This window comes from Anoxybacillus sp. PDR2, assembly GCF_009834045.1.
Classification (GTDB): Bacteria; Bacillota; Bacilli; order Bacillales; family Anoxybacillaceae; genus Anoxybacteroides; species Anoxybacteroides rupiense.
The window spans coordinates 40001-92500 of record NZ_CP047158.1 but is presented as its reverse complement, the minus strand read 5'-3'; the positions used below and the strand labels follow the sequence as shown (position 1 = coordinate 92500).

52 protein-coding genes, 2 tRNA genes and 1 pseudogene (2 of these 55 only partly in view) are annotated in these 52500 nt (G+C 40.8%); 1 reads left to right on the top strand and 54 read right to left on the bottom strand.

Annotated features, from left to right (window positions below):
- The 46 genes from lysS to metG all read right to left on the bottom strand — a co-directional run.
- Window positions 1–976 carry the 5' portion of a lysine--tRNA ligase gene (gene lysS / locus GRQ40_RS00470; protein ID WP_080859996.1) on the bottom strand. Its footprint begins 509 nt before the window's first position, so 976 of the gene's 1485 nt are visible here — the first part of the coding sequence; it begins with the start codon at window positions 974–976; its stop codon lies beyond the left edge, outside the window.
- 84 nt (window positions 977–1060) lie between these two features.
- Complete coding sequence (gene dusB / locus GRQ40_RS00465; protein WP_066151161.1) at window positions 1061–2062, bottom strand: tRNA dihydrouridine synthase DusB; 1002 nt, start codon at window positions 2060–2062, stop codon at window positions 1061–1063.
- Window positions 2055–2297, bottom strand: coding sequence for a helix-turn-helix domain-containing protein (locus tag GRQ40_RS00460; protein ID WP_066151163.1), 243 nt, complete (start codon window positions 2295–2297; stop codon window positions 2055–2057). Before GRQ40_RS00460 ends, dusB begins: the two co-directional genes overlap by 8 nt.
- The gene (gene folK, locus GRQ40_RS00455) at window positions 2249–2776 is read right to left on the bottom strand and encodes a 2-amino-4-hydroxy-6-hydroxymethyldihydropteridine diphosphokinase (protein ID WP_159719167.1); all 528 of its coding nucleotides are present in this window, start codon (window positions 2774–2776) and stop codon (window positions 2249–2251) included. Before folK ends, GRQ40_RS00460 begins: the two co-directional genes overlap by 49 nt.
- Window positions 2777–3136: a dihydroneopterin aldolase gene (folB, locus tag GRQ40_RS00450; protein ID WP_066151252.1), complete on the bottom strand. Its 360-nt coding sequence runs from the start codon at window positions 3134–3136 to the stop codon at window positions 2777–2779.
- The gene (folP, locus tag GRQ40_RS00445; protein ID WP_159719166.1) at window positions 3129–3962 is read right to left on the bottom strand and encodes a dihydropteroate synthase; all 834 of its coding nucleotides are present in this window, start codon (window positions 3960–3962) and stop codon (window positions 3129–3131) included. The genes folB and folP overlap by 8 nt, the downstream gene beginning before the upstream one ends.
- Window positions 3959–4837: an aminodeoxychorismate lyase gene (gene pabC, locus GRQ40_RS00440; protein ID WP_159719165.1), complete on the bottom strand. Its 879-nt coding sequence runs from the start codon at window positions 4835–4837 to the stop codon at window positions 3959–3961. The genes folP and pabC overlap by 4 nt, the downstream gene beginning before the upstream one ends.
- 3 nt (window positions 4838–4840) lie before the next feature.
- Window positions 4841–5419 (bottom strand): aminodeoxychorismate/anthranilate synthase component II, encoded by a 579-nt coding sequence (gene pabA, locus GRQ40_RS00435; RefSeq protein ID WP_044743287.1) that lies wholly within the window; start codon window positions 5417–5419, stop codon window positions 4841–4843.
- Between the two features lie 6 nt (window positions 5420–5425).
- Window positions 5426–6841, bottom strand: a complete 1416-nt coding sequence (gene trpE / locus GRQ40_RS00430; protein WP_066151175.1) for an anthranilate synthase component I — start codon at window positions 6839–6841, stop codon at window positions 5426–5428.
- 98 nt (window positions 6842–6939) lie between these two features.
- The gene (gene cysK / locus GRQ40_RS00425) at window positions 6940–7866 is read right to left on the bottom strand and encodes a cysteine synthase A (RefSeq protein WP_066151178.1); all 927 of its coding nucleotides are present in this window, start codon (window positions 7864–7866) and stop codon (window positions 6940–6942) included.
- Between the two features lie 87 nt (window positions 7867–7953).
- Window positions 7954–8844 carry an Hsp33 family molecular chaperone HslO gene (gene hslO / locus GRQ40_RS00420; RefSeq protein ID WP_159719164.1) on the bottom strand — a complete coding sequence of 297 codons (891 nt, stop codon included), beginning with the start codon at window positions 8842–8844 and terminating at the stop codon, window positions 7954–7956.
- Window positions 8845–8859: 15 nt separating this feature from the next.
- Window positions 8860–9633: a type III pantothenate kinase gene (locus tag GRQ40_RS00415; RefSeq protein ID WP_066151183.1), complete on the bottom strand. Its 774-nt coding sequence runs from the start codon at window positions 9631–9633 to the stop codon at window positions 8860–8862.
- A gap of 194 nt (window positions 9634–9827) precedes the next feature.
- Window positions 9828–11720, bottom strand: coding sequence for an ATP-dependent zinc metalloprotease FtsH (gene ftsH / locus GRQ40_RS00410; RefSeq protein WP_044743283.1), 1893 nt, complete (start codon window positions 11718–11720; stop codon window positions 9828–9830).
- A gap of 91 nt (window positions 11721–11811) precedes the next feature.
- On the bottom strand, window positions 11812–12357 hold the full coding sequence (gene hpt / locus GRQ40_RS00405) for a hypoxanthine phosphoribosyltransferase (protein ID WP_044743282.1): 546 nt from the start codon (window positions 12355–12357) through the stop codon (window positions 11812–11814).
- Between the two features lie 22 nt (window positions 12358–12379).
- Window positions 12380–13771: a tRNA lysidine(34) synthetase TilS gene (gene tilS / locus GRQ40_RS00400; protein ID WP_066151185.1), complete on the bottom strand. Its 1392-nt coding sequence runs from the start codon at window positions 13769–13771 to the stop codon at window positions 12380–12382.
- 86 nt (window positions 13772–13857) lie between these two features.
- Complete coding sequence (locus tag GRQ40_RS00395; protein ID WP_082063646.1) at window positions 13858–14841, bottom strand: protein kinase domain-containing protein; 984 nt, start codon at window positions 14839–14841, stop codon at window positions 13858–13860.
- The gene (locus GRQ40_RS00390) at window positions 14807–15547 is read right to left on the bottom strand and encodes a VWA domain-containing protein (RefSeq protein ID WP_044743279.1); all 741 of its coding nucleotides are present in this window, start codon (window positions 15545–15547) and stop codon (window positions 14807–14809) included. The genes GRQ40_RS00395 and GRQ40_RS00390 overlap by 35 nt, the downstream gene beginning before the upstream one ends.
- A gap of 61 nt (window positions 15548–15608) precedes the next feature.
- Window positions 15609–18086: a stage II sporulation protein E gene (gene spoIIE / locus GRQ40_RS00385; RefSeq protein ID WP_044743278.1), complete on the bottom strand. Its 2478-nt coding sequence runs from the start codon at window positions 18084–18086 to the stop codon at window positions 15609–15611.
- A gap of 196 nt (window positions 18087–18282) precedes the next feature.
- Window positions 18283–18354, bottom strand: a tRNA-Glu gene (locus tag GRQ40_RS00380).
- A 12-nt stretch (window positions 18355–18366) separates the two neighbouring features.
- Window positions 18367–18440: transfer RNA gene (locus GRQ40_RS00375), tRNA-Met, on the bottom strand.
- Between the two features lie 307 nt (window positions 18441–18747).
- A complete protein-coding gene (locus tag GRQ40_RS00370; RefSeq protein WP_066151188.1) occupies window positions 18748–19146 on the bottom strand; it encodes a S1 domain-containing RNA-binding protein in 399 nt (132 codons plus the stop codon).
- Between the two features lie 115 nt (window positions 19147–19261).
- A complete protein-coding gene (locus tag GRQ40_RS00365; protein WP_066151191.1) occupies window positions 19262–19633 on the bottom strand; it encodes an FtsB family cell division protein in 372 nt (123 codons plus the stop codon).
- Between the two features lie 17 nt (window positions 19634–19650).
- On the bottom strand, window positions 19651–20262 hold the full coding sequence (gene yabQ / locus GRQ40_RS00360; protein ID WP_066151195.1) for a spore cortex biosynthesis protein YabQ: 612 nt from the start codon (window positions 20260–20262) through the stop codon (window positions 19651–19653).
- Complete coding sequence (yabP, locus tag GRQ40_RS00355; RefSeq protein WP_044742018.1) at window positions 20259–20561, bottom strand: sporulation protein YabP; 303 nt, start codon at window positions 20559–20561, stop codon at window positions 20259–20261. The genes yabQ and yabP overlap by 4 nt, the downstream gene beginning before the upstream one ends.
- A 73-nt stretch (window positions 20562–20634) precedes the next feature.
- On the bottom strand, window positions 20635–20913 hold the full coding sequence (locus tag GRQ40_RS00350) for an RNA-binding S4 domain-containing protein (RefSeq protein WP_066151198.1): 279 nt from the start codon (window positions 20911–20913) through the stop codon (window positions 20635–20637).
- A gap of 14 nt (window positions 20914–20927) precedes the next feature.
- Window positions 20928–22391, bottom strand: a complete 1464-nt coding sequence (gene mazG, locus GRQ40_RS00345; protein WP_159719163.1) for a bifunctional methyltransferase/pyrophosphohydrolase YabN — start codon at window positions 22389–22391, stop codon at window positions 20928–20930.
- Window positions 22388–23989 (bottom strand): putative polysaccharide biosynthesis protein, encoded by a 1602-nt coding sequence (locus GRQ40_RS00340; RefSeq protein WP_159719162.1) that lies wholly within the window; start codon window positions 23987–23989, stop codon window positions 22388–22390. The genes mazG and GRQ40_RS00340 overlap by 4 nt, the downstream gene beginning before the upstream one ends.
- Before the next feature lie 370 nt (window positions 23990–24359).
- Window positions 24360–24896: a stage V sporulation protein T gene (spoVT, locus tag GRQ40_RS00335; protein WP_044742022.1), complete on the bottom strand. Its 537-nt coding sequence runs from the start codon at window positions 24894–24896 to the stop codon at window positions 24360–24362.
- A gap of 495 nt (window positions 24897–25391) precedes the next feature.
- On the bottom strand, window positions 25392–28925 hold the full coding sequence (mfd, locus tag GRQ40_RS00330) for a transcription-repair coupling factor (protein WP_159719161.1): 3534 nt from the start codon (window positions 28923–28925) through the stop codon (window positions 25392–25394).
- 61 nt (window positions 28926–28986) lie between these two features.
- Window positions 28987–29217, bottom strand: a complete 231-nt coding sequence (locus GRQ40_RS00325) for an anti-sigma-F factor Fin (RefSeq protein ID WP_044742024.1) — start codon at window positions 29215–29217, stop codon at window positions 28987–28989.
- A 62-nt stretch (window positions 29218–29279) separates the two neighbouring features.
- Window positions 29280–29840, bottom strand: coding sequence for an aminoacyl-tRNA hydrolase (gene pth, locus GRQ40_RS00320; protein ID WP_066151212.1), 561 nt, complete (start codon window positions 29838–29840; stop codon window positions 29280–29282).
- Between the two features lie 307 nt (window positions 29841–30147).
- On the bottom strand, window positions 30148–30777 hold the full coding sequence (locus GRQ40_RS00315) for a 50S ribosomal protein L25/general stress protein Ctc (protein ID WP_066151215.1): 630 nt from the start codon (window positions 30775–30777) through the stop codon (window positions 30148–30150).
- A gap of 76 nt (window positions 30778–30853) precedes the next feature.
- Entirely contained in the window at window positions 30854–31807 is a 954-nt protein-coding gene (locus GRQ40_RS00310; protein ID WP_156450564.1) for a ribose-phosphate diphosphokinase, read from the bottom strand.
- 9 nt (window positions 31808–31816) lie between these two features.
- Window positions 31817–33196, bottom strand: a complete 1380-nt coding sequence (gene glmU / locus GRQ40_RS00305) for a bifunctional UDP-N-acetylglucosamine diphosphorylase/glucosamine-1-phosphate N-acetyltransferase GlmU (RefSeq protein WP_159719160.1) — start codon at window positions 33194–33196, stop codon at window positions 31817–31819.
- 127 nt (window positions 33197–33323) lie between these two features.
- Window positions 33324–33614, bottom strand: coding sequence for a septation regulator SpoVG (gene spoVG / locus GRQ40_RS00300; protein WP_044742029.1), 291 nt, complete (start codon window positions 33612–33614; stop codon window positions 33324–33326).
- Between the two features lie 386 nt (window positions 33615–34000).
- Window positions 34001–34375 carry a 2-iminobutanoate/2-iminopropanoate deaminase gene (gene ridA / locus GRQ40_RS00295; RefSeq protein ID WP_066151220.1) on the bottom strand — a complete coding sequence of 125 codons (375 nt, stop codon included), beginning with the start codon at window positions 34373–34375 and terminating at the stop codon, window positions 34001–34003.
- 20 nt (window positions 34376–34395) lie between these two features.
- The gene (purR, locus tag GRQ40_RS00290) at window positions 34396–35220 is read right to left on the bottom strand and encodes a pur operon repressor (protein WP_044742031.1); all 825 of its coding nucleotides are present in this window, start codon (window positions 35218–35220) and stop codon (window positions 34396–34398) included.
- A gap of 57 nt (window positions 35221–35277) precedes the next feature.
- The gene (gene ispE, locus GRQ40_RS00285) at window positions 35278–36147 is read right to left on the bottom strand and encodes a 4-(cytidine 5'-diphospho)-2-C-methyl-D-erythritol kinase (protein ID WP_066151223.1); all 870 of its coding nucleotides are present in this window, start codon (window positions 36145–36147) and stop codon (window positions 35278–35280) included.
- Window positions 36148–36298: 151 nt separating this feature from the next.
- The gene (locus GRQ40_RS00280) at window positions 36299–36478 is read right to left on the bottom strand and encodes a small, acid-soluble spore protein, alpha/beta type (protein WP_066151258.1); all 180 of its coding nucleotides are present in this window, start codon (window positions 36476–36478) and stop codon (window positions 36299–36301) included.
- Window positions 36479–36589: 111 nt separating this feature from the next.
- Window positions 36590–36853, bottom strand: a complete 264-nt coding sequence (veg, locus tag GRQ40_RS00275; RefSeq protein WP_044742047.1) for a biofilm formation stimulator Veg — start codon at window positions 36851–36853, stop codon at window positions 36590–36592.
- Between the two features lie 182 nt (window positions 36854–37035).
- Complete coding sequence (gene yabG, locus GRQ40_RS00270; RefSeq protein ID WP_066151227.1) at window positions 37036–37944, bottom strand: sporulation peptidase YabG; 909 nt, start codon at window positions 37942–37944, stop codon at window positions 37036–37038.
- A gap of 89 nt (window positions 37945–38033) precedes the next feature.
- On the bottom strand, window positions 38034–38921 hold the full coding sequence (gene rsmA / locus GRQ40_RS00265; RefSeq protein ID WP_066151231.1) for a 16S rRNA (adenine(1518)-N(6)/adenine(1519)-N(6))-dimethyltransferase RsmA: 888 nt from the start codon (window positions 38919–38921) through the stop codon (window positions 38034–38036).
- Entirely contained in the window at window positions 38914–39477 is a 564-nt protein-coding gene (rnmV, locus tag GRQ40_RS00260; protein WP_159719159.1) for a ribonuclease M5, read from the bottom strand. The genes rsmA and rnmV overlap by 8 nt, the downstream gene beginning before the upstream one ends.
- 237 nt (window positions 39478–39714) lie before the next feature.
- Window positions 39715–40905, bottom strand: coding sequence for a ubiquitin-like domain-containing protein (locus tag GRQ40_RS00255; RefSeq protein ID WP_370514178.1), 1191 nt, complete (start codon window positions 40903–40905; stop codon window positions 39715–39717).
- A 202-nt stretch (window positions 40906–41107) separates the two neighbouring features.
- Entirely contained in the window at window positions 41108–41878 is a 771-nt protein-coding gene (locus GRQ40_RS00250; protein ID WP_066151237.1) for a TatD family hydrolase, read from the bottom strand.
- Window positions 41879–42020: 142 nt separating this feature from the next.
- A complete protein-coding gene (metG, locus tag GRQ40_RS00245; RefSeq protein WP_159719158.1) occupies window positions 42021–44084 on the bottom strand; it encodes a methionine--tRNA ligase in 2064 nt (687 codons plus the stop codon).
- Window positions 44085–44458: 374 nt separating this feature from the next.
- Between metG and GRQ40_RS00240 the strand changes: the two genes are divergently transcribed.
- Entirely contained in the window at window positions 44459–44743 is a 285-nt protein-coding gene (locus GRQ40_RS00240; protein WP_044742039.1) for a transition state genes transcriptional regulator AbrB, read from the top strand.
- A 31-nt stretch (window positions 44744–44774) separates the two neighbouring features.
- Here the strand turns inward: GRQ40_RS00240 and rsmI are convergent, their stop codons facing one another.
- The 8 genes and pseudogenes from rsmI to GRQ40_RS00200 all read right to left on the bottom strand — a co-directional run.
- Window positions 44775–45647 carry a 16S rRNA (cytidine(1402)-2'-O)-methyltransferase gene (gene rsmI, locus GRQ40_RS00235; RefSeq protein WP_159719157.1) on the bottom strand — a complete coding sequence of 291 codons (873 nt, stop codon included), beginning with the start codon at window positions 45645–45647 and terminating at the stop codon, window positions 44775–44777.
- 18 nt (window positions 45648–45665) lie between these two features.
- Complete coding sequence (locus GRQ40_RS00230) at window positions 45666–46406, bottom strand: tRNA1(Val) (adenine(37)-N6)-methyltransferase (protein WP_066151261.1); 741 nt, start codon at window positions 46404–46406, stop codon at window positions 45666–45668.
- A 65-nt stretch (window positions 46407–46471) separates the two neighbouring features.
- Window positions 46472–46834 carry a DNA replication initiation control protein YabA gene (yabA, locus tag GRQ40_RS00225; RefSeq protein WP_044742041.1) on the bottom strand — a complete coding sequence of 121 codons (363 nt, stop codon included), beginning with the start codon at window positions 46832–46834 and terminating at the stop codon, window positions 46472–46474.
- Window positions 46835–46849: 15 nt separating this feature from the next.
- Window positions 46850–47677: a PSP1 domain-containing protein gene (locus tag GRQ40_RS00220; protein WP_044742042.1), complete on the bottom strand. Its 828-nt coding sequence runs from the start codon at window positions 47675–47677 to the stop codon at window positions 46850–46852.
- Window positions 47670–48674, bottom strand: a complete 1005-nt coding sequence (gene holB / locus GRQ40_RS00215) for a DNA polymerase III subunit delta' (protein WP_066151263.1) — start codon at window positions 48672–48674, stop codon at window positions 47670–47672. The genes GRQ40_RS00220 and holB overlap by 8 nt, the downstream gene beginning before the upstream one ends.
- A gap of 187 nt (window positions 48675–48861) precedes the next feature.
- A complete protein-coding gene (tmk, locus tag GRQ40_RS00210) occupies window positions 48862–49518 on the bottom strand; it encodes a dTMP kinase (RefSeq protein ID WP_066151247.1) in 657 nt (218 codons plus the stop codon).
- Window positions 49519–49547: 29 nt separating this feature from the next.
- Window positions 49548–50984 carry an aminotransferase class I/II-fold pyridoxal phosphate-dependent enzyme gene (locus GRQ40_RS00205; RefSeq protein ID WP_080862606.1) on the bottom strand — a complete coding sequence of 479 codons (1437 nt, stop codon included), beginning with the start codon at window positions 50982–50984 and terminating at the stop codon, window positions 49548–49550.
- 38 nt (window positions 50985–51022) lie between these two features.
- Window positions 51023–52500: pseudogene (locus tag GRQ40_RS00200) on the bottom strand (IS1182 family transposase) (its annotated part continues 187 nt past the right edge of the window); the annotation flags it as partial.

Sequence of the window (52500 nt, the reverse complement as noted above, 5' to 3'; positions counted from 1 at the left end):
CTTTAATAGCATCCACCATGTGAAGCCGTTTCCATTGTGGGGTTAAGTCTACTTCGTGCTCTCCGTATTGAATTTTTGTTGTACCTAGTACTTCTTGAGCGATATGGGCAATCATATTTTCCGTCAGGTTCATAATATCTTGATAATCCGCATACGCTTCATATAACTCAAGCATCGTGAATTCTGGATTATGTCGTGTAGAAACTCCTTCATTGCGGAATACACGGCCAATTTCATATACTTTTTCTAATCCACCTACAATAAGGCGTTTCAAATGCAATTCAATGGCAATCCGCATATATAGCGGAATATCTAGAGCATTATGATGCGTAATAAACGGACGCGCCGCTGCTCCTCCAGCGATGGAATGCATCATCGGTGTCTCTACTTCCAAATATCCATGAGTATCTAAATAACGACGCATCGATTGAATAATTAAACTACGAGTAATAAATGTATTTTTGCTTTCTGGATTTACAATTAAATCCAGATAACGCTGACGATAACGCTGTTCAATATCCTTCAAGCCATGATATTTTTCTGGAAGAGGCCGCAAAGACTTTGTTAGCAACTCATAAGCGGATACTTTAATCGACAATTCGCCTACTTTAGTTTTAAAAACGGTTCCTTGAACACCAACGATATCTCCTAGATCGGAAGTATCAAATATTTCATATTGTTCTTCACCAACATCATCTTTTCGCACATAAATTTGAATTTGACCTGTCAAATCTTGAATATGGGCAAATCCAGCTTTTCCTTTTCCCCTTTTTGTCATAATGCGGCCTGCAATGGCTACCTGGATATTCTTTTCTTCCAATTCTTCTTTTGATAAACCTCCATATAATTCAAAAAGCTCTTCGGCTTTATGCGTGCGTTCAAATCGTTTTCCAAATGGGTCAATACCCTTCTGTCTTAGTTTGCTTAGTTTTTCTCGACGTACTCGTAATTGGTCATTCAATTCTTCGTGACTCATATTCCATTCACTCCATTTTTTAATTTATTAAAAATACTGTCAGCAAAGGCTGACAGTAAATAGTCATGACATATATTCCTTCACTTACACAGCCTGCGCATCACTCTGTTGTTTTGCTTCTACTTCTTCAACGAACTGTCTTAAAAGATTGACCAGCTCTTCCCGAGTATTGCATTCGTTAATGGCATTTCTTACCCTTGCATTTCCACGTACGCCTTTTAAATACCAAGCGGCGTGTTTGCGCATTTCTTTGACCGCAATATGCTCATTTTTTAAAGCAATGAGACGATCTAAATGCAAAATGCACACATCTATTTTTTCTCGGACAGATGGCTCTGGTATCAATTCTCCAGTTTCTAAATAGCGAACTGTTCGATAAATCATCCATGGATTTCCCAAAGCAGCACGACCGATCATAACGCCGTCAACGCCTATTTCATCAAGCATTCTTTTGGCATCTTGAGGAGTTTGTACGTCTCCATTTCCAATCACCGGAATATTAACAGCTTCTTTTACCTGTTTAATGATATTCCAATCTGCTTTTCCTTCGTACATTTGCACTCTTGTTCTCCCGTGAACAGCAACAGCCTTGCCGCCTGCGCGCTCTACTGCTTGGGCATTTTCCACTGCATAAATATGATCTTCGTCCCAGCCGATACGCATTTTTACTGTTACAGGTTTTTCAACCGCATCGACGACAGCACTTACGACATCATAAATTTTATTCGGATCTAGCAACCATTTAGCTCCAGCGTCGCATTTTGTGATTTTTGGAACAGGACATCCCATATTAATATCAATAATATCAGCATTTGTATTTTTATCGACAAATTTCGCTGCCTCGACAAGCGTTTCCTTCTCTCCGCCAAAAATTTGCAAACTTAGCGGCTTTTCACGTTCATCAATATAAAGCATATTTAATGTTTTTTCATTATTGAACAAAATTCCTTTATCACTGACCATTTCTGCACAGACCAACCCCGCACCAAATTCCTTCACCGTCAGGCGGAACGCAGAATTACACACTCCTGCCATTGGCGCTAGAACAACACGGTTATTGATCTGAACATCACCAATTTTAAACATTTCTTGCCCTCCTTTCTTCTCCCGCTATGATCTCTGGTGGCGAGAGCTCCTCAACCGTAATGTTTAAGCATTGAGCTACCATTTGTAAAAACTGTTCTGTCGGCAGGCGATTGCCTCGTTCAATTTCCCCTAAAACCGATACAGAAATGCCCAACTGTTTGGCAAATCTCTCTTGTGTGTAGCCTTTTAGCTTTCGAAAAGCGCGAATACGTCTCCCCCACTTTTCTGCTTCCATAAATATACCCCTTCTTTATTTAATAATTGATCTATACATAACGATAAATCACCATTCAAATTTGGAATGTATATTTTCTCATTAAGCTCAAACAACGGAACTAATACAAACGCTCTTTCTGTCATTCGCGGATGCGGAATGGTAAGTTGTTCTGTTTCAATATTTTCACGATTATATAATAAAATGTCAAGGTCTATCGTACGCGGTCCCCAACGAATCTCTCGTTTTCGCCCAAGCTCCTGCTCAATTTTTTGCGTTTCTTCCAATAGTTCAAAAGGAGATAGCGACGTTTGAATTTGCACAACCATATTTAAAAATTTGTTTTGTTGGATGTAGCCAACCGGATCCGTTTCATAAATAGAGGAAGTTTGAATAACAGAGATTTGCGGATGTTCCGCTAGTTTTTGAACAGCTTTGTATAAATAAAGAATACGTTGTCCAATATTAGATCCCAAGGCAATATATGCGCAGTTTTCCATTTAACGTCTCCTTACTATTTCTACCGCTACAGATTGGTAATGGCCTTTAATAGGCGGATTCGGCTTCACAACTTTGACCGTGCATTGCAGAATCGAAGAAAACGCAGATAAAACATGGCAAGCAATTTGTTCCGCCACCGCCTCAATCAGTTTAAAGCGCTGCTCCTCCACGATTTCACGGCATATTTCATATAGAGCGGCATAATTAATCGTATCATCTAAACAATCGCTTTCTCCTGCTTTTTTCAAGTCAGTCTCAATCACTAAATCAACTATAAATCGCTGCCCCAATCTATTTTCTTCTGGGATGGCCCCGTGATATCCATAAAACTCCATTGCGTTTAGATAAATTTTATCGATGGCCATCGCCCCCTTTCCCTATCATGGCATCCATCATTTTTGCCATTCTAGCGATCGGCTGAACATCGTGAATACGAACGATGTGAACCCCTTTCGCAATCCCTAAACAAATCGTGGCTCCCGTCCCTTCCATACGCTCATGGACTGGCAAATCAAGAACATGGCCGATAAATGATTTTCGCGATGTTCCTAATAACAATGGATAGCCTAATTGTACAAACTTGTCCAAATGTCTCATGACTTGCAGATTATGCTCAGCTGTTTTTGCAAATCCGATGCCCGGGTCTAAAATAATATTTTCGTCCTTCACCCCAGCTTTTTTGGCTAACTCCACACTTTCCAACAGATCAGAAATCATATCGTTAATTAAGTCTCTATAATCTACTTGATGGCGATTATGCATTAAAATAATCGGCACTTGATAATGAGCAGCTACTTCTGCCATTTTCGTATCGGCTTTAGCCCCCCATATATCGTTAATTATATGCGCTCCCGCCTCAATAGCTTGCTTCGCTACTTCTGCCTTGTAAGTGTCTACAGAAATAGGAACCTTTATTTCATTGGCCAACGCTTTTATTACAGGTATCACTCGTTTTAATTCTTCTTCTAGTGCTACTTTCTCAGCTCCGGGGCGCGTCGATTCCCCCCCAATATCAATAATATCTGCTCCAGCATCTACCAATTGCTTGGCATGTTCAACAGCGCGATCGATTGCATTAAATTTTCCTCCATCCGAAAATGAATCAGGTGTTACATTTAAAATCCCCATGATGATTGTTTTTTGCTTTATATCAAGTGTATACGGTCCACACTGAATCACATTCATTGTTCCATACTGATCCTTTCTGTTAATTGATATCTTGTCCATAAAGAATGTGTGAAGCAAGCATAATGGGCCTTCAAAGATTGAACAAAGACGCCGCGTTCACCCGGATAAACGAAATGATCGATTCGCGAAACGGGAACAATTTCTTGAATTGAGTTCGTTAAAAATACCTCTTCTGCTTGTTCTAAATCCTTTAAGGTGTAAAGTCCTTCTTCACAGCGAATTCCTGAAACGCCGAGCATAGCCATGACAAACTGTCGTGTAACTCCATTTAAAATTCCTGTTTCTAGCGCTGGAGTATATACAATTCCGTCTTTCACCCAAAACAGATTGGAGACAATTCCTTCAGCAAGAAAGCCATAATCATTCAGAAAAATCCCTTCCATGTGAGGATGGTTTCTCATCTCGCGCTTACCAAGCACATTATTAAAATAATGATGCGATTTAAGACGCGTTTCTCCCTCAGGACTATTTCTCCTTGTTTTTAAAATGGTACACATTTTTTCTTTTACAGCTATTTCCGGCAATGATTTCATATATACAATAACAGTCGGCTCAGTATATGCATCGATTTGCAAACCAATATCGCCAATTCCCGCTGAGATATTTAAGCGAATATAAGCATCTTCTAAGCGATTAGCTGCTAATAGCTGCTGAATGATTGCGATTGTCTCTTCCCGGCTAACTGAAAAACGGATTTGCATATCCACTAAACTTTTATGAAGGCGTGCAAGATGGTCATCCAGTAAAAACGGATGACGATTATAAGTACGAAAGGTTTCAAAGACTCCCAATCCATACATAAAGCCGTGATCAAATGGCGAAATACGGGCCTGTTCATTCGGAATAACTTTACCATTTATATATACATACATGGATTATCGATTCCTTTTATATGTTTGAATAAAATTGTTCAAAAGCTCCATCCCATATACAGTCATGATCGACTCTGGATGAAACTGAACCCCCTCTATAGGCAGCGTTTTATGACGGATTGCCATAATCTCGTCGTCTTCTGTCCACGCTGAAATGTCAAAGCATTCAGGCAATGTTTCTTTTTTTACAATTAATGAATGGTAGCGGGTAGCTGTAAATGGATTTGGAACCTCCGAAAAAATCGTTTTTCCATCATGTAAGATTTGTGATGTTTTTCCATGCATCAGCTTTTCCGCGCGAACCACTTCCCCGCCAAATACTTGTGCAATGGATTGATGGCCGAGGCACACTCCGAAAATAGGAATTTTGCCAGCGAAGTGCTCAATGGCTGCCAAGCTGACCCCCGCTTCATTCGGACTGCACGGCCCAGGCGAGATCATTAAAAAATCAGGATTCAATTGTTGTATGCCCTGCACATCGATCTCATCATTTCGTTTGACAATTAACTCCTCACCTAATTCCCCTAAATATTGAACTAAATTGTACGTAAATGAATCATAGTTATCGATCATTAAAATCATCTTTTCTCACCTCGTCATAAATAATCGCTCTGCTTCGCTCATCTCTTTTGCTTGCCACAGGGCTCTTGCTTTTTTCAAACATTCTTTGTATTCATGCGGTGGCCGAGAATCAATGACAATCCCGGCGCCAGCTTGTACGTGCGCCATCCCGTCTTTGGCGATCATGGTTCGAATCGCAATATTAAACTCCATATCTCCATTAAAGCCGATCCAACCAATTGATCCGGTATAGATTCCGCGTCGCACTGGCTCTAATTCCTCAATGATTTCCATCGTGCGCACTTTTGGAGCCCCGGTAATCGTCCCGCCTGGAAATACGGCCTTTATCACATCAAAAACATCTTTTTCCTTTTTCATTTCTCCTGATACATGCGATACAATATGCATGACATGAGAATATGCTTCAATGGTCATCCATTCATCTACTTTTACTGTACCATATTTGCATACTCTGCCTAAATCATTGCGCTCTAAATCAACAAGCATGAGATGCTCTGCTCGCTCTTTCTCGTTTTCTAACAACTTATTAGCGATTTGTTGATCCTCCTCCGCTGTACTGCCTCGCGAACGTGTCCCCGCAATCGGTCTTGTACTCAGACGAGATTTTCGCTTTTTTATGAGCAATTCTGGTGAGCCGCTCACCACCTGAAATTCCGGAAAATGAAGATACCCCATATATGGAGAAGGATTTAACAGACGCAGCTTTTCATAAATGTGAAATGGATGTGTGAACAAAGGCTTGGATTGCCGCACTGACAGGTTGACTTGAAACACATCTCCTTGCCCGATATATTGCCGAACTTTTTCAACCGCCTCCATAAACTCCGTTTCTGTCATGGAAACAGATTCGCTTTGCGCCTTTGGAGTAAAAAACCACCCATTCGGCTGCTTGCTCTCCTGTAACCATAAGAATTCATAAAGCGAAAGACGCTTTTGTGCATCTTCGTGTTCTTCCTCTACATAATGAACAATGAGATGCAGAGCTTGTTCCTCATGATCATAAACAACAATATCGTCAAAAATTAAAAAATAAAGATCTGGAACTTTAAGATCATCCTCTGCTTGGGAAGGAAGGCGTTCGATATAGCGGACACAATCATAGCTAAAATAGCCCATCAATCCCCCTTGAAAATCGGGACCATCATCATCAAAATCCGTCTTCCATTGCGAAAACCATCGCTTTAGCAAATGTAACGGATTTCCTTGTAGCTTCAGTTCTTCTCCTCGATAGCGAAGCAAAAGCTCCTGTCCGCTTCCTTGTACCATTCCGGCTGGGCGCAAGCCGATAATGCTGTAACGCCCTGAACGTCCACTTTCTAGCAAAATATGATAAGGCTCATCTTGTGCGAGCCATTGATATTGTTTGAACCACTCCTTATGCTGATAAGCAATCTTTTTTTTGAGTATTCGCCTCAGTCTCATAAAAGGTCCATACCTCCCTTCCTTTGTTGCACCATACTTATTGTACTATAAAAAAATTTCGACAGGGAGTATTCCCTGCCGAGATATGCGACTTTTCATTATTCTTCGAATTGATATAGCGCTGTACTTAAGTAACGCTCTCCATTACTTGGAACAATTGCCAATACTTTTTTTCCTTTTCCGAGCTGCTTGGCTACCTTTAGAGCTGCATGGATAGCTGCCCCTGATGAAATGCCTCCTAAAATTCCTTCTTCGCGGGCAGCGCGGCGAGCAGTCTCAAATGCTTCCTCTGTCTTTACAGCAATGACTTCGTCGTAAATATCTGTATTTAAAATATCTGGGACAAATCCAGCGCCAATGCCTTGGATTTTATGCGGTCCCGGTTTTCCTCCTGATAACACAGGAGAATCTGCAGGCTCTACTGCATAAATTTTAATATTTGGGTAGGCTTCACGCAGTACCTCGCCAGCTCCTGTAATCGTTCCACCAGTACCGATTCCAGCAATAAACGCATCCAGCTGATCGCCCATTTGTTCTACAATTTCTTTTCCTGTCGTAATTCGATGGATTTCCGGGTTCGCTTCGTTTTTAAATTGCTGTGGCATAAAATAGCCGTGTTCTTTAGCCAACTCTTCCGCTTTGTTGATCGCTCCTCGCATTCCTTCACTGCCTGGTGTCAATATAAGCTCCGCACCATATGCCCGCAATAGATTACGGCGTTCCAAGCTCATTGTATCAGGCATGACCAGAATGGCTTTATATCCTTTCGCAGCCGCTACCATCGCTAAGCCAATTCCAGTATTGCCGCTTGTCGGCTCAATAAGTGTATCTCCTGGCTTTAGCTTTCCTTCTTTTTCAGCGGCTTCAATCATTGCTAAAGCAATACGGTCTTTCACGCTGCTGCCTGGATTCATAAATTCCAGCTTTACGTATACATCTGCGCTGTCTTCGTCCACGATGCGATTTAATTTTACTGCTGGTGTGTCTCCGATTAATTCTGTAATAGAGTTTACTGCACGTGCCATTTTTTATCCACCCCTAATCCCGAGTAATTTTATAGAATTTGTTTAAAATTTATCAACTATTTTCTCAATTGTCAATTATTTAATTTTTTACTCGGTCGACGATTCAGCCATTTTCTTTAATTCATATAGCTCCCGTGTTGTAAAATGATACGCCTCATTGCAAAAATGGCACATTGCCTCAGCCTGCCCTTCTTCATCAATAATCGCTTGAATTTCTTCGGGGCCTAAGCTGATAAGGGCATTTGCAATTCTTTCTCGTGAACAGCTGCATACAAAAGCAACAGGAAGAGTTTCAAGAATTTTTACATTTCCTTTGCCTAACAATTCTTCTAAAATCTCTTCAGGAGTCGCTCCTTTTTCAATCATTTTTGAAACCGGAGGAATGGCTTGAAGCCTTCGTTCAATTTCATGAATCGTTTGTTCTTCTGTATTAGGCATCAGCTGAATAATAAATCCGCCGGCTGCTAGGATTGTATGATCAGGGTTTACAAGCACCCCAACTCCAACAGAGGAAGGCACCTGCTCAGACGAAACAAAATAGTATGTGAAATCCTCTCCAAGCTCTCCAGACACAAGAGGAACTTGACCTGTGAAAAAATCACGCAGCCCTAAATCTTTCACAATCGTCAACGTTCCGTTTGTCCCTACTGCTCTGGCTACATCTAATTTGCCGTACTGATTTAAGTCAAAATGGACTTGCGGATTGGTCACATACCCTCTGACTTCTCCCTGGGTATTGCTGTCAACCATAATGGCGCCAAGCGGGCCCCCTCCCTCGATTTTAATGGTGAGCTTGCTATTTCCTTTTAGCATCGCTCCCATCATAACACCGGCTGTCATAGCGCGGCCAAGAGCGGCAGAAGCCGTTGGCCATGTCTGATGACGTCGCTGTGCCTCTCCAACGGTCGTTGTGGTTCGTACTGCATACGCCCTTACTTGTCCATCATAAGCCAAAGCTTTTACTAAGTAGTCTGACATTTCATTCACCTTTTCTTATTTTTTATCTGCATTTTTTATATAAAGGAGTTGCAGTCCTTTTAATGTTAAAAATGGATCAACGATATCAATTACGTTCGATTCGTTGGCAATCAAAGAAGCCAACCCTCCAGTTGCAATCACCTTCGGAGGAATGGCACTTTTTTCTTTCATCCGTGATACAATGCCTTCGACCTGTCCAACATAACCATATAGTATACCAGCCTGCATCGCACTGACGGTATTTTTCCCAATAATATCATCTGGACGCGCAATTTCAATCCTTGGCAATTTAGCAGCACGAGAATACAAAGCTTCTGTTGAAATCGTGATTCCCGGAGCAATCGCTCCTCCCATATATTGTTTATGTTCATTGATATAGCAATATGTTGTGGCAGTTCCAAAGTCAACGATAATTAACGGGCTCCCATAAAGGTGGATACCCGCAACAGCATTGACAATGCGGTCTGCCCCTACTTCTTTCGGATTATCATATTTAATATTGAGTCCTGTCTTAATTCCTGGTCCAACAATGAGTGGTTTAATATGAAAATATTTGTGACACATTCGTTCAAGCGCAAACATGATCGGCGGCACAACAGAAGAAATAATAATTCCATCAATATCAGAAAAATTAAGATCGACATGATTAAGGAGTGCTTTAATCGTCATTCCATATTCATCTTCTGTTTTTCCCCTGCTTGTTTCAATACGCCAATGATGCTTTAGCTCATCTCCATCATATACCCCTAATACAGTATTAGTATTTCCGACATCTAACACAAAAATCATCGCTTCATCCCCACTTTTCACACATTCTTGCCTTTTCATCATACCATAAGAATAGAAAAATTGCCTGCAAGGTAAGAAGCACGCAAAGTGTCCATCGATGGCGCTTGAAGCTAGACAGCGCCTTACTTCTAAAAAAAGAACGAGCGGTAATTTCTGATATGATGAAAAAAGATGCCTCTGTAAAAAGAGACATCTTATTCTTCTTCTTTCTTTGTATGAATATTTACTTTTACGTCTTCTTGTTGCTCTCCATTTCCCGTACGATTCGGAAGCGTTCCATGCTCAAAAAGATGTTTAATTTGCTCTGCATCTAACGTTTCCACTTGGAGTAATGTTTGGGCAATAAGCTCTAGTTTATCCCGTTGCTCTGTTAGGATATTTTTGGCTTTATCATAGCATTCCTTAATAATTCGCTGGATTTCTAAGTCAATTTCATATGCGATTTGATCGCTATAGTTTTGCTCACTATGCAAATCGCGGCCTAAAAACACTTGGCTATGAGACTGGCCGAACTGCATTGGGCCAAGCTTATCGCTCATTCCGAACTCTGTTACCATCCGACGAGCAATGTTTGTCGCACGCTGAAAATCGTTATGGGCTCCTGTGCTCACTTCATCAAAGACGATTTCTTCAGCGACACGGCCGCCCAGCAAGCCAGTAATTTTATCTAACAACTCTGGCTTGGTCATAAAGTAACGATCTTCTTTTGGCAACATTACCGCATAGCCACCTGCTTGCCCGCGTGGCACAATGGTGACTTTATGAACCATTTCCGCATCAGCTAATACCATGCCGATAACCGTATGTCCCGCTTCATGGTAAGCAACAATGCGACGCTCTTTCTCAGAAATCACGCGGCTCTTTTTCGCCGGCCCGGCGATGACGCGATCGGTAGCTTCGTCAATATCGCTCATATCAATTTTCTTTTTGTTTTGCCGCGCAGCTACGAGAGCTGCTTCATTGAGCAAATTCTCTAAATCAGCGCCAGAAAATCCTGGAGTGCGCATAGCAATGGCTTTTAAATCAACAGATTCATCCAATGGTTTGTTGCGGGCATGGACTCGCAACACCGCTTCACGCCCTTTCACATCCGGGCGATCTACCGTGATTTGACGGTCAAAGCGGCCCGGGCGCAGCAATGCTGGATCAAGAATGTCTGGACGGTTCGTTGCCGCAATAATAATAATGCCTTCATTGCCGCTAAATCCATCCATTTCCACAAGCAATTGGTTCAGCGTTTGCTCGCGTTCATCATGTCCACCACCAAGCCCCGCACCACGCTGACGACCGACCGCATCGATTTCATCAATAAAAATAATACAAGGCGCATTCTTTTTCGCAGTTTCAAACAAATCACGCACGCGTGATGCACCGACACCTACAAACATTTCTACAAAGTCCGAACCGCTGATGGAGAAAAACGGAACTCCTGCTTCTCCAGCTACCGCACGAGCTAACAACGTCTTCCCTGTACCAGGAGGTCCAACAAGCAGCACTCCCTTTGGAATGCGAGCACCCAACTCGGCAAATTTTCTCGGGTCTTTTAAAAATTCCACAATCTCTACAAGTTCCTGCTTCTCTTCATCTGCGCCAGCCACATCGCGGAAGCGCACTTTTTTCTTTTCTTCGTTATAAAGTCTTGCGCGGCTTTTTCCGAAATTCATTACTCGGCTGCCGCCGCCTTGCGCTTGATTCAGCAAGAAGAAAAATAAAATGAAAATGATAACAAACGGAATAATCGACGTAAAGAACGTCACCCAACCGCTTGTTTCATCCGCCGGCATCACTTCTACTCTCGTCCGTTTAGCCGCCGCGTCAATACGGTTTAAAACAGGATCACTGTTCATTACATACGTAGAAAAATACTGGCCTTCACGATAGTCTTTTAGCTGGCCTCTAATCTCGTATACGCCACGTTCCGGCTTCATGGAAAACGTTTTGACATCACCGTTTTCTAGATGGGTAATAAAAGCATCGTATGTCATCGGTTCAGTCCGCTGGTTGCTCCCATTAAAGAAGCTGACAACGCCAATGACCACGAGAAAAATTAGTAAATAAAATATCGTATTACGGAAGATCCGATTCATTTCTTGCCTCCTCCCATATGAAACACGCTATATTCAATAGTACCATAGAAAATCATTCCAACACAACCAATTCACCGTATGGACTGCCGCTTTATTTGCTGTATACTTCAGGCTTTAACACACCGATATAAGGAAGGTTGCGATATTTTTCACAATAGTCTAGCCCATACCCCACCACAAACTCATCCGGAACGACAAAGCCAACATAATCTGCTTCAATATCTGCTTTTCGTCCAGCTGGTTTATCTAAAAGCGTCACAATCTTGATCGATTTTGCTTTGCGGTAGCGGAACAGCTCTACCAAGTAACTCAGGGTCAGACCGCTGTCAATAATGTCCTCGATAATTAAGATGTCACGTCCTTCAACAGACGTATTCAAATCTTTTAAGATTTTGACTTCTCCAGATGACACCGTCGCATTTCCATAGCTAGACACATCCATAAAATCCATTTCTAAGTATGTATCAATATGCTTTAGCAAATCCGACATGAAAGGCATTGCCCCCTTTAACACGCCCACAGCCAGCGGAAACCGTCCGTCATATTCCTCTGTAAGCAGTTTACCTAGCTCCTTTACCTTTTCCTGTATTTGTTCCTGTGTCACTAAAACTTTTTGAATATCTTGATTCATCCCCATTTTCTTTTTTCCTCCTAGATGTTCATTGCTCTTTATAGTGTAATACAAGATATCGCATTTTTGTAACATCAGTTGCTTCAAAAGCGGATTTTTTTAGCTTTGGAAGCCACAAAATTCTCCCTTGTCCATCTTCAAGTACAGGCCAGCTATCTCGTTCATGCAAAGGGATTTTTTTTTCAATAAAAATATCCTTGATTTTTTTTGTTCCCTTCATCCCTTTTAATGTCATGCGATCACCCTTGCGCCTTGTTCGCACACGCAGAGGAAGTTCAAGCGTTTCTGGATCTAGAACCAGTATGGCATTTCCTTTTCGCTCCCTCGGATAGTGTTCCCAAAATTCGCTTATGATTGCACATCCATTTGGCAAATACAACGTTGTTGGTATGGCTGCATCAAATTCGACCATATAAGCCCCTGTTTTCTTTTCTTGGAACGTGAAGGTACAGCTATCATAAGAACGAATGATTTTTAGACCATTTGGAAAATCCAGCCTGCCTGAAGGATGGTTATTGTTTAAAATGGCTAACACATTTTTTATATGTAACGAGGACAAAGAGGAAGGCTTTCCATCATAAAGACAGTTCAATATTAGTTGAATCCCTCTTCTTTGTAAAGGCTTAGGCATCGCTTGAAACGGCTGAATCCGCAAAGTAATTTCGTCAGATTGCTTTTCCATTACCTTATTCATCGCTTGCTCCGTTAATTCCTCTAAAAAGGCTTCATCCTCCATCATCGTTTCACTATAATATTGAAACCGTTCATGGACACGCGGATTTTCTTTTTTCAAAAAAGGAAGGAGCACGTGGCGAAATCGGTTTCTTGTATAGCTATCTTTCGTATTGCTTTCATCGTAGCGAGGCTGAAGGCCATGATCATAACAGTATGCTTCAATATCATCCCGACTGATGCATAAAAATGGACGGATGATATAACCATCGTGAAATGGCCGCTTAACCGGAATCCCGGCATATCCCTTCTGGCTACTTCCACGAACAAGCCTCATTAAAATTGTTTCAATTTGGTCGTCACCATGATGCGCCAACGCTACATAAGAAGCAGAATGCTTCTCCATGATTTCCTGAAAAAAACGGTAACGGCATATGCGAGCTGCCTCCTGTACACCTATCTTGGTCTGACGTTGGAAAGAAGGAACGTCAATTTGTGTTGCCTCACATATAATACCGAACTGAGCGCAAAAATGTTTCACAAAATTCATATCTTCTTCTGATTGTAGACCGCGAAACATATGATCTACATGAGCAGCAACAAGCTTGATTTTCCATTCATGTCGAATAGTATAAAAAAAATGTAGCAAAGCAAGAGAATCAGGTCCACCTGATACACCAACTACAACAGTCGAATTCGGCTCAAGCAGCTGATGCGTCTGAATAAAGGAACGGACGGTCGAAAGCATATAGCAAAAACCCTCTTCTATCAATTTTCTTCATTATTTATCGTATCATTAATGAAATATTTTCTCAAAAAAGAAGGTTTGTCAATTTAAAGAACTTGTCCATATAAGTATAGTACGTATACGAATAATAAAATGGCAGCAATAAATGCCGTTTCAATCACTCCTCCTCGCCGCTTTTTTGCTTTCCGCCGTTTTTTCCTGCTTCTTGATGAAGGAATTGTTTGGGGAGGAACATGCTTTTCTTTTGGCGGGAGATCAGAATGATGAATAGCCGCTACCAGATCTCGTTTCATTTCAATCGCTTGCTTATAGGTTCCATCAATCGCTTTCATAAGGGCTTTGCGATATTTTCGCAATGTCGCATCCGCTTCAATCATAGATAGTAACTGCTGACGCGCATTTTCCTTTTTGGTAAATTGTGTAGGATAGCAAACATGAATCATCATCATTGCGACTGCGAATAGATCATAAGCAGGGTCTGCTTTTCGTGAACCAAGTCCCCAATATCCCCGATCATAAAATTCAGTAAATTCTTTAATTGCTCTTCCTTGCAAAGTCGTACCGCCAACATCAAGTAGCCGAATAGTTGGTGGCATTCCTGCCACTAGCAAATTCTCTGGTTTTAAATCTCCAAATACCCAGCCTTCTTTATGCAGCTTATCTAATGCAGATAGCAATTGCAAAATTAAAATGATCATCCATTCTTTTCCTCTTTTTTTAATAAAGGAAAAGAACTCCTCTCCTTTAATATATTCCATTACATAAAAAGGAGTCAGGCGATTGGTAGAGGGATCAAGCCAGTCATCCACGTCTAGCAAAGAAGGCCCAAGGGCGGCTCCTTGGACCTTGGAAAAACGTTTTAATACATTTACTTCAGATAAAATGGTGGTGTTATTATCACTTAATTTAATCGCCACAAGCCCCTTTTGGCTTTCCGCCAAATAAACAACCCCATTTGCTCCGTTGCCGAGCAGCTTAATCATTTTGTATGCTTTGCGATGCCATTTTCCCGTAATAATCGTTCCAGTCGGCAGCTTACATAGATGATTCTTCAAAGTATGATTCATCACCAGAGATCAAACTCCTTAAGGAACGTTTTTTATTGAAGTAGTAGGAAACCGCTTCACGTAATGCAGGACCTGTCGGTGTAAGTCCTCCAGACGTTAATTTCGGAAATACGGACGATAGTGCCTCCAGATTAGGTGTCCAGTCCATCACTTTTTCTACATTTCCTTGTTTCCCAGGAAATACGAAAACAGAGAATTGGTTATCTCCGGTACGGGCATTTAAGCTCAACGATAAATCAAATAATGCTTCTTTGACTGTTGGCAGCTTGGTTTTCATGCTTCCGCTTGTGTCTATTAATATTAAAACTTCCAATTCAATCGTTTCGCCGAGTTCATCGACAACTTCCATGACTTCTCCGCGCTTTTCTGGAGGCAGATCCTCTAACGATGTATCGGAACCTAAAATCTGCTTTAGCTCTTTATTAACCACTCCTTGCAATGTTTGTGTCATCGCTTTTCGTGTGACCATTTGCACGGTTTGTGATAGCTGTTTAGCATAAACAACCTGACTAACTCCACCTCCCGCCATTGCAATTCCTTCTATTTCACGCAAGCCGTTTTCATCAATCGTATCTTGATCAAGCACACCAATGACATTGACTGTAATTCCCTGCTCCTTAGCTAGAGAAGCCATTGCGATCGGATCTTCTCCGTGGTTGGAGCAACCATCCGTAATTAATAAAATTTGCCGTAATGTTCCTTTTCGCACCTTTCATTCCCCTCCTCAAATGATGTATTACCATCATCGACGGAATGAAAGAATTTTATACTTATTGAGCTTTTTTCGCATACATATAAGCCGGAATCGTTGCCCATTTTGGCGTATTATGCTTAATCTTAGCTACGATTACGGTCATATCATCCTCGATTTTTCCAGAACGAGTTCGAATCACCTCTTCCATGATTAAATCCGCTACTTCTTGTGGATCATTGGTTTGCAATTCGGTAATTTTTCGTTTCATCCATAGCTCATGATTCTCGACATGGGAAGGCCCTTCAAATACTCCATCGCTCATCATAATTAATAGATCGCCCGCTTTTAATTGCTCGCTAACCATTTCAAATTCGAATTCTTTAATAATTCCTATTGGTAAATTGCTTGATTCAATTTTTATCACTTTATTTCCTCTTTTAACAAAACTAGGAATAGAGCCGATTTTCAAAAATTTCGTGGCCGCATTTTGCAGATCAATAATCGCTAAATCAAGTGTTGAAAAAATTTCATCCGTCGTTCTCAGTGAAAGAATCGAATTAATCGACTTAATGGCTACTGTTTCATCAATACCTGTTTGTAAAATTTTTTGCAATAACCGAAGCGTTTCATTGCTTTCATTATGCGCTCTTTCTCCATTCCCCATCCCATCGCTGATTGCAATCGCATATTTTCCTGCGCCAAGCTCAATCATGGAATAACTATCACCAGAAACAAATCCCCCTCCTTTTGCTGCAAACGCTACCCCTGTTTCGACAACAAAAGCTTTCGTTGATCCGAATGCAACACGGCAATATCCATTTGGATAGGCGGCACACTCCTCTCTTTTGACAACAATGGTTTCATCTAAAATATCAGAAAGCATCGGCGCGATTAATTTTTCACATTCCCCTCGCCCCTCGCAATATGGAATGCTCATCTCAATATCAATATTTCCTTTTTCCAAACTATAAATATCAACATGCCCCACCTCGATGCCAAACTCCTGCAACGCGTGGAAAATTTGTTCCTCCTGTAAATAATGATTTTCGCGCTCCCGTTGAATCTCTTTAGCAAAATCTTCCATAACTTGCGAAACTCCCATAAGTTGTTCAGCCACAAGCTTGCGGCTCTCTTGAATTTGCTTTCGCAGTTTTTGATTAGCTTGATAAATCGCAACATCCTTTTCCATCACTTCAACCATTTTTTTGGCCTTCATGCAGTAGCGATCCCATTCACGCAAAAGTTTATGGTTTTGCATGAGATTTCCTGTCTCAGCCTCTGTCATAATCTGTTTCATATAATCATATGTTGTATCAAACTGTTGAGACCAGCATTGTTCTTTCCTAAAGCATGTTTGGCATGTTTTCTCAGCAATATTGCTAAGGAAATAGTCAACCTCTTTTTCGCTATATTCATGATCTGAAAGAAGCCGATCGCTAGAAAAGCTGTTAGCCAATGCCTGAAACACACGGGAAAATTGCGAAACTCTCTGAGCAGTCACATCGCGCACTTTCCGTACATATTGCTGTTGTTCATTCATATACTCGACAGTGCCAGGTACATACTTGGCTACCTTTTCTATTAACGAGCTAGGAGTAAGCAGAAACAACAATGTCGCAACGCAAGATTCCAATATGGTTGGAACGACATCCATTTTTCCGTTTCCATACAATCCGATCAATAAAGTAGCAACAAGCATTCCAAAAGCCGCACCAATTTTCTTGCCTTCTTTCAATAAGCCGCCTAAAAGCCCAGCAAATGCAAGCAATCCCATTTCATATAAATTGTCCACATTCGCTAAGCTTAAAATCAGTCCTGTTACTACTCCTACTGTCGAACCAACTGTTGTACCTGCCACAAAAGCAAATAGTAATACGAGATAACGGGATAAAATATACTCAGCAGATAAATCAGATAGCTGCCAGCCAATCGTACCTGTTAGCATCGAAGCAAGTAAAATAACGAGAGAAATAATTTCCTCAGACCTTAATGATTGCTTATATTTTTGCATTGTTAACAGAGGAATGCTTTGCAGAAAAATCAGAGTAAGGACAAACCCAAGACCAGCTTCAATCAAAGCCATGATATTTTCGTACATTGTCGGTGTACCCGATAAAAGGTAAATAACCGCCAATTTTGTAGAAAAAGAGAGACAAAATACAACAACAGGGAGCGTTTTCAGTGATTCATCAAAAAATTTCTTAATGAATGGATAGAGCAGCAAAAAGCTAACCATCCCTCCCAAAACAAACAGCGCCGTTTCAAACGATACCGTTAGTGATCCTGCTACTAAAGCAATAAATGCTAACCCTGCTTTTTCACGGCGCATCATATAAACAGACACAAAAAATGGCAAAGCAAATGGAATCAGCTTTGATAAAATGAGCGCGCGCCCAAGCAAAAAACCAATGACTAATAATAGAAATCCTTTATGAATAAACAAATGCCCTAACCTTAATTTCAAATGCTTCGTCCAACGTGAGAAAATAGCTGGTGTGTTGTTAAGCGGCACCTCTGAAATTTGGTTGATTAAACGACTTTCAATTCTTTCCACTTCCGAACCACTCCTTTGTTTTTTCTATTAGCCCTATTATATCTCCTGAATTATCAAAAATTTGTCAAAAAAGGAACGCTGTATAAAAAACTGTTCGACGAATTTCATGCTCACTTGCCATAATGATACAGGCTCTGCCTTGTTTGAAAAAAATAAAAAAGGATGCTTCCTATTGCTAGGAAGCATCCTCCTGTAGTGACCCGTACGGGATTCGAACCCGTGTTACCGCCGTGAAAGGGCGGTGTCTTAACCACTTGACCAACGGGCCTTATTTTTATGATAGCGGCGGAGGGAATCGAACCCCCGACCTCACGGGTATGAACCGTACGCTCTAGCCAGCTGAGCTACGCCGCCATATAACGACAATTACAATTTTAATTTTCTATTTTTCTTTTGTCAACATTTTTTTATCTATTTTTGAATGTAAAAAGGAATATGGCCACCGTTCTGCCTTGCCTGTACTTACATAACAAGCATCGCTGTCTATCGCATGACGATCCCTGTATTCTTTGACAAAACGAGCGACATTTACACACGTCAGCCACTTGAGTTTGTATGACCATCATCAGATGCGACATAGAAAAAGCATCCATCAGCTGGATGCTTCTATACGTTCACCATTTACTTATCTGCCCGATTATTATGGTAATTCAGCAGCAAGTCAACCGCGTCTCGCGCCACGACCTCCTCGTTTTGATTCAGTATGACGTTTTAGAGAGGCTAAACGATCTTCGCTTTCTTTTAAAAAGCGGCTGATTTTTTGTTCGAAACTCTCTTTTGTGGCACGATCATTCACTTTCGTACGCGGGCGCTGTGAAGACTGCGATTCTTTTGCCTTTTTAATCGACAAGCCGATTTTTCCGTCTTTTTCAACATTAATGACTCTGACATCTACCACATCGCCGACTTTAAGATGGTCATTAATATCTTTTACATAATTATCGGCTACTTCGCTAATATGCACCAAGCCTGTTACGCCGTCTGGCAGCTCCACAAACGCTCCGAATTTTGTAATTCCCGTTACTTTGCCTTGTAACTTGCTGCCTACTTCAATTGACATAAAAAAAGTGCTCCTCCTTAATCATTAAAAAAGTAAAAATTATTTTCTTTATTATAACGAATGCGAAAAACAGGTGTCAATAAGCTCAATGCCCATGTCTTGAGGGATTCGCTGATTATTTTTTCGGAACAGCAAATATGATTTCCCCTTCTTTTGATAAATAATACTTTTTTCTGGCCAGTTCCGCAATATAGTCATCGTCATGCAGCTTTTTAATTTCGGCCTCCAATTGCTTTTGCTGCTTCTCCAACGCTTTTAATTGTTTCTCGAGCTTCTGCTGCTCTTTTACCTTCGCCTCAATATCGGCGGACTGAGAGTGGAGAGAATATAAAAATACAGTGGACAGCGCCATGAGCACCGCACATAAAAAAGCAAAACGAATAACAACCATACGCCGTCTTTTTGCCGTTTTCCTTTCTTTTTCTTCGTGTGCTAGAGCATATGAAGAATGAAGCTTTGTCACATTGTTTTTATGTAAAGCACTCACATTTTATACCTCCACTCCTATTTTCGGAATTTAGAGCTCCTTTTTATGATGATATTCTTGACTCTTTGCACAACTCCTGCCGCCCAATCAAAAAATTTAGCTATTGTCTCTCTTTGTTTAAGCGGAACCATCATCCAAAGCCATTTTATCAGCCAAAAAACAGGCATTAGCAAAAAAATAACACAACGATAGAGCAGTTTACATGTCGAAAGAATCAATTTCCATATCACAAGCAAAAGCAGCAGTAATAGATGCAGAAGCCCTTGTATAGGGCGAACCACTATATAATAGCATGTCCTGACAAAAAAGCGGAACAATGCTGTAAAAAAGCGAATGAACATTTCTAATAGCCGCAAATATAGGCTGCGCAACAAGCTTTGATAAGCGGCATAACCACATAAAATAGCTAAAAAAATATAAACTCGCAGTTCCCCTTCATTAACAAGCAGCAATACATAAAAAATAATGAGACCTTGGAGGAGCCAGAATAAAACATCATTAATAAAAACGATGAAACGAGCCCGCTTCCGGCGTTGTAAAAAGCGGCTATATGTGTCGATCGACAGGCCGAGCCAGCCGCCCATTCCAATCATAGCAAGCATCGTTTCGAGTTGAGTGGTTACACTCATTTGAACAACTTGCTAAAGAATCCTTTAGCTTTCTCCTGATGATGTTCATCTAAATAAATCAAATCGAAAATTTTCCCCTTGATGGAAACAATTCCTTTATCAACATCTAAGTTTTTCATTTGCAAGTTTTGTCCCCGAATAGACAAAAATCCCATCACTGTTTCCAACAAAAACTCTTCGCTGTCAAAGCTTTCTACCTGCTTGACACCCGTAATATCTAAAAGCCGGCGCCCCCGCATCACCACATCATGCTCTTGCACAGCTCCTTTATTGTTCATTCCTTCGTAATGTTGGCTCATATTCATCCCCCGCAATCATCTCACATTTGTACCATATGTATGAATGCGAGGGACATTTTAGAACAAGCTATCATCATTCATTTTGTGGGAGTTCCTCTTCGATACGCTCTTCCTTTATAATTTCATAAAGCTGCGACGCTTCTTCTTTTTTTGTCGTTTCTTTTAAATCAGTAATTTTAACAGTCAATTTTTTCTGTCCAAATTGAATCGTCACTTCATCCCCTATTTTCACTGTTGAGCTAGCCTTTGCAATGGTATCGTTGATCGCGATACGCCCTTGCTCTGCCACTTCTTTCGCTAATGTCCGCCTTTTAATAAGGCGTGATACCTTCAAAAACTTATCAAGCCGCATTAGCCTTCCTCCTTTTATAGACCTTTCTCCTTTGCTTCCTCCCACCATTGATCAAGCTCTTGTAGAGATAGTGCCTCCATGCGCAAGCCGCGCGTCTTCACCTGCTCTTCAATATAAGAAAAACGACGGTAAAATTTCATATTTGTTGCCTGTAACGCCTCTTCCGGATTGATCTTATAATAACGAGCGATGTTGACAAGAGCAAACAATAGATCTCCGAACTCATTCATTTGCTTTTTCACATCTTGGTGTCCTTGCAAAAGCTCCTGTTTAAATTCTTGCATTTCTTCTTCTACTTTCTCCCACATCGGTTTTACATCATCCCAATCAAAGCCGACTTTTGCTGCTTTTGCTTGAAATTCATAAGCCTTTAGAAGGCTTGATAAACTTTTCGGCACTTGGTCAAGCAACGATACAGAACGGTCTTGTTTTTCTTTTTCCTTAATCAGCTGCCAATTTTGCAAAACTTCTTCTGCATTTTGTACCTCTATGTCGCCAAATACATGGGGATGGCGGCGAATCATTTTCTCCGTAATTCCTTTGATGACATCAAATATGGAAAAAAGACCCTCATCCTCACCAATTTGCGCATGCAGCATCACTTGCAATAAAACATCTCCCAATTCTTCAATGATGCCGTCATCGTCCTGCATATCAATAGCATCAAACAGTTCATATGCTTCTTCTAGCAAATATTTTTTTAATGATTCGTGCGTCTGCTTACGATCCCATGGACAGCCATTTGGTCCGCGGAGTGTAGCAATGACATGACGCAATTTCTCAAAACGATGATACAGCCACTTTTCTTCCTTCACAGGCGGAACGTAGACGCTCGTTAAATTGTTCAGCTCCGTAACACGATCCAGCTCATACAAAGGAACTTGAATCACTTTTTCTGCTACCGTCCCTGCCGCTGTCACCACATAAACAGGATAATCATCTGGCAGTTGTTCCATTAATGTGAGTTTCACTTCAGAAGCAATGAATGAATCATATACTTGACAAAAAACAACGTGATTCGTTAACTGCCACTCCTCTTGCTGAAACGATGTTGCATCCAGAAGCTGAAAGCCTTCAATTGGATCGATTTTCACAGCGGCAAACAGCGGATCCAAAAAGCTTTGGCCCCCTGAAACCACCACCCGGCATTGCTGCTTTTGTTCAGCCTCTAATAAAAGCTGTACCGTTTTTTCTGCTACGAGAGGGTGGCCAGGTACCGCATAATATACATCGCTCGTTTGCGCTTTGTCCAACAGTACACGAACAATCGCTTCATATACTTCTTCAAACGTTTCATATGTTTGATATAACTCATCAAAAGAGGTGGCCGAGACCCCTTCATCAATAAGTGCTTGTACAACCGGATGCTCTTTTGTGCGCAAAAAAAGTGGAGAAGCCGTTTTTAATTGACGATAAATGCCAAGCGGCAATTGATCTATATCTCCCGCACCCAAGCCAAAAATAAAAATCGTATTCACTTTTCATCACCTATTTTGCCAAGAAATATGCGTAATTTTTCTCCAAAAGGAAATAAAGCAATCTCTTTTGGAGAGAAAAGCTTTCCTCTTAAAATCATTATAATATAAACGCTTCCTCCAAGCAGCACGCCAAGCAATGCTTGACCTGTCGCTCCCAGCCGGCTTCCTCCCCACAGCTGCGTTCCCCACATATATAGTTTTAATGATACCACCATTATAAGCGCCGCTTTCATTACAGCATATACATCTTTCTTCCTAATAAACCAAACACCTATCTTCTTTCGTAATACTTGATACAGAAACAAAAACATCACGATGTATGAAAGCCAGGTAGCCCATGACGCTCCAGCAATTCCAAACATAGGGACAAACCAAAGATTGCCCAACCACTTACTAATAAACGCAATGAGTACGCCAATGACGGCAAATTGCTCATATCCAATCCCTTGTAAAAGGGCGGAAGCTGTAAGAGACATCGTGGTAAAAAAAATAGATAGCGATAAAATAGCTAATGGCCAAGAGCCGGCATCATTTTTGAACAGCATGATGTTGACCGGACGGATTAACGCAGCCAAGCCAAAAGCCGCACCGATACCGACAACAAGGGCAACCCGCAAGGTGACGTCTATTTTTTCTAAAATAAATGTCTCGTCCCCGCGTTTTTTCGCTCCTGCAATGAGCGGCACAAGCGTTAATGAGAACGACGTCGCAACAACGGTTCCTAGCTGCACAAGCGGCTGACCGCGATCATATACTCCTTTAAATGCTTTCGCAGCCTGCTCCTCTATTCCTTTTTCCATTAACAATGATAATAACGACATCGCATCAGCAAGTTGAGTAAGCGTTAGTGCCATATTGGCTATACAGATCGTCAATCCTTGTACAAATAAATACCGAATAACACTTTGAGCAGACAGCCTCGAAGCTTCGTAGAAATACAGTGAACGTGCGCTACGCAGCCAATACGCACTTAAAAGCAAAAGCGCTGCAAACCCTCCCGTCAACGATCCAAAAATAGCACCTGTTCCAGCTTCATACATGGTATGTCCCGTTTTCACTAAAAGATATGAACAGATGATAATCGTGGCTACTCGCACGGATTGCTCTGCTACTTGTGACAGAGCCGTTGGCATCATCTCATTTTTTCCTTGGAAATAACCGCGTAATACGGAAAGAAAGGGCAGAAGTAAAAATGAGAAAGAAATGGTACGAATCAGCGGTGTCAGCTTTTCATCTCCCATCCATCGCGCAATCCACCCTCCCCCTACGTACAACACACCGAAGCAAAGCAGGCCCATAACAGCTAAAAACCAGAATGAGACTTGCAAAACATAGCGAATTCCCGCTTCATTTTTTTCTTCTGCTTGCTCCGCTACAAGTTTAGAGATGACAACGGGATAGCCGTATGTAGCTAAAGCTATAACCATTGCATAAATCGGATAAACCTGCTGATAAATGTAGAAACCGATATCGCCTACAATATTTTGATAAGGGATACGGTAAAAAGCGCTCAATATTTTCATTACAACGGCTGCAATAGCCAAAACAGTAGCTCCGCGCCATATGCTTGCATTTCGCGATTCACCATTTATAGCCATTTCGCTTCACCTTCCAACACTCTAAAAGCTAGCCCTTGCCATTATAACGCAAAAAGAAAAAGACAGCATAGCAGCTGCCTTTCTGAAGGAATAGAATGCTGTTTATTCAAAGCAGCCCGCTCGCCTCAAAGCTCGTTGCATAAAGTACAAACATTCCTTAAGGGGATAACATTTTATTAGGCGTCCATTCTGTTTTAAAATCTCAGGCGCTCTTTTTAGCATACCCCGTAAACGATAACCCAATAGCAAGCAGGTCGACATTGATAGCCGTTATAACATTTGCCTGCTTTAGACATGCGAGCGGAGGCCATTCACGTGTTACCGCTCAAAATATAGCGATATCGTTTGTTAAGTAATCCACTTTATTTCATTATTGCTCCATTTGCCGCGCTAAAAAGCTTGCAGCAGTTTCCGCTGATTTGTGCTCTACTTCGCCAATCGTTTTGTCTTTTGATAAAATGACAACAGCTCCAATTGGATCCCCGTTCGCCACAATCGGTCCGATTGTATATGATTTCAATCGTTCCTCATGGCCATCGACAAGCTCCACTTCACTCTCTTCTGTATGGATCACAGACTGGCGCTCCTCCATTGCTTTCTCAATAAGAGAGCTTACACCTTTATTGAGAAATTCTTTTTTCGACACACCAGCTACGGCGATAAAGGTATCTCGGTCACAAATTAAAACCGGATGACCTAAGCTGTCAAACAATGCCTCTGCATATTCTTTCGCAAAATCACCAAGCTCGCTAATAGGCGAATATTTTTTTAATATAACCTCACCATCACGATCAACGAATATTTCGAGCGGATCTCCTTCTCGAATACGCAACGTTCTGCGAATTTCTTTTGGAATGACAACGCGTCCTAAATCATCAATTCGACGAACAATACCAGTTGCTTTCATCTATTGCTGCCTCACTTTCATCTAAATTTAAAAATTACATCGATGAATCCTTCGTTGAAGAATTCACCATTGTTGTGATTAGTATCCTTCACAACCCAACTTCTATACACGATGAAAGTGATTTTTTCAATTTTAGATAAAATTCCCCAACCTCCATGATCGACAACATTCCTAAAAAATAAACATGAGATCCCCATGATGCTAGGTAAGCATTATGCTCAACTACTATTATAGATACATCTTGATACATCAACATTTGTCCCATGCGAACAAGGGATGATCCGATTGGAATGATCGGACAACCCAATAAAACCGCTTCCAGATAAATTCATTTATCTGGAAGCGGCTTGTTGGTTGGTTTTGGCGTCCCCCAGGCAGGTCGGTGACTTTTCTTCCGGCTTCGGATTTTTGTAGATAACGTTCGTTGATATTTATACAGCACAAGGACAACAAATAAACCAATTGTATCTGACACCACGGGTAAACATGGGATGCTTAAGCTGTCACCGATTTTCCGTCTTTCTCATATACTAACTCTTTTAAGGTTTCATATAAGATGACAAGCCATTCCTGAGGCTTTAGCCCCTTTACATACAGCACAATTTTTAGCTTTGGACCTTCCATGCCAAATCCAAATATTCGTCCATATCTGTTTCCTATTTTCGATAAACGTTGGATTTGTACATCCTTAGAAGCCTGATCATTAAATAGTAAATCAATTTGTTGCTTATGCTGTTTAATGGACTCGACTCCATTTTGTTTTGCATATACCTTCATTTCAGCAATTTGGAATAAATAATCTACCTCATCTGGATATTCTCCAAAACGATCCAACATTTCTTCGCGAAGCTCCTCCAACTCTTCTAGGGTGCTGATCGCTTTAAAGCGTTTATACATATCAATTTTTTGCAAGCCATCAGAAATATACGTATCAGGAATATAAGCATCAATTTCGATATCGATTTCCACATCAGCTGGCTTTTCTTCTTGCTGCACTCCTCTTCGTTTTTCAATCGCTTCTTTCAGCATTTGTGAATACAAGTCAAAACCAACCGAGTCAATAAATCCATGCTGCTCAGCTCCCAGTATATTTCCGGCTCCACGAATGGATAAATCACGCATGGCAATTTTAAATCCCGATCCGAGCTCTGTAAATTCTTTAATTGCCTGCAGCCGTTTCTCAGCAACCTCATTTAATACTTTATCCTTTCGATACGTAAAATAGGCATACGCTACCCGATTTGAACGGCCAACGCGCCCTCTTAACTGATAAAGCTGGGATAGCCCCATTTTATCTGCCTCATATACAATCAATGTATTAACGCTTGGTATATCAACGCCTGTTTCAATAATTGTCGTCGTCACTAGCACATCGTATTGTCCCTCTAAAAATGCAAGAAGCACAGATTCCAGTTCGTTCTCGCTCATTCTCCCGTGCGCATATGTGACACGAGCGTCGGGTACAAGCATCGAGATCTCTTCCGCTCTTATATCAATATCTTCAATGCGGTTGTACAAGACAAATACTTGCCCATCTCTGGCAAGCTCTCGCTCAATGGCCTCGCGAATTAGCTCTGGCGTATGTTCCATCACATACGTCTGTACAGGAAAACGATTTTCCGGCGGAGTCTCAATAATGGATAAATCACGCACGCCAATCATGGACATATGCAATGTTCTAGGAATCGGCGTTGCAGTCAATGTTAGCACATCAATATTCGCTTTTAGCTGTTTAATTTTCTCTTTATGGCTTACACCAAACCGCTGCTCTTCATCAATAATGAGCAGCCCTAAGTCTTTAAAGGCTACATCCCTCGATAATAATCGATGGGTGCCAATCACAATGTCAACTGTGCCATTTTTCAATCCTTGGATCGTCTCTGATTGCTGCTTCCTTGTCCGAAAACGATTAAGCAGGCCAATTTCAATCGGATATCCTTGAAACCGCTCTCGAATCGTTTCATAATGCTGCTGGGCCAAAATAGTGGTTGGAACTAAAAAAGCTACTTGCTTTCCATCCATAATCGCTTTAAAGGCTGCGCGAAGGGCCACTTCTGTTTTTCCGTAGCCGACATCGCCGCATAATAAACGATCCATCGGCTTTTCGCTTTCCATATCCCGTTTAATTTCCTCAATAGAACGCAGCTGATCATCTGTTTCTTGATAAGGAAAGGCTGCTTCAAATTCGCGCTGCATTTCCGTATCTGGAGAAAACGCATATCCCTTGCTTGCTTCCCGCTCTGCATAAAGTTTAATTAAGTCTTCCGCAATATCTTGAACAGACGACTCAACCTTTTTCTTTACCTTTTTCCATTCCGAACCGCCCAATTTATAAATTTTCGGTTCTTTTCCCTCTGAGCCTACATATTTTTGCACCTGATCGATTTGATCAACAGGAACATAGAGCGTATCGCTACCTTGATATTGAATATGAATATAGTCTTTATGAATCCCATTGATTTCTAACGTCTCGATGCCTAAGTATTTACCAATCCCATGATTGACATGGACTACATAATCTCCTACTTGCAGCTCTGAATAGCTTTTAATTCGCTCTGCATTTGATAATTTCTGTCGGCGAGCTGGTTTTTTTACCCGCTTTTTAAATAGTTCTTCTTCAGTAATGACCGCCAGTTTTTGCATCGGCAACTCAAAACCAGTGCCCAAGTCTCCTTGAATAATCTGGATCTTGCCATGCATCGGCAACGCTCCTCCAGGCAAAGGAGAAGCATCCATCTCATAATCTTCCAAAACAGATTGTAATTTTCGCATTCGTTCTGCATTCGCAGCTAAAAAAACGATGGCGTATTTCGCCTTTTTCCATCTTTCTAGCTCCGCCTTTAGCAACGGCATTTGTCCATGAAAATTTTGCATTTGCTTGCAGGAAATATTGACGATATTTTGCGGATGGGTGTGCGGAACATGCCGTAAAAAGAGCGATAAATATAAAATCGGCCTTTTGTTTTTCTGCAATAGATCAGAAAATGAGTGAGAAACAAAAGCAGTATGAATCGTTTTACCCTCTGCAAGTAAACTTGTCTGCCACTCTGCTTCCTCTTCATCTAAATTTTCTGACGTTTCTTGTAGCCGGCTCACCTCATCAAGCAACAACAAACCGTTTTCTGGCAGATAATCTAGCAAACTAGCAGGCTGCTCATAAAAAAGTGCCGAATATTTATATGGCTGCTCAATTTCTTGCCCTTGCTTCAAGCGCTCGAGCTCATATGAAATATGCTCCAATAGCAGCTGCTTCGTTTTTTCATCTTTGACCTTTTGAATACTTTCTTTTAATCCCATCTCAATGCGCTTGATTCCTTGCTGCAGTGCATCCCCATATACAAGTGTCTCATTTACAGGTCCGATTAAAACTTGCTGCACTTCCTCATGAGAGCGTTGATCGTCAACCGTAAATGTTCGAATCGATTCTACCTCTGTATCAAATAATTCCATTCGGTATGGCAATTCAGCTGTTAACGGATAAATATCAATAATACCACCGCGGATGCTAAATTCTCCCGGGGTTGATACAACGGATACACGCTTATATCCCATTTGAACAAAACGATGTTTATAAGCTTCAATATCGAATTCTTGCTCCACAGTAATTTTCAGTAAATTTTCTTTCCATAACGACTTTGGCGGCAATAAACGCCGCACCCCAGCAACAGGAGCAATCACAATTCCTCTTTTTTGCTCTGACCAATAATTCATGACCTCTAAACGCTGAGCCTTTAGTTCCGGGCTAGCAATGGCCATTTCTGCGGCAATCATTTCATTAACTGGATACAGAAACACTTCCTCTGATCCTAAAATTTGAACAAGATCATCATATATTTTTTGCGCTTGAAATAGGTTATGAGCAACAATAAGAAGCGGTCTTGCTGTTTCTTTATAAAGAGCAGATAAAAATACGGATCGAGCAGAGCCAGATAATCCTGTTATAAGCTGCTCTTTTAACCCCGCCTCAATTCCTTTCATGATCGATTGAATATCTTGGTTTTCGATAAAATAATGATGCAACGAACGCACCTTGCTCTCCCTCCTCTCGCAAAGCAATAAATGCAAAAATGCTTTGGTCACCCAAAGCGATCTACTGAATAAATTTTTCGCATTGATGCAGTTCCGGATTTCTCTCAAGCGCCTCATAGCAATCTTCACAAATCGTTTTTACATGAATTTCCCCGTTTGGAAGATAGGAGATCATATCTAATCGCTCTTCTTCTGTTAAATGGTGAAAGCCCAGTTGTTCACTATATATCGGCACTTGACTGATCGTTCCTATTTTTACTCCACAATGCCGACAATAATAGTGTAATGCCATATGGATAACCTCCTAACGGTCTCTTGCTCACATTCATTTTTTACCATTTAGGAGGATTTTATTCATGCATTAAATTCATTCATCACTTGCAAAAAAGGTTCGGTCATAAATTTTTCGCAAGCGTCAGCCGCACGCATGATAGCATGCTGAATATCCGGTTGTTCCTCGCTTATAAACCGTCCTAATACGTAATCGGTTACTTTTTGACCGTTTTGTGGACGGCCAATACCAATGCGGATCCGTTTAAATTGATCTGTGCCTAAATGATGGATTAACGATTTAATCCCGTTATGACCTCCGGCGCTTCCTTTTACCCGTAAACGAATTTTTCCTACTGGCAGATCTAAATCATCATAGATAACCAATAAATCATCTATATCCATTTTAAAATAATCCATCAACGGGCGAACACACTCACCTGATAAATTCATATATGTTAGCGGCTTACATAATATGACTTTTTCTGTTCCTACCATGTGTGATGAAAACAGCCCATTAAATTTAGTTTGATTGTATGAAAGATTCCATCTTTTCGCAAGCTCATCGATGACCATAAATCCGACATTATGTCTTGTCTGTTCATATTCTCTCCCCGGATTTCCTAGACCGACCAGTAACTTCAATGCCTTTATCTCCTCTCTATATGACACGTTCTTTCGATCTTTTCATTTTCTTGGTGTAATCCCTTGTCACGATATCGTTCTCATGGAATGTGTCAACGCTACCCCAGCATCTGGACACACGAACACAAAGCCCGTGACGGCTGTCATCGGGATGGCGAACGTAAAATTTTCACTTTTTGCTGCGGATATCATAACAGGAAAACCAACAGCCAAAAGTGCAGATCAACATTCGGCCGCAAAACAGACACACAACCCTACGTCAAATATTATCACAAAAGACGTAACCGAAATACGGTTACGTCTGTCATCACGATTCAGGCGTAGTTTCTCTTCCCTCTTCAGCTTCCGGGTGACCTGGTTCCTGTTGTTCGCCGCTATGAATTTCCTCTTCCTGCTTAGGTGGTAAAATCGAGGCAATCACTTCTTCCGACTCATGATTGATTTCGTACATCCCACCTGTTTGCACATCGCCCACTGTAATGGTTTCACCAACCTGTAATGAGGAAATGTCAATATCAATTGAGGAAGGGATGTTGGCTGGCAACGCCCGAATCGACAGCTGATGTAAAGACTGCTGTAATACACCGCCATCTTTCACGCCAGCTGCATTACCAACTAAATGTACATTAACAGCCACATCAACCTCTGTTGACATATCAACGACTTGAAAATCGACGTGAATAATCTCATTGCGAATCGGATCTTTTTGAATATCACGTAACAACGCAGAATGACTTTCACCATTTACCTTTAACGTGATTAAGCCATTTCGTCCTGCTTCGCGAACGGTTTTCAAAAAATCTGCCGCATTCATATAAACGACACGATTTTTCACATTTTTTCCGTAAAGTACTCCAGGAATATTTCCTTGTAATCGGATTTTGCGCAATCCAAAGCCTTGCCCTTCTGTACGCTCTTTCGCTTCGAGCACAGCCATGCGTCATCCTCCTCCTGTTTAAAGACTCTACGAATTACTTTGTCCTAAAACAGGAGGATTTAAACATCTATTTTTCTCAATCAAACAAGGCACTAATCGATTGCATTTCATAAATACGAATAATCGCTTCGGCAATCAACGGGGCTACTGATAGTTCTACAATTTTATCAATTTTCTTTTCTTCTGGAAGAGCAATCGAATTTGTCACAACAAGCTCTTTAATTTTTGAATTTTGAATTCTCTCAATCGCTGGACCTGAAAGTACCGGATGCGTACAACACGCATATACTTCACTAGCTCCATTTTCTACAAGTGCATTGGCCGCTAATGTTATCGTTCCAGCGGTATCAATAATATCGTCAATGAGAATGGCCGTTTTGCCTTCCACTTGTCCGACGATATTCATAACTTCAGCAACGTTTGGTTTAGGGCGGCGTTTATCAATAATCGCAATCGGAGCTTTTAACCGATCAGCTAACCGACGGGCCCGTGTTACTCCTCCATGGTCTGGGGATACGATCACGATGTCTTGAAGATTTTTGTTTTTAAAATAGTCCGCTAAAATTGGCACACCCATTAAATGGTCGATTGGAACATCGAAAAATCCTTGAATTTGTGGAGCATGGAGATCAAGCGTAATCACGCGAGAAGCCCCCGCCGTTTCTAGCAGATTCGCAACCAGCTTAGCTGTAATCGGCTCGCGAGAACGCGCTTTACGATCTTGTCTAGCATATCCATAGTAAGGCATAACGATATTAATCGTTTTGGCTGACGCCCGCTTCAGTGCATCAATCATAATTAAAAGCTCCATTAAATGTTCATTGACAGGGGCGCTGGTCGATTGGATAACAAATACATCTCCGCCGCGAATGCTCTCCTCAATGTTGATTTGAATTTCTCCATCACTGAATCGGGATACAGAGCATTTTCCCAATTGTACCCCAATCACTTGAGCAATTTCCTCTGCCAGCTTCATATTCGAATTTAACGAAAATAATTTTAGACTGGAATCAAGATATTGAGACATGATAAACCTCCATCAGGAATTTTTCTTAAAGTTAAGGCGATCCACATAATTTTCTTTATTAACCTGGCGGGCGCGAGCAATCGATAAAGCATTTCCCGGGACATCGTCTGTAATGGTAGAGCCAGCAGCTACATAAGCGCCTTTTCCAATGGTCACTGGAGCAATCAAGTTAGCATTACAGCCGATAAATGCGCCATCTTCAATTTTGGTTAAATATTTATGCTTTCCATCATAGTTCACTGTGATAGAACCGCAGCCTAAATTGACATCTTCCCCGACCTCAGCGTCGCCAATGTAGCTTAAATGCGAAGCTTTGCTGCCTTTGCCAAAGGTGGATTTTTTAATTTCAACAAAATTGCCAATCCGAACATCATCGCCGATTTGAGACGATGGACGAATATGAGCAAAGGGACCAATCGTTACTTGATGTCCAATTTCACTGTCATGGGCAACAGAGTGACGAACCGTCGTGCCGTCACCAATCGAACAATCTTTAATTTCAGAATGAGGGCCAATGATACACTCTTTTCCAATCGTTGTTTTTCCTTCAATGATCGTACCAGGATAAATGATGGTGTCACGTCCAATTTCCGCTTCTGGTGATATATAGGTATGCTCTGGATCAATAATTGTCACGCCATTGGTCATATGCGCATAGTTAATCCGTTTGCGCATAATCGCCTCAGCTTGAGAAAGGGCAATGCGGTCGTTGATCCCTATTGTTTCCTCAAACGAAGGGGACTGATAAGCAGAAATGATTTCGCCTTTTTTTCTTAAAATTTCAATCACATCAGTTAAATAATACTCGCCTTGAACATTCTGATTCGATACATTTGTAAGCGCTTCAAACAATGCTTTGTTATCGAAACAATACGTTCCTGTATTAATCTCTTGAATAGACCGTTCCTCTTCTGTAGCATCTTTATGCTCTACAATTTTTTCTACGCTTCCTTCATCATTTCGGACAATTCGGCCATATCCGCTAGGATTTTCTACAATTGCCGTTAAAATCGTCGCTTTAGCCTTGGTTGAAAGATGATGCTCTAATAGCGCTTTCATCGTTTCAGCCGTGATGAGTGGGGTATCACCGCACACAACAAGTGTTACACCTTCCAGTCCTTTCAAGTAAGGAGAAGCTTGCATAACAGCATGAGCAGTCCCTAGCTGCTTTTCTTGGAGAGCAAATTCGCTTTTATCACTGATTTGTTTTTTTACTTGTTCCGCACCAAATCCAACTACGGTAATTAACTTCTCAAGATCAAGCCGCGATACTTGATCGACTACATGCTGAACCATTGGCTTGCCGCAGACAGGATGTAAGACTTTATATAGGTTTGATTTCATTCTTGTTCCCTGTCCCGCCGCCAATATTATCGCGTATCGTTTTACCATAAACAGGGCCTCCAATTACCTTTTTATCCATAATTGAATATATCCTAATTAGCTATGTATTTCAAGGAAACATTCCATTTTACCAGAAAATAAAAAAAGCCTGTTGCACAGAACAGGCTTTTTTTATTTAAGAAGCACCGGCTTCTTCTAACTCTTCTTCAAGTTCCCCTAAACGGTGATACTCAGCTAATACTGCTTCTTGAATTTTTCCACGAGTTGTGGAATTAATTGGATGTGCGATGTCGCGAAACTCCCCGTCAGGAGTACGCTTGCTTGGCATAGCCACAAACAAGCCGTTATTGCCATCAATTACGCGAATATCATGCACCACAAATTCGTTATCCAGCGTAATAGAAGCAATCGCTCTCATACGTCCTTCGGTATTCACGCGGCGTAATCTAACGTCGGTTACTTCCATTCTGCTCACCACCTTTTCCCTATATAAGAACTTGGTTAATTTATTCCACATTCATCTCGCATTTCCTTCTTTTAATTTAAAAAATTTCATAAAAAATAGATAAAATGACCTGTTTTTGTCAAAATAAGTGTTTATTCTAGCCGATGCTGTCGAATGAAGATATGCGGGAAAATCTAATAAGGGAAAAGGGGAGTAGAAAAGCTATCATTCACTCGTGGGGCCTAATAAAATGGATTTGCTTGTTATTCTTGCGCCTCATAAATGATGAACGGACCGTATCTATATCTGTAAAAAGCCTCGAACGGAAGGCAAGTGGGTGCACGGTCACGCTTTGGCGTGACCGTGCACCCGCCAACAAGTATCTTATAGTTGGGATATCGCTAAACTTATTTCACTAAAGCAATCACTTCAATTTCAACAAGTGCGTCTTTTGGCAGCTGAGCCACTGCTACGCAAGAACGCGCTGGTTTATGCTCATTAAAATACTGGCCATATACTTCATTCACAGCTGCAAAATCGTCCATGCTTTTTAAGAAAACGGTTGTTTTTACAACTGTTTCAAGTGATGCTCCTGCTGCTTCCAGAACGGCCTTCAAATTTTTGAACACTTGATGAGTTTGCTCTTTGACATCTCCCTGCACCATTTCTCCTTCTGGTGTCAAGGCAATTTGACCTGAGCTGTAGAACATATTATTAACAATGATTCCTTGGGAGTATGGGCCAATCGCCTGAGGCGCTTTCGATGTTTGTACTTTTTCCATCTTTGTATGACTCCTTTCTTTTATTCGAGAAAATTTAAATAGTTTCCTTCTTTTACAGCAATGTGCTTCTCTTTTATATTAACAGAAGAAAGCTTCACTAAGGAAACGTATTCATCCACAAGCCGTTCACTTATATCTTCTGACTCGACAAGCACTCCGATTCCAGCCAAACGAGCGTTAAACTCATTTAATAAACTGGTCATACCATGTATCGTGCCGCCCGCTTTCATAAAATCATCGATAATTAATACGTTCGTTCCCTCTGCTAAACTGCGTTTTGCCAATACCATTGTTTGAATGCGTTTAGACGAGCCAGATACGTAATTAATGCTAACCATCGATCCTTCTGTCACTTTATTATCATGACGCACGATCACCACAGGCACATTCAAAAAATGGGCTACAGCATAAGCTAACGGAATCCCCTTTGTCGCAATGGTCATAACGACATCAATAGTCCGTTCGGCAAAAAGAGACGCATATAATTGGCCGATTTTATTGACAATTCGCGGATCTCCAAGAATATCCGTCATATAAAGATACCCACCGGGCAGCAATCGATCCGGATTTGCCAGCTGCTCACATAAGTAATGAACCGTCTCTTTGGCTTCATCAACAGAGATTTTAGGAATATATTGAACTCCGCCTGCCGCGCCTGAAAGTGTTTTCAATGTTCCGATCCCTTGCTGTTCAAATGTTTGCTTAATAATCGCTAAATCCTCACTAATGGAAGATTTGGCCGACTGATAGCGTTCAGCAAAAAAAGTGAGCGGGACCAGCTGATGGGGATGTTCTAGGAGATAGTGCGTCATATCGACTAAGCGGCTACTGCGCCTTAATTTCATAAACGAACCCCCTAAAAACCGAATGTTATATGGTAAATATAACATTAATGTACGTATTTAATCAAGCGTATTCCGCTCTCCTAATAACCTCACTGTAAAGACTTGGTCACAAAAACCTCTTAAACCGTTATAAATGCGCTGCAATCGTGAATCATACTGGACGAGTCCAAAAACCGTCGGGCCGCTTCCGCTCATTAATACCGCATCAGCCCCGAAACGCTTCATTTGCTCTTTAATATGGGCTACCTCTGGATATTTTTTTAACGTCACATCTTCCAATACATTTCCAACAAGAGAACAAATTCCTTCGTAATCTTGGTGTTTAATGGCTTGTACCATTCCATCGACATCAGGGTGCTCAATCGTGTTGACATTTAAACTTCGATACACTTCGGCTGTTGAAACCCCGATGGCTGGTTTTGCTAGAATGACCCAGCACGGTGGAGGAGCAGGAATATGTTCAATTTTTTCTCCTCGTCCGGTGGCAATGGCTGTTCCGCCATAGACGCAAAACGATACGTCAGAACCTATTTTTGCACCAAGCTCGGCTAATTCATCGAGAGTAAGTCCCAGTCTCCAAAGTTTATTTAGTCCTCGCAGTGTAGCTGCTGCATCACTGCTTCCTCCAGCCAAACCAGCAGCGACCGGAATCGCTTTCGCAATTGAAATAGCGACCCCCTTGCGAATTCCAAACGTTTCTTTCAGCAATTTTGCTGCTTGGTAAGCTAAATTCCGATGATCGTCAGGAACAAATCGATTATGTGAGACAATTTTAATTGTATCGCTGGCTAATGGGACTAGTTCGATTCGGTCAGCAAGATCAATCGTCGTCATCACCATTTTGACTTCGTGATATCCGTCTGGCCGTTTATGTAGCACATCTAACGATAAATTGATTTTAGCCGGAGCTTTTACCAATAGTCTCAAACTTTCCACCTACTTTATCCACTTCAAACTTATACGAACATTTTACCACAAACCAACGAACTCCATTATGCAATCTTTCAAGAGCCTTGTCAAAGAAAAACCGAAGCCATTAAGCTTCGGCTGCCGCGGTTATAATTTTTAGTGATTTTGATTACTTTGTCCTCTCAGCCAAATGACGTTCCGCCATTTGTATCGCTAATTTCACCATATTTCCCGCATCTTTCGCGCGAATAGCTCCCCAGCCTTCTTTTTGAACGACATCGTAAAATCCCAACTCTTTGGCCAGCTCTTCCTTAAACTGCTGTGACATCATTCCTCGACGTCTGCTCAATTGCAAGCAGCTCCTTTCAAAAACCGCGACAATTTTATTATTTAAAAACAGACGCATCTTTATGTTTCCTTTATAAAGAAAAGTACAAAACAAAAAGCAGCAAACAAATGTCTACTGCCCGCCCATTACCATATGATCGTCATCTAAAAAGGTTAATTTTACTGTTTCTGTTAACACGTCAGCATAGCTATAAGATACACGCTCGAATGCGTTTTCCGCTTGATCAAGCTCAATGACAAAGACAGATGGATACGTTTCTGCAAGAATCCCGCAGCGTTCAATGGTTTTTCTTCGCCCACCGTTCGCTTTTAATGTTAGGCGTTTACCGATGTTAGAGTCTAACGCCTTCTTAATATCGGATAAAGTTTTTGCCATCATTCGCCCTCCACCTCACTGATTTAATTATAACAAATTATTACTCAAAAATCAAAAATAAAAATTATACCAACCATTTTTTATTTATGTCAATGTGTATTTTTCTACATTTTTCTCATTTCTGTGCATATTATATACTGTTTATGAAAAATTATGTATCAAACATAGAAAAGATCGCCCGACTATCTCCCGTCGTAGCGACCTTCCTGATTTTCTTTTTCAATTAGACGAAATGGCATTCCTGTGCGCAGGACTCCTTTCGTTTCTATGCCTCCGAGCCCTTTTTCACCAGTCAATGTATTTCGTAATACATCCCAAACATGAACCGTTTCAATAAAAGGAGTAAAGCTAATCCTAGAAACAATATAGACAGGGTCAAGGGCATGAATATTGACCCGAGCTGGAGAACTAGCGAAGTTGGCGCCTGCGCGAATAAGCGATTCAAAATACGATTGACAAGCTCCTGCAAAAATGACGAGCTGGTCGAGATGAGGTATTCTTTTGCGCGCTTCTTTCACAGTCTGCACAAAATATCGCGAGTGACGATATGCCTTTAAATCCGTCGCTTTTCCTTTCGATTTCGAATAAGAGTCATGTCCTGTGATCACTAAAATATCAGGACGAATTCGGTCGATAAGCTCCCCAACCCTTTCTGGCATTTCCTTTTCTTCGCAATATATTCCATGTACCGGGACGCCAATTCGCTCATACATGCTTAAGCATTTTCGTAAATACACAGGGTCACCGTCCATGTGCAGAACGCGCCCCGGGATTTGAAAAAAATCTTCCTCTGTTTGATAGCCTCCTGTTGCTCGGTACTCTGATTTTTGCTTTAATAAGTGATAATCTTGCCTTAACAATTTATACGACTGCTCGATTAATTCACTTTCTTTTTTCTGTCTCATTTGCTGCTCTTGCTCATCAATAATGATTAAATCATCGAATGGAGCATCAGCTATTAATCGCACATCTTCTCCATGCAAAATGACTTCTTTTTCTCCGTCATTCCTCACCTTAATGTCAATGACTCGGAATAGCAAATCGCATTCATATGACTTCCTAGCGACAATATCGCCGATTTTGATATCCATTGCCTCTTCACTCCAAAAATATACGATTTATTAAGTACAATATGCATAGATTTTCAAGAGGTGAAGCGAAAAGAAAAAAAGGTCTAGAGCTAGACCTTTTTTTCAAAAATATCCACTAAGCGATTACTAAGAGCAGCAAATTCTTGAATGGTCAGCGTCTCACCTCTTCTTTTTGAATCAATGCCACTATCCGCTAACCCGCGCTCAATATTTTCTTTTTGCTGTTTTCCGTTGGGCAGATGGCTTATTAGATTATTTAAAATCGTTTTGCGCCTTTGTCCGAAGCTAGCCCGAACCACCTGAAAGAAAAATGATTCATCAACGACTTCAACCGCTGGCTTTTCTCTTTTTGTTAAACGAATCACAGCAGAATCAACATTTGGCTGAGGCATAAAAACCGTTCTAGGCACATTCATCACGGTTTCAGCTTTTGTATAGTATTGGATAGCAATGGATAAAGAGCCATAATCTTTAGTACCAGGAGAAGCAGAAATGCGGTCTGCCACTTCTTTTTGCAACATGACCACAATGCCACGGATCGGCAAACGATCTGTAAGCAGCTTCATAATAATAGGTGTCGTTACATAATAAGGCAAATTGGCCACAACCATAATATCATGAATTTCTGCCAATTCTTCATCAATAATGTGCTGAATATTAGCCTTAAGTACATCTTGATGAATAATACGAATATTGGAATATAAGGAGAGGGTATCCGCTAAAATAGGCAAAAGGCGCTGATCGATTTCAAAGGAAATCACTTTTTTGGCCTGGCGCGCCAGCTGCTCAGTAAGGGCCCCAATCCCTGGGCCAATTTCAATTACGCCTGTTTCGTTAGACAATTCTGCAAAATCGACAATGCGACGCAAAATGTTCGTGTCAATGAGAAAATTTTGTCCTAAACTTTTCTTAAATGAAAAACCATATTTATTTAAAATTTCACGCGTACGTGCCGGTGTAGCAATATCCTTATTCATTGTTTTTTTCCTCCTGAAGCACTTGCTCAAGCGCATGATAAAACGCTTCTTTAGAAATTTGAAACATGAGCAGCCGTTTATAGAGCTGCTTTCCATTTGTATAGCCAATTTTTAATATTTGCCCTAAACGCTGCCGCCGAGCTTTAGCTAATGGTCCGCCAATCAATCCAGCAGCTATGAGGTCATCCAGCGTAATATCTTCTCGCCATTCTGCCGCTTCCTCATATACGTGCCTTAGTGCTTGCTGAATCGCTTCAACAGAAGCATATTCAACGCCAACTCCCCTTCCTTTTTTAGAAAGCGCCTCCTGCTTTGGTAAAAACGCATGTTTACAACCAGGTACGCGTTCAGCAATTGTTTTTCGAATCTTTTCACCAGGGAAGTCTGGATCAGTAAAAATAATAACGCCACGCTTTTCATTTGCCAGCTTGATCCGTTCAATCGTTTCTTCTGTAATGGCCGAACCATTCGTTTCAATCGTATCTGCTGTAACCGCGCGCTGAATGGCTACTGTATCATCTCGTCCTTCAACAACAATAATTTCTTTAATTTTCAATCCTTCTGCGCAGAAATATGGTTCCGCGCTTCCCCCTTTCTTTCACAAAAAATGTTCCATGATGATCCCATAAAACCGAATGAACAATTGTGTCCCAGACTTTATTTAATATTTTTTATCATTACTACATAAAAAACGCGAAACTTTTTGCCCATTTCTTCGTCTAATAATGTAGAAAATCACTTCCCATTATAACGAAAAAAAAGAGGGGAGAAAAACCCCTCTCTTGCGTTTTGCCTATTGTATAATTCTTACCTTTACGCGTTTCGTTCCCCAACGAAATGCAGCGGACTTATTTGGAAAGAAAACATCAATTTTATACCCATTAATGCTGCCTCCTGTATCAGCAGCAATTGCATAGCCATAGCCTTCTACGTATACTTTAGAGCCGAGAGGAATAACGCGAGGATCCACAGCAATGACTTTCATATGCGGATTCGCCCGCAGGTTGATTCCTGTACTCGTTCTTCCCGAACAGCCGCCGCAATAGGCTGTATACGCTGTCGCATTAACATAAAGTTCTCTAGATGATGCTGACGAGCCGCGCGATGTCATCGCTGGCCTTTCTTTCGTACCCACAGCGATCACTCGATTTTGGCTTTGCTTCACGGTTTCAGTTTTTAATAGCTTCCTAGATATTTCCTTTCCGTTTTCTAGCACAACCTCATAATGCTTTGATAAAAGCCCTTTTTGACCTGGATTAATGACTCGTTGCTCACCTTTAGGCAAGCTAGCATCCTTCTGAGTAACGACTGCGAAATTTACCGGTTCTTCCACTACATCGGTGACTTTTTGAACTTTCGTAACCTTCACAACCATATTCGCTTTTATTTGATCTTGTAATGCTGGCTCTACACGGTCGAGTTCATTTAACGTGATATGGTGCTGCTTTAAAAAGTCAGCGACAGTAGTCGAAGTTGCCCACACTTGCTGTTGCTTACCGCCGACATTCAACTGAACAGGAAACGCTTTTTGCAGCGAAATGCTCATCCCTTTTTGGATCGGTGCATCCAGTGATGGAGATACTCGATCATATGGTCCGACGGTAATATGCTGGCTCGCTAATAACTCTCTTACACTTTCAGCAGTCGTCCATAGTTCCTTTTGCTTTCCATCTATTTTGACGGTAACTTGTTTGCTCGCTTTCCAGACAATATTCAAATCGTCTGTAACAACCGTATCAAGAGAAGGGTACACATGATCCTCTGGACGAAGGTCAATATGCTGCTCCTTTAACACTTCTTTCACTGTGTTAGCGTGTGTGCGAATCTCTTGCCTCTCTCCATTTTTAGTAAGAACCACATGATCCTTTGTTGCTTCATATCCTGCAAATCCAGTCGTCGCTGAAAAAGCTATTAAACTACTAGCTGTTACTGTAAAGTTTTTCCTTAATGAATCAGAAAGCAGACTCCTCATGCTAGTCAACACGGTCTAAACCGCCTCCTTCATTTGCCTATATTTCCCCTTTCCCTAACCTTTACGCATAAGCACACTCTATTATGCAAAAAATAAAGGTAAAAGGGAAGGAAGACTTGTCGACATGTCTATACTATGCATCGTTCTAAATTTGTAGAACTCTTTTTTATTTCTCGATGATTAGACAAGCCTTCTCAAAAAACGACACATTTTGTTAGCGATTAATGCCGAATAATTTTTTCGCATTTTCGGTTGTTTTCATCGCTACTTCCTCAAAAGAAACCCCTTTCAGCTCAGCAATCGCTTCGGCAACATACTTCACATAGCTCGGTTCATTGCGCTTGCCTCGAAAAGGATGCGGGGTTAAATAAGGACAGTCCGTTTCTATAAGCAAATGTTCAAGAGGGATTTCTTTCGCAACTTCTTTAGGCTTCTTCGCATTTTTGAATGTCACAGGTCCGCCAAACGAAAGGTAAAAATTCATATGGATGCACTGCTTTGCCACCTCAACACTGCCGGTAAAACAATGCATGACCCCGCCGACTTCTTGTGCGTTTTCCGATTGTAAAACTTCCAAAATATCCGCTGTCGCCTCGCGATTATGTATAATAATCGGCAGCTTCACCTTTTTCGCCAGTTCAATTTGCTGCCGAAATACTTCTTTTTGTATTTCCTTCGGTGATTTATCCCAGTAATAATCTAGTCCCATCTCTCCTAATGCCACTACTTTAGGATGCGATGCTAGTTCTTCAATCATTTGCAAATCTTTGTCCGTCATATCAATCGCATCGACAGGATGCCAGCCAACCGCAGCATAAATAAACTCATATTGCTCTGCCAGTTCCATCGCACCGGCAATCGTCGGACGATCAAATCCCACGACTACAATATGAGATACTCCTTCATCCCGGGCTCGCTGAATGACCTCTGTCACATCCTCGCTATATTGCATCGCATTTAGATGTGCATGCGTATCAAATAACATAAGCAATGACCCCTTTTCTAACCTGTTGTTAAGTGTAGCATACAAAGCGATTACATATATCACATATCCTTAACATTTATATTACAAAATGACAACAAAGAGGTGTCGTGTGTTTCATTCACGTCCACCTCTCTGATTGATGCTACTTAATTTTGGTTCCGTTCGGCAGATTCTCATCAACAGTTGCTAAAGAAAGCATTCCATTTGTCTCGCCAGCCAAAATCATTCCTTGAGATAGTTCTCCTCGCAACTTAACTGGCTTCAAATTCGTTACACAAATCACTTTTTTGCCAATTAATTGTTCAGGTTGATAAAATTCAGCAATTCCTGACACGACTTGACGCTTTTCATAGCCAAGGTCGAGCTGTAGTTTAAGAAGCTTGTTGGCTTTTTTTACCAGTTCAACATGGAGAATTTGCGCCACTCGCAAATCTACTTTCATAAAATCATCAATTGTAATTTCCGCCGCCGTTTCTTTGGATGGATCGTTTGCTGAAGGATTTTGTGCCGCTTGATCTCCTTGCATGTGCGATTTAATATACGCCACTTCCGTTTCCATCTCCAATCTCGGAAATAAAGGCTCTCCTTTTTCAACCTTTGTTCCTTCTTTTAAAAGGCCAAATTGATATAAGCTTTCCCATTCTTTTAATTCTTGTTGTTTGATGCCGAGCTGCTGAAAGATTTTGTCTGGAGTGCGAGTTAAAAATGGCTGAAGCAAAATCGCCATGTGACGGAGCGATTCTGCCAAGTGCGTCATGACGGACGCCAATTTTTCCTTATTTGCTTCCTCTTTCGCTAATATCCACGGTTGTGTCTCGTCAATATATTTATTAGCTCGGCTGATGAATTGCCACAACGCTGTCAGAGCAACAGAAAACTCCATTTTTTCCATTGCCTCTTCATAATGCTTTACCGTTTCCTTCGATGTTTCAACAAGCTGATTATCGAACGCAGTTTTCGGTCCATCATAAACCGGAATCACACCATCAAAATATTTTTGAATCATCGCAATCGTACGATTTAGTAAATTTCCTAAATCATTGGCTAAATCATAATTAATTCGTTCGACAAACCCTTCCGGAGTAAATACCCCATCTGAACCAAATGGAACTTCGCGGAGTAAATAATAGCGAAGCGCATCTAAACCATAACGGTCAATTAATGTCACAGGATCGACGACATTTCCTTTAGATTTCGACATTTTCCCATCTTTCATTAGCAGCCAGCCATGGGCAAATACCTTCTTCGGCAACGGTAAATCCAGTGCCATTAGCATAATCGGCCAGTAAATCGTATGGAAGCGAACAATTTCTTTCCCTACCAGATGAACATCTGCCGGCCAATATTTCAAAAACTTCTCATCATTTTCCGTACCATAGCCCAATGCTGTAATATAATTAGATAACGCATCAATCCATACATAAATCACATGCTTCGGATCTCCCGGCACTTTAATGCCCCAGTCAAAGGTTGTTCGCGACACAGCTAAATCTTCCAAGCCAGGCTTAATAAAGTTGTTAATCATTTCATTTTTGCGAGATTCTGGCTGGATAAATTCCGAATTTTCTTCGTAATATTGAAGAAGACGATCGACATATTTGCTCATATTAAAGAAATACGATTCTTCTTTTACCTTTTCAACCGGACGCCCGCAATCTGGACAATTACCATCTACCAACTGTCTTTCTGTATAAAATGATTCACAAGGTGTACAATACCAGCCTTCATATTGATCTAAATAAATATCTCCTTGTTCTACTAGACGGGCAAAAATCTTTTCAACCACCTCTTTGTGGCGATCCTCTGTCGTACGAATGAAATCATCATAAGAAATATCGAGCTTTTTCCATAGCTCTTGAATCCCAGCAACGATTTCATCTACATATGCTTGAGGTGTAACTCCTTTTTCTTCCGCTTTTCGCTGAATTTTTTGTCCGTGTTCGTCCGTTCCTGTCAAATACATCACATCGTATCCGCGAAGCCGCTTATATCGAGCCATCGCGTCTCCAGCCACCGTCGTATAAGCATGGCCAATATGTAACTTGCCGCTTGGATAGTAAATCGGTGTCGTCAGATAAAAGGTTTTCTTCTCCATTTTATACCCTCCTCGATATGCAAAAACCCTCGTCCAAAGACGAGAGCAATTATCGCTTATTATATATTTTATATGATTTTGATGGTATATAAAAACATCTATTTCTCTCATCTTGGAAAAATATACATAAACACTTGAACAAATGTCAACAAATACGGTTGATTTTTGTCGAATATTCTTTACGAGTTTATATTTATAAAAAAAGAAGTGGAAAAAATAGAAAAGCATGCTTATTTTTTGATAAATTTATATATTTTATTACTTTCCTAATATATAAATAAAAAGATATAAACTCTTAATTGAAAGCATGTGATATTAAATAAAATTTTTCTAAAATAACAAAATACATTTTTTTTAAATTTTACATATAAAAGGATTGACGTATAATGGAAACATTGATATGATTAGGTTGTAGGAATTTTGTCGAATATTGACGAATAAACAAACAGGCACATAGAATTTATGATGGAGAGGAGATTATTTCAATGAAATCTACAGGTATCGTTCGTAAAGTGGATGAATTAGGCCGCGTTGTTATTCCAATTGAGTTACGCCGTACATTAGATATCGCGGAAAAAGATGCGTTAGAAATTTATGTTGACGATGAGCGCATCATCCTCAAAAAATATAAACCAAATATGACATGTGTCGTAACAGGTGAAGTTTCTGACGATAACTTCAAGCTTGCTGGCGGCAAAATCATTTTAAGCCGTGAAGGTGCTGAAATCCTTCTTAAAGAAATTCAAGAACAATTAGAAACATCAAAATAAAAGTTTCTCTAGATTTTCTAGAGAAACTTTTTTATTGGTGATATTCTTGATAGATTTCCCGTTTCGGCACCTTTCGATCTTTTGCTACTTCTTTTATTGCATCCTTGACGCTCAAATGTTTTTCATCAATATAATAATCAACATGTTCGCTGACTGAAAGCGAATGCCACCAATCGCTCACCTGTTCCTCGTTTTCCTTTGCCCCTTCCACAATGATACAAAATTCGCCGCGAATCTCCCCGTTCTTTGTCCATTCGATTACCTCGCTTATAGTACCGCGAATAAATTCTTCAAACCGCTTAGTTAATTCGCGGCCTATCGCAATTTTCCGCTCTCCCATGACTTCATGCATCTCCGCCAGTGTATCGGCCAATCGGTGCGGCGATTCATAGAAAATCATGGTGTCACGTATATTCTTTAATGCTTCAAGCTGTTGTTTCTTCTCTTTTTTCGCCCTATCAAGGAAACCAAAAAAATAAAAATGTTCAGTTGGAAGCCCAGAAGCAACAAGGGAGGTGAGCGCCGCATTCGCTCCCGGCAATGGTACAACAGGGCAACGCTCTTCCAAAGCGGCGGCAACGAGATCATAGCCCGGATCAGAAATAGCAGGCATTCCAGCATCGCTCACCAATGCAATCGTTTTTCCTTCTTGCAGCCATTCGACAATTTTTTTGCCAGCTGTATATTTATTATGTTCATGATAACTGATGATTGGTGTCGTAATTTCAAAATGGTTAAGCAACTTTTTCGTTTGTCTCGTATCTTCTGCTGCTATCATATCTGCTTCCTTTAACACCCGCAATGCCCGAAATGTTATATCCTCTAAATTGCCAATCGGGGTCGGCACAATATATAAAGTTCCTTGATGAGTTTGCTCTGCAAAGCTTTTCTGCTGCCAAACCATAATTTTTTCTCCTTTTTATCACATTCCATATAATATTTGCCTTACTTCTTCTGTATACTCATTATGATCATTATACACAATTAACGGTGGCAAAATTTTTAAATCAGGATTCCCATCTTTTATCCCTTCGATCAAAAGCGTATTGGCTTCCTTCCCCAGTTTGGGGTATACGAAACGTAACCGCTTTGGCTCTAAACGATATTTCCGCATCAGGGTCACAATATCTAATAAGCGACCCGGCCGATGAACAAATGCCGCTTTTCCTCCTTGCTTAAGCAGCTGGCTGCTAACCTTCATGACATCCTCTAGCGTACAATAAATCTCATGACGCGCAATCGCTAAATGCCTATTTTTATTCATTTCCTCCTCACTTACAGTCGGAAAATATGGCGGATTGCATGTCACCACATCATATTTGCTGTAACCGAGCTTCTGAGGCATGTCCTTAATATCTCCATGAATCATCTCAATTTGCTCTGTCAGCCCATTATATTGCACACTTCTTCTAGCCATATCATAAATTCGTTCTTGAATTTCAACACCGATAATTTTTCCTTTCGTCCTTTTGCTGAGCAAAAGTGGAATCACACCATTACCTGTACATAAATCAACAATATGGCCTTTTTGAATGGGCAAATATGCGAATTTCGCCAACAACACTGCATCTAATGAAAAGGCAAAAACAGATGGACTCTGAACAATGCGCATATCTTCATTTAAGAGATAATCGAGTCTTTCATCGTGCTGCAATTCAATCATCGTTCTAATCCCTCTTTCATGTTCTTTCAAGAAAAGAGCCTCTCCTTGTTGGAAAGGCTCCGTTATTACTTTTTATTTAAAAAAGACAAGCAAAATAAGCAATCTTCCGTACGAACGCTGCCATAATGAACATTGCAAATATGAAACCCTTCTTGATAAAGCCGCGCCAAATTGTCATATCCTTCACCAATATCAATCGGCTTGCGTTCATTTTTTACCTTATGGCTTTTTTCTTTTCGTTTTATGCTGACCGCATCTTCAGTAAGTTGCTCGAGACGCATGCGCAAATGGCTGTTCTCCATTTGCAACTGCCGGTTCTCCTCAAGTAATTGAGCAAGATGTTCCTTCAGTTCAACAAGCTGACTATACAAATGGCTGATTTGTTCTTCCATACTTGTTACTGATTGAAAAATCTCTTTCTTATCCACGCAAATCCACCTCAATTAATCTGTGGCCTGAATCGACAAAACTCCTTCTTTTACTAGCTCATCAATGGTATATTCGACTACTCGTTCGTGCTCTGGCAATTCCACTTGCAGCACTCTTTCCAAAATATTTAAGCCAACTACTCTGCCGAGGCCATGCGGGGTTTCAATATATTCCCCTAAATCAGGCAACTGCTCTTTTGCTGTTTCATATTCGTCGTTTTCATATTTTAAGCAGCACATTAGCCGTCCGCAAAGACCAGAAATTTTGGTAGGGTTTAAAGATAAATTTTGATCCTTCGCCATTTTAATGGATACAGGATCAAAATCCCCTAAAAAAGTAGAGCAACAAAGCATTCTTCCGCAAGGCCCGATTCCTCCAAGCATTTTTGCTTCATCGCGAACACCTATTTGTCTTAGCTCGATGCGAGTGCGAAAAATAGCTGCTAGATCTTTCACAAGCTCACGGAAATCAACTCGTCCATCAGCTGTAAAATAGAAAATCACTTTATTGCGATCAAACGTGTACTCCACATCAACAAGCTTCATTTCAAGCCCGTGCTCTTCAACCTTTTTTAAACAAATTTGATACGCTTCCTGCGCTGCTTTTTTGTTTTCTTCAACGACCATTTTGTCTTTCGAATCTGCTATGCGAATCACCTTTTTTAAAGGCAAAACGATATCATTCTCATCCACTTGTTTATTTCCAATAACGACCTTACCGAATTCAATGCCACGAACAGTTTCTACAATGACAAACTCTCCGGTTGGAATCGTTAATTCTCCAGGATCAAAATAATAAATTTTTCCTGCTTTTTTAAAACGGACGCCTACTACATTATACAAACGGTCTTCCCTCCTTTAAGTTGAGGATAAGCTGCTCCATTAAAAGCTGGGTATTCATATTTGTATTTAAACGTGCTTTTGCTTGTAAAATCGTCGACATATTTTGGATCATTCGTTTTTGCGAACAGGCAAGAGCCCATTGCTGCAAGCTATCTAATCGATCGCAGTAAACAATGTTTTCAAGCTGATCGAGTTGCAAATACATTAGATCCTTATATAAATACAACAATAAATCCAGTCCTATATCCATTTGCTGCTTCTCTTGAAAATGGGGCATCCATTTTTCATGTATCATGAAAAGTGCATATGAGGGCTTTCCCTGTAATGCTTCATATAATTGTAACACTATTTTTCGGGCATCTGCAAACCAATCATCTCGACTTAATTCGAGAGCTTCTTCGCGATTGTTCGTAACATGTGCCGCAAGAAGGGCAAGATGGGGAGGAATTTGTTGTTCTCTTAAATAATCAGCGATGGCAGTAGGCGGCAACGTCCGAAATGATAAAACTTGGCAACGGGAAATGATGGTTGGTAACATGCGATGATATTGCTCTGTTAACAAAACCGCCGTTGTGCCTCGGTGAGGCTCCTCCAAAAACTTCAGCAAACTATTAGCCGCATTGTTTGTCATTTTATCTGCATGCCTAATGATGTAAAGCTTTTGGTTTGATTCGACTCCCGTTTTAGAAAATTCCTCTTGCAATGCTTCAATTTGCCCTTTTTTGATCGATTGACCATCCGGTTCAATCCAGTGTACATCCGGATGGTTTCCTGAATCGATCCTTCGACAATTTCTACATTCATTACAAGGTCTATACGTTAAACGGTTGAGACAAAATAAACTTTTGGCCAGCAATAAACTGACTTCTCTTTTGCCTGTTCCCCGTTGTCCTTCAAATAAATAAGCATGTGCCACACGCTCTTTTTCAATGCTGCGAGCGAGCATCTTCATCACAATCGGTTGATACTGCTCAAGCTGGTCCCAAAGAACAGCCACATCCATCACTCACTTATCTATGATCTAAAATCGAAAAACGCTCCCATTTTGCATTGATCCTGCTGCTTATTCAGGATGATGAGACAGACATCGTCTTCGTTCAACTGCATCATATTTATTATGAAGCAATAGCCGCAAAACGGGAGACCTTATTTTTATTCTAACATGTCTTATGAATTTCATCATTTTATGTTTCATGGTCGAACGATTTTTCCTGTTCACCAAGCTTCTTTAAGATAATATGGGCCGTGTCAGCCAACACCTCATCAACTGGTTTTGAAGCATCAATTTGTACAATACGTTCAGGAAAACGTTGGGCTAACTGCAAATATCCTTGCCGTACTTTATGATGAAACGACAAGCTTTCCATATCCAGTCGATTAATTTCACGCTGCTGGCTTTTACGAATTCGCTCTAAGCCTACCTCCGGTTCTAAATCAAAATAAAACGTCAACGATGGAAAGTATCCATCAATGGCAAATTGATTAATACTTAATATCTCATCCATTCCCAGCCCTCTTGCAAAGCCTTGATAAGCAAGGGAGCTATCAATAAAACGATCACACAATACAATTTTCCCGCTTGTCATGGCAGGAATAATTTTTTCTACAAGATGCTGTCTTCTTGCTGCAGCATATAATAAAGCCTCGGTTCGTCCATCCATTTTTATATATGCTGGATTTAAAATAATGGAACGAATTTCCTCGGCAATTTCAATTCCTCCTGGTTCTCTTGTCGCCACAACCTCCCAGCCCCGCTCTGTCAAAAAGTCCTTCAGCATAGCAATAATCGTCGTTTTTCCTGCTCCTTCTGGTCCTTCAAATGAGAAAAATGGTCCTACCACATCTGTCACCCTTTTCATTTTCTTTTTTATTATTCGAACACCTCAATTTGATGAAAATCGAGTCGTTTTCCTCCTTGGAAATGAGAACCGTATTGTCGTAATTCAAGAAGCGAGGCAATATGTTCTCCGTTAATGATTTCTCCAATAATCAATAAAGGAATCCCTGGGGGATACGGTATAATGGTTTCTGCTGCTATGAGCCCCTCTGCTTGTTCCACATGAACAAATTTTCTGTTTCGCTTCTTTAATGATGAATATGGAATGACCTCTGATGCTGCCGCAAACGAAATGGGCGAGACAGAATCAAGGGAACGGTCACAACGGTGAAGACCAGAAAATGCCTTTTTTATTTTTTCAATAATCTCCTCCAGATTTTCAAATAATGCTAAGGGATAAACAAAAAGAACATTCAATGGATCAGCCAATTCAGTAAAAATCCCTGCTTGCTCTAAACAGCGCTGCAATTCATAACCTGATAACGAGCTTCTTGTTTGAACCGTAATTTTTAATAAATCGGTCATCACACATGGATCAGTAGATTCCACTACCGCTATTCCTTCTATTCCATTTAATGCTTTTTTAAATAAAGATACTTGAGCTTGTATATGACCGATCTCTTCTATAGATAAATGAGCTAAATAGCTTCGAGCTAAATCAAGTGAAGCCATAATTGGATAAGATGGGCTGCTCGATTGAAATATTCGCAAAAAGTGATGCAGTTTTTCTATGTCGACTAACGAGCTGTTTACATGTAAATACGACCCCATTGTCATAGCCGGCAATGTTTTGTGAGCGGATTGTACAACCACATCAGCACCATATGTTATCGCTGTTGAAGGAAAAGGATCTCCTAATATAAAATGAGCGCCATGAGCTTCGTCAACAAGCACAGGGATGCCATAGCGATGGGCCATACTCACCGCTTCTTTTAGATCAACTGCCATGCCATAATAATTGGGGTTTGTCAAAATCAGAGCTTTAGCGTTAGGATAAGCTTCAATAGCCTGTTTAATTGCCTCGTTAGAAACATAAGAAGCCACTTTTACCTCATCATCAAACTGAGGAGAAAGAAATACAGGCACTGCTCCTACTAGCTGCAAAGCATGGATAATCGATTTATGGCAATTTCTTTGCACAATTACCGGCTCGTTTTCTTCACACGTAGCAAAAATCATGGCTAAATTGCCAACAGTTGAACCATTGATCAAAAAAAAGGTTTCATCCACTCCATACAACTCAGCTGTTAATCGTTGTGCAGCTGCAATCACAGACTCCGGTTGATGGAGATCATCCAGTCCATTCAATTCAGTAACGTCAATCCTTAATAAATGCTTATAATGGTTTTTTGATTCGTTTAAAAATACATTTCCATATTTATGTCCTGGTACATGGAAAGAAATTGGATGTGCAGAGAAATGCTTTTTTAAAGCCGTATATAAAGGTGTTTCTTGTTGTTGATAACTCATACGAAATCATTCCTTTTTTATTCTATCAATTAAATATATTAAAATAAAATGGGGCTGTCTGATAAGTCCCTAAAATGAAACAAGTGGAGAAAAACGAGCCGTTTTTCTCCACTTGCTTTTGTATTTTTTCGATTTTTCTTCGAAAGTAGCTGGCGGATGCCTGCTACTTTCAGTATGTTGTGGGCTAACGCCACAATCCCAAACTCGACATGTACCTTGTCGAGGCCCCGCAAAGAAAATCTGCGGAACGACCGATTGCCCTTGATGTGACCGAACACACTTTCTACTTCGACTTTGCGCCGAGCGTAGATGGCGGCTTTCTCTTCACATTCAAGGGCTGTTTTTGCCTTCGCTTTCATTTCTTCGAAGACGGTATTCCAGTGAACTTGACGATTGCCCTTCGCCTTCGTGCATTTCGCTTTTAATGGGCAATCTGTACAATCTTCACATTCGTATATTTTGAAGCTTTGTTCATAACCAGATGGATTCTTTTGGTTTTGATATTTTTTAAATGTTACTTTCCTTCCATTCGGGCAAATAAAACCATCATCTTGCTCACAATAGGTCCAGTTTTTCGCGTTTTGGATATCCTTTTTGTCTTTGCGTGTCTGTTCTCGTACATAGGATCCATAAGGAATGAGAAAATCCAATCGAGGCTCTTTCTCATCACCAATCGCATATACATAGTTTTCTTCACTGCCATATCCTGCATCCGCGATGATGGTTTTGGGCATCGGTAAAGAAGTAGCCGCCAGTTTCTCCAAATGTGGGATCAAACAACGCGTGTCTGTAGGTCGTTGGTGAATCGTATAAAACAAGATAAACTGATTCTCTGTCCCTATTTGCACGTTATACCCTGGCTTGAGCTGACCGTTTTTCATATGATCTTCTTTCATGCGCATGAAGGTTGCGTCTTTGTCTGTTTTGGAATAACTGTTACGGTCGCCAAAGATTTCGTTCTGTTCCTTGTATGTAGCTAGTCGTGGTAAGAAATTTTCCCGAATCAGCTTTAAAGGTTTTTTCCATTTCCTGCATTCTTGGCCCTTTTCCTTACGAATCTTTGTCTCTGGTTCCTTTTCTATTTCCTCTGTTAGCGTTTCAACTTTTTCTTCTATCTCCTTAGCGACTGTCTCTAAATGATGTTCGGTGATCTCTTCACGTTGTTCGGTTTCCTTTTCTCCCGTTCCAGCTTCTAATGGTGTCAATTCATGAATGTACTCAAGTGTTTCTTGAATTTTTTCTTTTAATGTTGCTTCCCATTTCTCTGTTGATTTTTTCCACACGAAAGAATACTTATTGGCGTTGGCTTCCATCTTGGTGCCATCCAAAAAGTAGTTTTCCATTGTGATGTACTTTTCTTCAATCAATTTTAGAATCATGGCTTCAAATAACTCATCCATCAAGGCTTTCATCCGTTCTCCGCGGAACTCATTGATCGTGCGGAAATCGGGTTGTTGCATCGCAGCTAACCATATGGCAGGAAGATTTTCTTTTATTAGTTTTTCGATTCCACGGC

What these genes read in the sequence shown, in the direction of transcription:
- trpE (WP_066151175.1), bottom strand. Translation starts at nt 6,841, where the DNA reads ATGAGACTGAGGCGAATACTCAAAAAAAAGATTGCTTATCAGCATAAG.
- GRQ40_RS00460 (WP_066151163.1), bottom strand. Translation starts at nt 2,297, where the DNA reads ATGGAAGCAGAAAAGTGGGGGAGACGTATTCGCGCTTTTCGAAAGCTA.
- dusB (WP_066151161.1), bottom strand. Translation starts at nt 2,062, where the DNA reads ATGTTTAAAATTGGTGATGTTCAGATCAATAACCGTGTTGTTCTAGCG.
- GRQ40_RS00205 (WP_080862606.1), bottom strand. Translation starts at nt 50,984, where the DNA reads ATGAGTTATCAACAACAAGAAACACCTTTATATACGGCTTTAAAAAAG.
- tilS (WP_066151185.1), bottom strand. Translation starts at nt 13,771, where the DNA reads ATGCTTTCGACCGTCCGTTCCTTTATTCAGACGCATCAGCTGCTTGAG.
- GRQ40_RS00250 (WP_066151237.1), bottom strand. Translation starts at nt 41,878, where the DNA reads ATGTTATTTGATACGCATGCACATCTAAATGCGATGCAATATAGCGAG.
- yabG (WP_066151227.1), bottom strand. Translation starts at nt 37,944, where the DNA reads ATGGATATCAAAATCGGCGATATTGTCGCTAGGAAGTCATATGAATGC.
- spoVG (WP_044742029.1), bottom strand. Translation starts at nt 33,614, where the DNA reads ATGGAAGTAACCGACGTTAGATTACGCCGCGTGAATACCGAAGGACGT.
- hslO (WP_159719164.1), bottom strand. Translation starts at nt 8,844, where the DNA reads ATGTCAGACTACTTAGTAAAAGCTTTGGCTTATGATGGACAAGTAAGG.
- GRQ40_RS00230 (WP_066151261.1), bottom strand. Translation starts at nt 46,406, where the DNA reads ATGATTGAATTGCAGCACGATGAAAGACTCGATTATCTCTTAAATGAA.
- yabP (WP_044742018.1), bottom strand. Translation starts at nt 20,561, where the DNA reads ATGAGCCAACATTACGAAGGAATGAACAATAAAGGAGCTGTGCAAGAG.
- GRQ40_RS00325 (WP_044742024.1), bottom strand. Translation starts at nt 29,217, where the DNA reads ATGGCATTACACTATTATTGTCGGCATTGTGGAGTAAAAATAGGAACG.
- metG (WP_159719158.1), bottom strand. Translation starts at nt 44,084, where the DNA reads ATGAGAGAAATAGATGTTTTTATATACCATCAAAATCATATAAAATAT.
- rsmI (WP_159719157.1), bottom strand. Translation starts at nt 45,647, where the DNA reads ATGGTTTGGCAGCAGAAAAGCTTTGCAGAGCAAACTCATCAAGGAACT.
- ridA (WP_066151220.1), bottom strand. Translation starts at nt 34,375, where the DNA reads ATGGAAAAAGTACAAACATCGAAAGCGCCTCAGGCGATTGGCCCATAC.
- pabA (WP_044743287.1), bottom strand. Translation starts at nt 5,419, where the DNA reads ATGATTTTAATGATCGATAACTATGATTCATTTACGTACAATTTAGTT.
- purR (WP_044742031.1), bottom strand. Translation starts at nt 35,220, where the DNA reads ATGAAATTAAGGCGCAGTAGCCGCTTAGTCGATATGACGCACTATCTC.
- GRQ40_RS00370 (WP_066151188.1), bottom strand. Translation starts at nt 19,146, where the DNA reads ATGTCAATTGAAGTAGGCAGCAAGTTACAAGGCAAAGTAACGGGAATT.
- GRQ40_RS00315 (WP_066151215.1), bottom strand. Translation starts at nt 30,777, where the DNA reads ATGGCTGTGCTCGAAGCGAAAGAGCGTACAGAAGGGCAAGGCTTTGGA.
- rsmA (WP_066151231.1), bottom strand. Translation starts at nt 38,921, where the DNA reads ATGAATAAGGATATTGCTACACCGGCACGTACGCGTGAAATTTTAAAT.
- spoVT (WP_044742022.1), bottom strand. Translation starts at nt 24,896, where the DNA reads ATGAAAGCAACTGGTATTGTTCGTCGAATTGATGATTTAGGACGCGTT.
- GRQ40_RS00415 (WP_066151183.1), bottom strand. Translation starts at nt 9,633, where the DNA reads ATGATTTTTGTGTTAGATGTCGGAAATACTAATACTGTATTAGGGGTA.
- ftsH (WP_044743283.1), bottom strand. Translation starts at nt 11,720, where the DNA reads ATGAATCGGATCTTCCGTAATACGATATTTTATTTACTAATTTTTCTC.
- glmU (WP_159719160.1), bottom strand. Translation starts at nt 33,196, where the DNA reads ATGGTAAAACGATACGCGATAATATTGGCGGCGGGACAGGGAACAAGA.
- veg (WP_044742047.1), bottom strand. Translation starts at nt 36,853, where the DNA reads ATGGCAAAAACTTTATCCGATATTAAGAAGGCGTTAGACTCTAACATC.
- pabC (WP_159719165.1), bottom strand. Translation starts at nt 4,837, where the DNA reads ATGTATGTATATATAAATGGTAAAGTTATTCCGAATGAACAGGCCCGT.
- GRQ40_RS00240 (WP_044742039.1), top strand. Translation starts at nt 44,459, where the DNA reads ATGAAATCTACAGGTATCGTTCGTAAAGTGGATGAATTAGGCCGCGTT.
- GRQ40_RS00350 (WP_066151198.1), bottom strand. Translation starts at nt 20,913, where the DNA reads ATGCGGCTTGATAAGTTTTTGAAGGTATCACGCCTTATTAAAAGGCGG.
- hpt (WP_044743282.1), bottom strand. Translation starts at nt 12,357, where the DNA reads ATGGGGATGAATCAAGATATTCAAAAAGTTTTAGTGACACAGGAACAA.
- folP (WP_159719166.1), bottom strand. Translation starts at nt 3,962, where the DNA reads ATGAATGTGATTCAGTGTGGACCGTATACACTTGATATAAAGCAAAAA.
- yabQ (WP_066151195.1), bottom strand. Translation starts at nt 20,262, where the DNA reads ATGAGTGTAACCACTCAACTCGAAACGATGCTTGCTATGATTGGAATG.
- GRQ40_RS00340 (WP_159719162.1), bottom strand. Translation starts at nt 23,989, where the DNA reads ATGGCTATAAATGGTGAATCGCGAAATGCAAGCATATGGCGCGGAGCT.
- cysK (WP_066151178.1), bottom strand. Translation starts at nt 7,866, where the DNA reads ATGGCACGTGCAGTAAACTCTATTACAGAATTAATCGGAGACACACCA.
- folK (WP_159719167.1), bottom strand. Translation starts at nt 2,776, where the DNA reads ATGGAAAACTGCGCATATATTGCCTTGGGATCTAATATTGGACAACGT.